The sequence below is a fragment of the Streptosporangium sp. H13245 genome (assembly GCF_055690525.1).
The window spans coordinates 1-56261 of sequence record NZ_JBSZKT010000033.1 but is presented as its reverse complement, the minus strand read 5'-3'; the positions used below and the strand labels follow the sequence as shown (position 1 = coordinate 56261).

Here is a 56261-nt window from a genome sequence, read left to right as displayed (position 1 = left end):
GTGTCGGCGGAGGCGAAGCCCCTGACCTTGCCGGACCGGAAGGCCCACCACAGCATGACGTCGTCGCAGTCGATCGGGACGCCGTCCGACCAGACCGCCTTGTCGTTGATGGTGTACCTGACGCTCAGCGGGTCGTCGGAGACCTTCTCGTACGTCCCGAAGTCCTTGTCGGGGGTGATCGCGCCCTTGTCGCCGTAGAACCAGAAGCCCGTCAGCACCCGCTGCAGCGGGGCGGCGTTGCGGATGGCGTTCTCCGCGGTGGTGTTGTTGTTGTAGGAGTGGAACTCCTGCTCGTACGCGTAGGTGATGGTCTCGCTCGGCGGGGCCGACCCCGAGGCGGCGGGGTCGTCCACCGGCTCGATGTCCGCGCAGGCGCCCAGCAGGAGCGCGCCACCCGCGAGCAGCGCCGTGAACCTTCCCGGCCTTCGTGCGTGGAACACGGCACCACCCCTTCGATCGCCAGGTCCCCGGTCGTCCCCGTACCGGTCAGGCGTCGCGGCCCTCCGTGACCATGCCGGACGCGAGGCCCTCAGATCAGGAGAATAGGAAAAACATAACCTTTGAGCGAATTCACCCAATATGTGAGATGGTGATCTTGCTCTCCGAGAGCTGGCCTGATTCTTGCGGTTATTGGCGCTCGGGCCACTCGTGGAGTGGTGTGCCGCCCCTCGATTATGAAGCGCATGACAACGACTCCTCGGGCGCCCGAACGTAGGATCCACCGCGCCTGGATCGTGGCGGGAGTCGCGTTCGTGGCCATCCTCGGCGCGGCCGGGTTCCGGGCGACGCCCGGCGTGCTGATCACACCGCTCCAGGAGGAGTTCGGCTGGTCCCGGGGCACGATCTCGCTGGCCGTCTCGGTCAACCTCATGCTCTACGGGCTGACCGCGCCCTTCGCCGCCGCCCTCATGGACCGCTTCGGCATGCGCAGGGTGGTGACGTACGCCCTGCTGCTGGTCGCCGCGGGGAGCGGGCTCACCATCCTGATGAACGCCCCCTGGCAGCTCGTCCTCTGCTGGGGCGTCCTGGTCGGCCTCGGTACTGGCTCGATGGCCCTGGTCTTCGCCGCGACCCTCACCGAACGCTGGTTCGTCCGCCACCGCGGCCTCGTCACCGGCGTGCTCACCGCGGGCGGCGCCACCGGGCAGCTCGTCTTCCTGCCCGTCCTCGCCCACCTGGCGGCGGACAGGGGCTGGCGGTCGGCCGCCGTCACGGTCGCCGTCGCCGCCCTCGCCGTGGTTCCCCTGGTCTGGTTCCTGCTGCGCGACCGGCCCGAGGACGTGGGCACCACCGCCCTGGGCGCCGACCCCGCCGCGCCCCCGGTCATCCGGCCGGTACGGAAGGGGGGCGCCGCCTCCCGCGCCCTCGGCGTGCTGTGGAGCGCGGCGCGCACGCGGCCCTTCTGGCTGCTCGCCGGGGGGTTCGCGATCTGCGGGATGAGCACCAACGGCCTGGTGGGCACCCATTTCATCCCCGCGGCCCACGACCACGGCATGGCCGAGCCGACCGCCGCGGGACTGCTCGCCCTCGTCGGGATCTTCGACGTGGTCGGCACCGTCGCGTCCGGCTGGCTGAGCGACAGGGTCGACTCGCGCATCCTCCTCGGCGCCTACTACGGGCTGCGCGGCCTGTCGCTGATGGCCCTGCCCGGCCTGTTCGGGGCCACCGCCGAGCCCAGCATGCTCGTCTTCATCATCTTCTACGGCCTCGACTGGGTGGCCACGGTCCCGCCGACCGTCGCCCTGTGCCGCCAGATCTACGGTCCCGACGGGGCCGTGGTGTTCGGCTGGGTCTTCGCCTCCCACCAGGTCGGCGCCGCGATCGCCGCGGTCGCCGCGGGAGTGACCCGCGACCACTTCGGCGCCTACGACCTCGCCTGGTACGTCGCGGGCTTCCTCTGCCTCGCCGCCGCCGTCATGTCGGTCGCCATCACCAGGAAGTCCATCGCCGGGAAGTCCAGTGTGGGGGAGTCCAGTGTGGGGGAGTCCACCACGGAGGAGCAGGCATCCTTGAAGGCGTGAGAGAACGAGGCGGGACCGGACGCGCGGTGGCCGGGGGAGAGCGTATGACCGGTACCGGGGACGACGCGACGCGGACAGGGCGCGAGGCAGAGGCGGCGGGCGGGGACGTGGACCGGGACAGGAGGGTCCTCCCGCTCGTGGTGCGCATCGAGCGCTCCGCGCCGCCCGAGCGGACCGACGCCCTGGAGGCCGCGTCCCTGGCCGTACTGGCGCTGCTCGACGACCCGCGCGCCCTCGACGGCGGCGAGTGGGCCGGGGCGGTACGGGTCTGGGACGGCAGCCGGTTCAGGAAGGTCGTCCGGCGGGCGCGCGGGGCGGAGTGGCGCAGGGTGCTCGACCTGCCCGGTGTCACCGTCACCTCGGGCACCGCCGAGGTCCGCGTCCACCCGCCGGTCCCGCTGGACGGCTGGCCCAGGGACCTCTCCAGGCTCCAGGTCTCCGGTACCGAACTCGCCGACTCCTCCGCGCCGGGACCGCCGGGAGACGTGGTGCTCTGGCTCAACCCCGGCCTGACGATGTCGGCGGGCAAGGCCATGGCCCAGGCCGGGCACGCCGCCCAGCTCGCCTGGCAGGCGAGTGGGAACGACGCCAGGAGGGCCTGGCGGGACAAGGGCCTGGCGGTCTCCGTGCGCACCGCCGAGTCCGCCGCGTGGGCCGGGCTGGTCGCCTCGGGACTGCCGGTGGTCAGGGACGCCGGGTTCACCGAGATCGAGCCCGGCTCCCGTACGGTCGTCGCGGACGCCCCGTGGCTGCGCGGGGACGGCCACTGAGTTTTGTATGGAACCCCGTGGCCGTGCGGGGGAGCTGAGGGCGTCCGGGTCAGGGCAGCCTGACGATGTCGGCGAGCACGCCGCCCTCGGGGGTGAGCCGCGCCTCAGACGGGCTGTCGTGGACCACCAGGAGGCGCTCGCCGTCGAGCACGGTGATCCCCTCGGGGTGGTCGTTCCCGTCCCCGTGCGGCAGGTCGCCGACGAGATCCAGCTCGTGCCGCACCGACGGCCCGTCCTCCGGGTCCCAGCGCAGCACCCGGACCGGGCCGTCCAGGCTCATGGTCGGCCCGGCGAGGATCAGCAGCCCGTCCCCGTACGGGCACATGTCGCGGACACCGAGCCCGCCGAGGTTCAGGAAGTGCGTCCGGTACGGCCTGCCGTCGATGGGGGCGAGCCTCAGGCTGCCGGGACGCCGGGGGTCGCTCTCCGGCCGGATCTCCAGCAGGGCGGCCCAGCCGCGCAGCACCGGGCCGCGCAGGCCGACGAACAGGCGGCCGTCGAGCATGGCGATGCCCTCGATGTCCAGCCCGTTGTCCTTGCTGGGAATCGCGACGAAGGGGGCGAGGTGCGGGTCGTCCGCCAGCAGGTCGGCCAGGTTCCGGCCGGGGCCCGACAGGATCTCCGCCCTGCGGGCGCCGTCCTCACGGACCGGGGTGGCGCCCACGAGCGGCAGCCGTACGAGGATGTAGCGGTTCTCCTCGCGCACCACGCTGCCGAGGCGGCGGCGGGCCTTGTGCGGCGGGTGCCCCTTCTTGACCCGCCTGCGCTTGAGGCTGTGCGACCCGATCACCCAGAGCCAGCCGTCCGCCCGGCCCAGGCCCTCGATGTCGGCCTCCTCGTCACGCCCGGCGGGCAGGTCCACGAAATCGGCGAGGAAGAAGGTGCGCTGGTCGTCGTAGCGTCCGGCGCGGAACGCCAGATGTTCGACGGTGGCGGTCTCGTCACCGGCCAGCCAGAGTCCCAGGGCATCGGTGCGTACGGCTGACAGGTTGGTGTGCGTTCTCGCCTCGCGTGAGGAGACGTCGAACCTGAGCTCCACCTGGCGTTCCACGAACATCCTGGCATCATCGCAGGATGTTTCGCACAAGGGTGAGGAAGGTACTCGTTCCCGAAGTGTGATGGGGATCCCGCACGGGAAAACCGGATTTGTCGTACGCTCCCGATCGTGCTCGATGGGTTGGGTGGGACTCAGGGGACCCGGGAGACGGGTCCCGCGCCGACATACGTGACCGCCGAGGCGGCCACGTCGGAGATGCCGAAGATCGTGGCGGAGAGCCCCCCGAAGCTGCCGGATTCCCCCGTGAAGCGATCACGCATCGGCGACCTGCCGATGCGCGTGATCTACCGCATCCTGGCCGTGGGTGTCGCGGTGATCCTGGCCGCGGTCGCGGCGGTGGTCGGCTTCGTCTCCTCGGGCTCCCCAGATCAACCGGGCGAGGGAAAGACGGGGCAGATCGCCGCGCCATCTGCCGCGCCACCCTCGCCCGGTTCAGGCCCGGCGGAGCCGTCCACCCCGTCCGCCTCCGCGTCGGAGCAGGCGTCCCCCTCGGAGACTCCCTCAGGGACCCCCTCGGCGACCCCCTCCGCGTCGGCGTCCCCCTCGGGGAGCCCCACGGAGACGGCCGCCCCCTCCTCGGCGCCCGACGGCTCCGAGCCCGCGCCCGACCGCAGCGCCGTCATCGCGGCCCTCAAGGACCCCCGGGTGCCCGACCTGCCGCGCGACAAGCGGCTCGGAAGCCTCCCCGGCAAGGCCGACAAGAGCAAGCGCCGCGTCCAGGACGGCAAGTCGGGCGTGTCGCTGATCCGCATGGGCAAGCCCTGGAAGGTCTTCGGCGCGTCGCCGTTCTCCACCAAGCAGGTGCTGCCGAAGGCGAAGGGAGCCGCCCACCGGGGGATGCTCGTGAGCTGCCCGGTGCCGATCCTGGTGCAGAAGGAGCCCAAGGACACCGCGCTGCTGGCCGCCCGGTGGACGCTCAACCACCACCCCAAGGGCGGCAAGATCACCTGGACCGCCTCACAGCCGATCAAGGACGGCTGGCTGCTCGCCTACCGGGTGAAGTACAAGCTGAAGGGCAAGGCGCGCTCCTCCATGGCCGCCGTCGCCGTGACCGAGGTCTCCGGCGCCAAGCCCGCGATGCTCTTCGCGACGATTCCCGACGCCCAGAGCAAGTACTGGCGCGCCATCAACACCGCGGTCTCCTCCCTCCGATTGAAGTAAGCCGCACCTGGGCAGGAATCGCCTTGTTCGTGTGACCTGGTGAAACTCGGGGGAATTTCACGGCCGGCGCTCCGCCGCCGCACGCGCGACGACCTCCCGCCCGCTCGCCGGGCGCGAGGTCCCGCTCTTTGGCGGAGGCGGCCCCGGTTCGAGGTCCCGGACTGAGCCGGGCGTCCCGGACGCGCCTCCGGGACGCCCGTCCAGCCAGAGGTTCCCCCCGAGCCGTCGAGGGGGAAGTCGTGAGCCGACCGGCGTCTCAGGAACGCAAGGGGTCCGGCCCCGACACGCCCGACAAGGAGAGCGGGCCCAAGCCCTGGCGGTCCGAGGGCCTGCCCGACGGCGGGACCTCCACCCCGCAGCGCCCGAGATTCAACTGGGTGCGCTTCCTGATGACCATGGTCATCGTCTACGCGGGCTTCTTCATCGCCTCCTCGTTCTTCGGCGAGACCACCGAGCCGATCTCCTACACCCAGTTCACCCAGCAGGTCCGGGCGGGGAACGTCAAGGAGCTCTACGCCACCGGCACGTCGATCGAGGGCACCCTCAGGAAGCAGGCCCGCGACCCCGACAGCGGGAACGTCACGTACGAGAAGTTCTCCACGGAGATGCCGGTCTTCGCCGACCGGGAGGGGCTCTACCGGCAGCTCCTCGCGACGGGCGTGAACATCAGGGCCGAGCCCGTCAGCGGGGGCCTCCTGTCGAACGTCCTGCTCTCCCTGCTCCCGGTCCTGCTGCTGGCGGGCCTGTGGATCTGGTTCGTACGGCGCGCGGCGTCCACGATGAGCGGCGGGATGGGGGGCCTCGGGGGTCTCGGCGGCCTCGGCAGGTCCAAGGCGGCCAAACCGGTGGAACCGGCCAAGGTCCGGGTCGACTTCGACGACGTCGCGGGCATCGACGAGGTCGAGAACGAGGTCGCCGAGGTGGTCGACTACCTCAAGGATCCCGAGAAGTACCGGAGGCTGGGGGCGAAGCTGCCCAAGGGCGTGCTGCTCGCCGGGCCGCCCGGCACCGGCAAGACCCTCCTCGCCCGCGCCGTGGCGGGGGAGGCCGACGTGCCCTTTTTCTCGGCGAGCGCCTCGGAGTTCATCGAGATGATCGTGGGGGTCGGGGCCTCGCGGGTGCGCGAGCTGTTCGAGGAGGCCCGCAAGGTCGCGCCGTCGATCATCTTCATCGACGAGATCGACGCGATCGGCAGGGTCAGGGGCGGCAGCACCATCGGCGGCCACGACGAGCGCGAGCAGACCCTGAACCAGATCCTCACCGAGATGGACGGCTTCACCGGCTCCGAGGGGGTCATCGTGATCGCCGCCTCCAACCGGGCGGAGGTCCTCGACCCGGCGTTGCTGCGTCCCGGCCGCTTCGACCGTACCGTCGTGGTGTCCGTGCCGGACGTCGACGGGCGGCTGGCGATCCTGCGGGTCCACAGCCGGGGCGTGCCGCTCTCCGACGACGTGGACCTGGCGCGGCTCGCCAGGACCACCCCCGGCATGACGGGGGCCGATCTGGCCAACCTGGTCAACGAGGCCGCGCTGCTCGCCGCCAAGCGGGGCCAGGACAAGGTCCACGCCCCCGACTTCGCCGACGCGCTGGAGAAGATCCTGCTCGGCGCGGCCCGCGCCGTCGTGATCCCGCAGGACGAGCGGAGGCGCACCGCGTACCACGAGGCGGGCCACGCGCTGCTCGGCATGCTCCAGCCGGGCGCCGACCCGGTCAGGAAGGTCTCGATCATCCCGCGCGGGCGGGCGCTCGGCGTCACGCTCTCCACCCCCGACACCGACCGGTACGCCTACGACGAGAAGTACCTGCGTGACCGGATCATCGGAGCCCTTGGCGGCATGGCGGCGGAGCAGGTCGTCTACGGCGTGGTCACCACCGGCTCGGAGAACGACCTGGAACAGGTCACCGTGATCGCCAGGGGCATGGTCGGCCGCTGGGGCATGTCCGCCAGGATCGGCCCGCTGACCGTCCTGCCCGCCACCGACGGCCAGCCCGCCGCCGCCCCGGACACCCTCTCCGCGGTGGACCAGGAGGTACGGCGCATCGTGGAGGAGTGCTACGAGGTCGCCCAGACCGTCCTGGCGGAGAACCGGAGCCGCCTGGACGGTATCGCCACGGCCCTGCTGGAGAACGAGACCCTGGGCGAGGCGGAGGCCTACGCCGCCGCGGGGCTTCCGCGGAACGCCGCTCCCGGGCTGCCCTCCTCGGACCCGCCCCCGGAACTCCCGCCACCGCCCCACCCCTGACCTCTTCCGGGTGTGGTGGCCTTGTGTCGCCTTGTGGTGGCCTTCGTGCGGTGCCTTTCGCCTGTGGTGACCTTCGCGCGGTGGCTTTCACGCGTGGTGATCTTCGTGTGGTGCCTGGGTGCCTTCGCCCGTGGTGAAGGGACGGGGGGAGCCGCGCTAGGCTCGGTCGCCGTGACCCAGATCGTCCTCGCCTCCGCCTCGCCCGCCCGCCTCGCCCTGCTCCGCAGCGCCGGACTCGATCCCAAGGTGATCGTCAGCGGTGTGGACGAGGATGCCGTCACCGCCGACAGCCCGAGCGAACTCTGCCTCGCGCTGGCCCGCGCGAAGGCGGCCGTGGTCGCCGGTGGTCTGACCGGCGGGCTGGTCATCGGCTGCGACTCGATGCTCGAACTCGACGGCCGCGCCCACGGCAAGCCGTCCTCGCCTGAGGAGGCCGTCGCCCGCTGGCGCGACATGCGCGGACGCGAGGGACGCCTGCTCACCGGCCACTGCGTCGTCGACGCCGCGGACGGGCGCGAGGTCGCGGAGGTGGGCGCGACGGTCGTGCGCTTCGGTACCCCCGGAGACGACGAGATCGCCGCCTACGTCGCCACCGGCGAGCCCCTCCACGTCGCCGGTGCCTTCACCCTGGACGGCCGCGGCGGCTGGTTCGTCGACGGCATCGACGGCGACCACGGCAACGTCCTGGGCATCTCCCTGCCCCTGCTCCGCCGTCTCCTCGGCGCTCTCGGGGTCTCCGTTCCCAGCCTCTGGCAGCGTCCCTGACGCCTGTCGTCCCGCACACGCACCGTTCCTGGCAGCGTCCCTGACGTCTGTTGTCTCGTACATCCCGTACGTCCGGTGCCGTCGGGGATGTGCCCTCCCGGATGAGGTCCGATCCCGATAATCTTCCGCCATGGGTCATTTCCGTTCCTTCCTGGACGGCATCGGATTTTTCTTCCAGGGGCTGCGCTGGGTCGCGCGATACCCGCGCTGGTGGCTGTTCGGGTTGATCCCGGCGCTGATCGCGTTCGCCCTCTACGCGTTCGGCCTCTACCTCCTCGGCACGAACGCGCTGGACATCGCCGCGTGGGGCACGCCGTTCGCCGACGGATGGGGCGAGGCGGCGCGGACCGCGCTGCGGGCGCTGGTCGGGATGGCGCTCTTCGTCGCCGGGCTGATCCTGTCGGTGGTGACCTTCACGGCGATCACCCTCATCCTGGGCGACCCGTTCTACGAGAAGCTCTCCGAGAAGGTGGAGGGGACCTACGGGGAGGTGCCGACCGGCTACGACCTCCCGCTGTGGAAGTCGATCCCCCGGTCCATCAGGGACAGCCTGATCACCCTCGGATGGCTGTTGCTGTTCACGGTTCCGCTGTTCTTCCTCGGTTTCGTACCGGTGATCGGCCAGACGGTCGTTCCGGTCCTGGGCGCCCTGGTCTCGGGCTTCTTCCTCACGATCGAGCTGACCACGCTGGCCCTTGAGCGCAGAGGGCTGGCGCGCAAGAGCCGTTTCGGCCTGCTCAGGGGGAACAAGGCCCCCGCGCTCGGCTTCGGGGTCCTGCTCTTCCTGCTCTTCCTCATCCCGTTCGTCGCGGTGGTCGCGATGCCCGCCGCCGTGGCCGGTGCGGCCATCATGGTCCGCACCCGTCTGGCGCCGCCCGTCCTCCCGGCGGGAAGCATGGGCGGGAGCCCGCGCGTCGACAGGGGTGTCTGAGGGCGCGACCCTACCGGCTGTTCGGCCCTTCGGGTGGTCCGGCTGGTCGGCTGTGGACAGCTGAGGAGGGTTGTGCACAGAAGGGGGTTCGGTGCGGAGGCGGTGGCCCGGTTCCGGCGAGGCTTCGGGGCATGGCACCCGACACCCCGCCCTCGTCCTCTCACCCCCGGACCTCGTCCGAGTCTTCGTCCTCTCCCCCTCCGGCCTTGCCTGAGTCTTCGTCTCCTCAACCCCCGGACTCGTTCGAGTCTCCGTTTTCTCAGCTCCCGGCCTCGCCTGCGTCTCCGTCTTCTCAGCTCCCGGCCTCGCCTGAGGTTCCGTTTTCTCAGCCCCGGGTCTCGTCCGAGCCTCCGCTCCCGGCTTCGCCCGAGGCGCCGTCACGGTCCCGGCCCTCGCCTGAGGCGCCGCCTCCACCGTCCTCATCCCCGCCCTCGTCCCCGTCCTCGCTTGAGCCGCCGGGCTCGCCCTCCCCGTCCGCTTCGCCGCCCCGGCTCCTGCTCGGTTCCACCGAAGACGTCCTGGGGGCCGTCCCCTACCTGCTGGGGTTCCACCCCGCCGACAGCCTGGTCGTCATCGGCCTCACCGGCAGCCCGCTCAGGAGCAGGCTGCACCTCACCGTCCGGTGGGACCTGCCCCTGGGCCCCGGCGGTCTCGGCCGGATCGCCCCGCTCTTCGGGAAGGAGGGCGTCACCCAGGTCGTCGTGGTCGGCTACGGCTCCGGCCCGACGGTGACCCCGGCCGTCGACGAGGCCGTGGCACTGTTCCGCCGGAGCGACCTCACCGTCGTCGACGCGCTCCGGGTGGAGGACGGCCGCTACTGGTCGTACGGGTGCTCGCGGACCGACTGCTGCCCGGCCGACGGCGTGCCGTACGAGCGGCGGGCCGGTGCGGTCGCCGCCGAGGCGGTCATGCACGGGCTGGTCGCCCTGCCGGACAGGCAGACCCTGGAGCGCTCGCTCGACCCGGTCACCGGGCCCGCGCGGGAGGCCATGCGCGAGGCGACGGGCCGTCTCACGCGGGAGCTGCGCGGCAGGCTCGCCGGATGCCGTGACGCCGACGGGTTCGCGGCGGAGTTCGTCGCGGACGGCATGGCCAGGGTTCGCGAGGCGATCGCCGTCCACGCCTCGGGAGGGCGGCTCGACGAGGAGCGGGCGGCCAGACTGGGGCTCGACCTGGCGGTGATCAGGATCCGTGACGAGGCGTGGGCGCTGGTCACCGACGAGAGCCACGACGCGCATCTCAAGCTCTGGCACGACCTCACCCGGAGGCTGGAGCCGAGGTTCGTGCCTCCGGTGGCCTCGTTACTCGGCCTGGTCGCCTGGCGGCGGGGAGACTCCGCGCTGGCGGGCGTCGCCCTCAGCCGGGCGCACGAGGCCGACCCCGGATACTCGATGGCCAACCTGCTCGCGCACGCGATCCACCACCTGGTCCCGCCCCACGTGCTCAACGACAGGATGCCCAGCCCCGAGGAGCTCGACCAGGAGATGGGCACTCCCCGGATGACCTGGCTGCTCCCGATGGCCGCGCTGCTGGAGGATCCCGGCGGCCCGGGCCGCGAGGCGGCCGCCGGTCCTTCGCGCTCCAGGGTCACCGGATGACGGGGGTCCTTCCGGTTCCGGCGACCCGGGGCGGCGGGATCTCCAGGCTCAGTCCTCCACGCGCCCCCGACGCCCGCCACGGGCCCTCCGAGGCCGGTGCGACGGGGTGCCGGGCCGGTGGCGCGTCACTGGTTCTTCGCGCCACCGGTCTGGGGGACCCAGGAAGGGGCCGGCGCTCCCTGCAGGACACGCTGGAGCACGCCGACTCCCGCCCCCGTCGCTCCCACGAGGGTGACCAGAAGGTGGACGGCGCTGAAGTAGAGGCCGAAGGAGAGGCCCCGGCGGGCGAACACCCGGCGATACGTGCTGTTGTCGAGGGCCACGGCGGCGGCGACGAGCAGCGGCGACACGACGGCGCCGGCCGGGCCGGTCAGCAGCGGCAGCAGGGCCGCCGGTACGGCGGCGACCAGCAGGACACCGCCGAACGCGCGCGGTACGGAGTCGCCCGGCGTCTCGCCCCGGGTCCACTCCCGCGCGCTCACCCGCGCGCGCCGGAACACCTTGCTCAGGATCATCCGCATCGTGGAGTCGTGGTCGGCCCGGCCACGGACGGCGTCGGTGATGCGCACCCCGTAGCCCTTCCGCATCAGCCGGGAGCGGTAGTCCGCGGACACCGTGTCGCTCAGGTGCGGGTTGAAGGGGCCGATCTCCTTGAAGATCTCGGCCGACACGGCGAGCACGGCCGCGTGCAGCTCAAGGGTCGGCCGGTCGGTCGGCATCCACCAGTGATACATCTGCAGCGCGCGATACTGCGCGGGGAGGGTCCGGGCCGCCAGCGGCTCGGGGTGCAGGATGCCTCCCAGGGCACCCAGCTTGGGCTCGGCCCTGAGGATGTTCACCGCGTTCTCCACGGCGTCCGGGTCGAGGGCGATGTCGCCGTCCTGGAAGAGCAGGATCTCGCCGTGGGAGTGCTCCGCGCCGAGGTTGCGCGCGGTCGACGCCCCGCTGTTGACCTCGGTGCGCAGCCCGGTGACGCCCATCGACCTCGCCACCTCCGCCGTGTCCTCGGTGCCGCAGTCGTCCACCACGATGACCTCGATGGGCGAGTAGGTCTGCTTCTCCAGCGCACGCAGGCACAGGCGTAGCACGTGGGACCGGTTGAAGCTGGGGATGATGACCGAGACTAGCGGGCGTTCTCGACTCATGGGTCGCTCCATTGGCTGAAGGCCGCTCTTTCCGAACCGCTGGGTGTTGGCCGATGATTAGGGCGGGCTGCCCCGGTGGGTCTTCGGTCGACCGGCCGTGGCTCGTCGCCCGACCTCCGACCCCTTTTGCTTCCGGCCCACGCTAGTCGCGGTGGCTTGTCTCATTCTTGTCGAGCCGTCCGCCATGTCATACGGTTCCGTTCCTGCGGCCTATGTGATCTCCACGATCCAGGGCGCGGACGACAAGGAAGCGACAAGAACCGGTCAGTACGTTGAGGTACCGCTGGAAGTGATCGCGGATCGTCAACGGCTGTCGCCGGCCTGACCTACGTGCCGAGGTGGTGTGCAGATGGGCGACCGGGACATCATGACCGAGGACCAGCCAACGGATGTCCCCCCCGAGAAGCCGGACGGCTGGCGGGTTCGCCTTGGCCGGTTCGTCCGGCCGAGGCGGCGGTGGTGCCTGGGCACCCGGCTGGTGGTGACCGCCACCACGGGGTGGCTGCTCTTCGTGGTCGCGCATCTGCTGCTGAGCGGCCGCACCTCGCTGTGGGCCCCGCTCGACCTGATGCCGCCGTTCATGTTCGTGGCGGTTCCGGTGCTGGTGCTGGTGGTGGCGCCGCTGGCGCGCCCGGTGCGCTGGCGGGTCATCCCGACGCTGCTGTTCACCCTGGTGCTCGGCGCGGGACAGAGCGGGATCAACGTGGCGACCCTCTGGTACACCCCGCCGCCCGCGCCGCCCGGGGCCATCAAGATGGCCGCGTGGAACACCGAGTTCTGGGACCAGGACTGGCGCACCTCCGACGGGAACAGCTACTCACCCAACTTCTACGACTATCTGCGCAAGATGGACGCGGACGTCTACCTGCTCGCGGAGTACCTGTACGTCGACACCTCGGTGGGGGACATGATGACGTCGAAGTGGACGGCCGACATGGCGCTCCGCATCGACAAGCTGCCGGAGCTGCGACGCGAGTTCCCGGGATACGAGGTCGCGACGTCCGGGGAGCTGATCACGCTCTCCCGCCTTCCCATCGTCGGTCAGCGCGGGCTCGACATGACCCCGTGGCTGCCCGACGACCAGAAGGCGATACCGGAGGTGATGCGGTCCTGGCCGACCTCCTACACGGTCGAGACGCTGCGCACCGACATCCAGGTGAACGGCGAGGTCGTCTCCTTCTACAACACCCAGGTCAACCAGCCCCCGACCGGGTGGCGGCTGTACGACGGCGAGACCCGCGACTCCAACCAGTACGCCCACAGCAGGCGGGAGGCGAGCTACCGGGCGCTTCGCACCGACATCGAGGCCAACGACAACCCGGTGGTGCTCGCCGGTGACCTGAACACCACCCCGGCGATGGGGATGCTCCGGCTGCTGCCGGAGAAGCTGGTCGGCCACACCCAGGCGCTGCCATCCCTCTACCCGGCCACCTACCTCGCCGGAACCGCCGAGCTCTGGCGGATCGACTGGGTGTTCACCACGCCGGACGTCGCCGTGCACAGCTACGAGATGCCCGGGGCCGCCGGACTGTCCGACCACCGCCCCCAACAAACGGTTCTATCGGTCGGCCACTGAGCCGCGGAAGGAAGTCACATGACGGAACCGGCGACGGCGCGGCCCGAGGACGTCGCGGTCATCGTGCCCAACTACAACAAGAAGAAGACCCTCCGAGCCTGCCTGGAGGCGGTGTACGCGCAGACGTACCCCCCGGCCGAGGTGATCGTGGTCGACGACCGCAGCACGGACGGCTCGCTGGCGATCGCGCGGGAGTTCCCGTGCACGATCGTCGAGCTGCCGACCAACCAGGGGCCGTCGGGGGCCCGCAACACCGGGGTGGCCTCCAGCAGCTCGCCCCTGCTGTTCTTCGTCGACTCCGACACGGCGCTGGCCCCGGACGCCATCCAGAACGCGGTGCGGGCCTACCGGGACACACCCGACTGCGGCATGGTCCAGGGGATCTACGACAAGGAACCGCTGTACGACGACGGCCTGGTGGAGAGGTACCGCGTCTTCTCTGAGCACTTCGACCGCCAGCGGGCGGTGTCCACGTTCCTGTCCAACTCGCTGATCCCGCGTACGGTCTTCCAGGAGGCGGGCGGGCTGGACGAGCGGCTGCGCGACGGTGAGGACTTCGAGTTCGGCAACCGGGTGCCCTCCAAGTACCGGCTGGTGGTGACCGCGACCGTGGTCACCAAGGCGGACGACGTCGACCGGTTCTGGGAGTGCATGTGGGAGCGGTTCGTCAGGGCCAGCACCCTGCCGGTGATCATGCTGAGGGCGCGGCGGCTGTACGACGACGACACGATCGGGTTCCGGCTGGACATGATCGGGCCGGATCCCCGCACCCGCCGCCTGCCGCCGAGGATCTCCTCCGTCTCGGCGGCGCTGAGCCTGTTCACGCTGCCGTTCGTCTTCTTCGTGCCGTGGCTGCTCGTGGTGCTCGCGCTGCTGCTGGCGGCGTTTGTGACGGTGAACCGTGACTTCCTCCGATACTCCCACCGGTACCGGGGCGTGGGCTTCGCGTTCCAGATGGCCGTGATGCAGTTCTGCTACCACACGGCGTTCTTCCTCGGGGCCGGTGCGGGGCTGCCGAGGCTCGTCTACGAGCTGCTTCGCCGCCAGGGGCACCCGGCCAAGACCGGCCTGACCCCGGTCTCCCCGGCCGGTGCGCCCGAGTGACCGAGAGCCGGCCGTGGCGCCCGCCGTGGCGGCTGCCCCGCGCGCTCGTGCGAGCCCTGATCGCGGTGTTCGCACTGGTCCTGGTGGGCGCGGTGGCGATGGCACTGGCCGGGCAGGACTGGAGCGTGGTCTCCGTCGTGCTCGCCAGGAGCGACGGCGGGCAGATCGGCCTCCTGCTGGCCGGTGCGCTGCTGACCAGCATGGCCGGGCTGGGGTTCGGCTATCTGGCGTGGCGGGCGGTGCTGTTCGAGCTCGGCCCGCCGGTCGGCGAGCCACGGGTGGCGCGCGTCTTCTTCGTGACGTTCCTGAGCAAGTACGTGCCGGGGAAGGTGCCCGGCCTGATCGCCGCGACCAAGGTGGCCACGGCCAACGGCGTCAGCCTCGGGCGGCTGATGGGCACGGCGGCGCTGAGCATGAGCCTGGTCCTGCTGACCGGGCTCACGATCGGGCTGCTCGCGGGGGTGCACATGATCGGCACCCAGGTGGCCTGGCTGGTGGCGGCGGCGACCGTGCTGATCGTGGTCGTGCTGGTACGGCCGCAGCTGGTCAACCACGCCGCGCACCTGGTGCTGCGGTTGCTGCGCCGGCCCGACCCGACCAGGACGGCCTCGTCCCGGGGGATACGGCTGGCGGTCGTCGCGCAGGCGGTGTCGTGGCTGGTGACCGGCCTGCACCTGTGGCTGCTGGCGGTCGCGATGGGAGCCGACCCGATGCCCTCCCTGGGATTGTGTGTGGGCGCGTTCACCCTGGCCACGACGGTCGGGATGCTGACGGTCGTGATGCCCGACGGGATCGGCGTCCGCGAGGCGGTGCTGACCGCGGCCCTCACGGTGGTGCTGCCCGCGCCGGCGGCCGCGGTGGTGGCGGTGGCCAGCAGGCTGATCTCCACGGTCAGCGAGGTGGCGCTGGGCGCGACGGCGCTGGCGGTGGCCGAGATCGTCCTCCGGCGCAACCCGGTCCCGGTCCCGGAGCCCGAGCCGGCCCCGGAGCCCGTGACGGTGACGGAACCGGCCCCGGCGGGAGACAAGTAGCCACCAGCCACCAGCCCATGTCAAGCATCGGAACAGACCAACGCGTGCGAGCGTCCGCCGGGCGGGTCCCCTCCCGGCCGGCGGGCGCCCGCCAACCCGAAGGGGTCATCGACCATGGATGAGCAGCGGCCACTGGTCTCGGTCATCATTCCCAACTACAACTACGCCCGTACGCTGGACCTGTGCCTGAGCGCGCTGGAGCGGCAGGACTACCCCAACATCGAAGTGATCGTCGTCGACGACCGGAGCACCGACGACTCGGTGGAGATAGCCCACCGGCACGGGGTGCGGGTGCTGGTCACCGACACCAACATCGGGGCGCCCGCGGCGCGCAACCTCGGCGTCGAGCTCGCGCGCGGGGAGGTGCTGTTCTTCCTCGACTCGGATGTGGCGCTCACCCCCGACACGATCGGGAACGCGGTGGCGCTGCTCACGTCCGATCCCACGCTGGGCGTGGTCTGCGGCACGTACGAGCCGGAGCCGCTGATCCCCGACAGCCGCGTGGAGCGCTACCGCAGCCTTCAGCTGCACTACTGGATCTCCGGTGACGCGGGCGACATCACCACGATCTACTCGGCGATCTTCGCGATGTGGACCAGGGTCTTCCACGAGATCGGCCCGCTCAACCCGGCGTTGCGCCACAGCGAGAACGCCGACTACGGCCACCGGATCACCCAGCGGTACCGGATCGTGCTGGACACCGCGATCAGGGGCGCGCACGACCACGACGACAAGCTGAGCGTGGTGCTGTCGAAGTTCTTCCACCGCGCGCGCCTGCACATCCCGCTGTACCTGCGCCGGCCGGACTTCAACGGCGGCCCGACCAACAGCAGCCGGGGCTGGGGGTCGCTCGCCGCCCTGTTCGCGGTGGTCACCCTGGCGCTGCCGGTGCTGTTCGGCCCGCTCTGGCTGCTCGTGCCGCTCCTGCTGCTGATCGGCTCCATCGCCTCCGACCTGGGGATGTACCGCTTCGTCTGGGGTTACGCCGGTGCGGCGTTCACCGTCTACTTCACCGCGGTCCACTTCCTGGTGAACGTCACCGTCGCGCTGGCGGTGTTCGTCGGCGCCGCGCAGTGCGTGCTGTCCAGCAAGTTCCGGCACACCTACGACATGCCGGAGGCGTCCGCGCCGGCGATGGGGGCGTGAGCGATGTCCGGCCCCCTGGTCTCGGTGATCGTGCCCAACTACAACTACGCCGGCTCGCTGGAGCTCTGCCTGCGCGCCCTGCAGGAGCAGACCTACCAGCCGATCGAGCTGATCATGGTGGACGACGGCAGCACCGACGACTCCGTCGCGGTCGCGGAGCGGCTCGGCGTCCGGGTCGTCCACACCGAGCGCAACATGGGCGTGGCCGGTGCGCGCAACCTCGGCACCACCCACGCCCGTGGCGAGATCCTGGTGTTCGTCGACTCCGACGTGGCCGCCTACCCCGACTCCGTCGAGGTGGCGGTGGGCATGCTCGCGGCCGACCCTCGGCTCGGCGCGGTGTGCAGCATCCACGACCCGGAGCCGCTGATCCGCGACAGCCTCGTCGAGGAGTACCGCGCGCTGCAGTACTACTACTGGACGGCGAGCTCCGAGGGGCCCATCTCGTTCCTCTTCCCGGCGATGGTCGCGATGCCCCGCCACGTGTTCGACGAGGTCGGGCAGTTCAACACCCGGCTGCGCGAGACCGAGGAGGTCGACTACGGCCACCGCCTCACCCAGCGCTACGACATGGTGCTCACCACGGCCGTGCGCTCCCGGCACGACCACGACGACGAGCTGTTCAAGCTGCTGCGCAAGCTGTTCAAGCGGGGGCGCGCCCGGGTGCCGCTGTACGCGCGGCGCAAGCGCTTCGCCCGCGGGTTCGAGACCTCGAACCGGGCCGGAGGCAGTCTCGCCGCGCTGGCGGCGGTGGCCACGCTCCCGGCGCTGGCGTTCGGCCCAGTCGGCGCCGCGCTGCCCGCCCTCGCCCTGGCCGTGTCGATCCTGGCGGATCTCGGTATGTACCGGTTCGTGTTACGGCGGCGCGGCCCGATCTTCCTGCTCTATTACGGTACGGTGCATTTCGTGGTGAACGTGACCATCGCGGCGGGGGTGGCGGCCGGGGTCGTGCAGTGGTTCTGCTCCGCCAGGTTCCGCCGGCTCTACGACTCGGACCTGCTCGTGCGGCCCTCGGCCGCCGGAGAGGCGGCGACGTGACGGCTCGTCCGCGCCCGCCCGTGCCACGTCCGCGTCCAGGACCCGGCCGTCGTCGATGACTGATACGCAGGTGGTGACCGCGACCGCCGGGCCCAAACCCGCCCGGCGGTCGCGCTGGTGGACCTGGCCGCTGCTGGCCGCGCCGGTCGCCTGGCTGGTGTTCGTGGTGCTCCATCGCGTGCTGTCCGGCCGGGTGTGGTGGTGGCAGGCCCCGGAGCTCGCCCCGCCGTTCGCCTTCGCGGTCCTGCCGGTCCTGCTGTTCGCGGTGGCCCTGCTCGCGCGTACGGCCCGGGGGTGGGTCGCGGTGGTGACGCTCGCCTCCCTGGTGCTTGGCGGGGGCGCGAGCGGGGTCAATCTCGCGTCCCTGTGGCACCGTTCCCCTCCTGCCCCGCCGGGCGCGATCACGGTGTTCTCCTGGAACACGTTGTACTGGGACATGCGGACGGGTGAGGAGACGATGCCGCCGCCCACCGGCACGCCGTCGCGCGACATCGACGCCTTCTACCGGTATCTGCACGACCAGAAGGCGGACGTGTATCTCCTGCAGGAGTACGTCTACTTCGGCCGGGACTCGAAGGCGATCCGGGTGGACGACACGGCCAGGCTGCGCCGGGAGTTTCCCGGCTACCACATCGCCGTGGCGAGCGAGATGGTGACGGTCTCCCGGTTCCCGATCGTCCTGGAGCGGGGGATCGACCTCCGCCCGTGGCTGTCGGAGGAGCGCGACAGGGCCATCCCCCCCGACCCGGGACTGCCCGGCTTCTCCGCGGTGAAGACCCTGCGCACGGACATACGCGTCAGCGAGGACGGGGGAGCCGGGGGGAAGATCGTCTCCCTCTACAACACGCACATCAACTCCCCCGTCCACGCGTTCCCGAAGGGCCTGGACCCCCGGCGCCTCAACCGGACCCAGCACGAGCGGCGGCAGGCCAACCTCCGCGCGCTCGCGGCCGACGTCGAGAGCAACCCGCACCCGACCCTGCTGGCCGGAGACTTCAACGCCTCACCGGCGATGGGCATCCTGCGCCTGCTGCCGGACCGGCTGGTCGACGCCACCCCGGTGCTCGAATCGCTCTACCCCACCTCCTGGGACGACCGGTGGCCGCTGTGGCGGATCGACTGGGCGTTCACCACGCCCGACGTCACCGTGCACCGGTACGGGCTGGTGCGGTCGAACGGCCTCTCCGACCACAGCGGGCAACACCTGGTCATCTCGACGAACGGGTGAGGGAGGTCAGTGCCCGCGGGACAGCACCCGGTCGGGCAGGTGGGCCGCGGGCCGGGTCCAGCTCGGCGGCTGCCCGAGTGGCGCCCAGCCCGAACCGGCGTGGTCGGCACCGGCCAGGACCACCCCCCCGGCCGCCCAGATCGGCGTGTCGTGGTCGCCGCGCAGGATCTCCTGGTGCAGCGCGCGCAGCTCGGGTCCCGGCTCGATGCCCAGGTGGTCGGCGAGATACCCGCGCAGGCGCGCGTACTGGGCCACCGCCTCCGCGGTGCGTCCCAGGGCGCAGAGCGCGCGCATCAGCATGCTCGCGAGCGGCTCCACGAGCGGGTACCGGGGCACGAGGGGGGTGAGTTCGGTGACCACCGCGTCGGGCCGTCCCAGCCGCAGGTGCGCCTGCGCCCAGGTGACGACGGCACTGACGAACTGCTGCTCGATGCTGTAGCGAATCCGGGAGGCCCAGTCTCCCGAGATGTCGGTCAGCGGCGAGCCGCGCCACAGGTCCATCGCCTCGGCCAGCAGCTCGGCCCGGGTGAAGTCGTCGTCGGCATGGGTCTGCGCCCGCTTCGCCAGCCGCTGGAACCGGTGGGCGTCCACCCGGTCGGGGTCGGCCTCCAGCACGTAACCGCCGCCTCGGCGCTCGATGGAGACCGAGGTTCCCGTCAGTGCCTGCCGCAGGCGTGCGATGTGGGCGTACAGCGAGTCCGTCGCCCGGTCCGGTGGAAGATTCCAGACCCGGTCGATCAGCGTCGGAAGTGACACGGGGTGGTTGACGTCGACCGCGAGGGCGGCCAGCACCGCACGTCGTTGCGGTGGCCCCAGAGGAACCCGCCGGTCGTCGACGATCACCTCAACCGGACCCAATATGCGGACTTCCATTCTTTCCTTCCGTGGCGCTCTCACAACGGGACGGGATGGTGGGCGAGCACGAGCGTCACACCCAGGGTGGCCGCCCACAGCATCGAGTTGGCGACCATGACCCGGTCCCGCAGCAGGATTCGGACCGGGTCACCACCGCCTTCATCCATCAGTTGGATCTGCAGGTAGCGGAAGAGGGCGAAGAGCGCGAAGGGCGTGGACAGCAGCATCGCCGTCTGGCCGTACTGGGGGCCGAACGGGCCCTCGTCGCGCAGGTAGATGAGGCCGGAGACGAGGGCGAGCACGGAGGCGATCTGCAGCAGCCAGTTGGTCAGCTCCATCGAGTAGCCGTGCAGCGCGGGCCGGTGCGCGGCACCGGTCTTCAGCTCCTGGCGCCGCTTGCCGATGAGGAGCAGCAGGGACATCGAGAACACCGTGACCAGCAGCCAGGCGGCGGCCCGCCCCCCGGCCACCTCGTACCCCTGGATGACCCGGAGGACGAAACAGAGCGCCACCGTGCCCACGTCGACCAGCGGGATGTGCTTGAGGTAGCGGCTGTACGCGATGTTGATCAGGAGGTAGAGCACGATGGGCCAGTACGGCCCAGGGGTGAGGACGATGACGGCGGTGAGCAGCGCGAGCAGGCTGGCACAGTAGGCGTACGCGACCCTGATCCCCACGCGGCCGGCGGCGACGGGCCGGTGGCGCTTGACGGGGTGGTGCACGTCTCGGTGCCGGTCGGCGATGTCGTTGCCGACGTAGACGGCGGAGGAGGCCAGGATGAACGCGACCGTGGCCAGGAGGACCTCGACCAGCGTGGAGAGGTTCCACAGGGAGGTGTCGATGAGCGCGAGCGGCACGAGGAGGATCGCCTTGGCCGCGTGCGAGGGCCGTACCAGCCTGACGAGGTCCGTGATCAGGCGTGGCCGGGCTTCCGTTTTCTGGTCCGAGGCCGGTCCCCTGGGCTGCGGAAGTTCTGGAATGTCTGCCGATTCGACGACGTACATACTTTCCCCGTCACTTCAGAAGAAGACTTTCGCCAGTGACAGCGCGCCCTGCCGCCACGCGTCGCGGCTGGTCTGGCCGGCGCCCCGCGCCGAGCCCGCGTCGCGATGCTCCCGCCACCACGCGTACGTGCGGAGGATCGCGTCCTGATTGGACAGCTTGGGCCGGAAGCCGAGCCGGTCCCTGGCCTTGTCGATGCTGACGTAGGAGTCGGCGAGCAGTTTGTGCACCAGCCGCCCGTACACCGGGGACAGCTTGGTCCGCTCCAGCAGCCGGAGCCCGGCCAGGGCCGGGCGGACGGGCAGCGACACGACACGCTTGCCGTGACCGGCCGTGTCGAGCACCGCCTGGAAGTCCTCCCGCAGGGTGCCGAACTCGGAGGCCGCCAGGTTGTAGGTGTCGTTCGCGACGTCCGCGGGCGCGGTCAGGACACCGGCCACGGCGTCCACGAGGTCCTCGATGGCGAGCATCTGGATGCGCACGTCCCCGCGGCCGAGGACCGGGAAGTTCCGGCCCTCCTCGGCCCACTCGAAGAGCATCGCGAACAGGCCCATCCGGCCGGGACCGAGGAAGGTCTTGGGGCGCAGGATCGGCACGCACATCCCACCGGCCCGGTACTTGTCGGCCAGCTCCTCGGCCTCGGTCTTGGCCCTGGTGTAGGGGTCGACCGGCTCGCGCGGATGCTCCTCCGGGGTGGGCACCAGCTTCGGGAGCCCGTACACGGCGGTGGAGGAGATGTGGACCGTCCGCTCCACCCCGGCCCGGCGCGCGGCCTCCAGGACGCTGTGCGTGCCGCCGACGATCAGGCTCTGGATCTGCTCGGCCGGATAGCTCGGCAGCGCGCCGGCGCAGTGCACGACCGCGTCCGCCCCGGCCATCGCCTCGGCCATCAGCGCGACGTCGCGCACGTCGCCGACCCGGTGGCTCCAGCCCGGGTCCGGGTCCGACGGCGGGCGCAGGTCCACGCCGATCACCTCGTGGCCCTCGGTCACGAGCTGCCGGACCAGGTTGCCGCCGAGCATCCCGGCGCTGCCGGTCACTACGACCCGAGAGGCCACCGCGATCCCACCTTCTCCCGCACGAACCGGGCGAGCAGCCGGGGCAGGCCCTTGGACAGGGTCTTGTCGAGGCTCTGCACGAAGTACTCGACGTCGTCGGGCTCGATGGCGAGGGTCGGCGCGACGACGAGGGGGTTCTCGACGTTCGGGCTGTAGTACGACACGATGTCGTGCTCGCTGTAGAGGTCGGCGATCACCGAGAGGGTGATCAGCTTGGTCCGGAAGTGCGGGTCGTTGGAGAAGCCGGGCACCAGCTTTCCGGCGAGGTCGAGCACCTTGGGACCGCCGCTCAGGAACACCCCCCAGATCGCCCCGGTACCGGTCACCTGGCCGACCACGTCCGGATAGCGCTTCTGGATGTTCTCCAGCCCCGGCTTCAGGATGCGCTCGATCTGCCGCGCCCGCGCGGGGTAGTCGTCCTCGACGATCACGTTGATCGCCTCGATCGCGGTGACGGTCTCCTCGCCGAACCCGTAGTAGGTCGTGCTGTGCAGGATGACGTCGGAGAGCCGGTCGTAGGCCTTGCGGAAGATGGGCTCGCGCGCGGTGTACCCGGCGATCGACGCCTTCCCGCCGCCCAGCGACTTCGAGTAGACGAGGATGTCGGGCAGCAGGTCCGGATACCGCATGAAGTAGAAGAGGCTGCCGGTCTTGCCCCAGCCGGTGTACACCTCGTCGAAGATCATGATGATGTCGTGCTTGTCGCAGAGCCGCCGCAGCTCGCGCAGGTCCGCCTCCGACCAACTGCGCATGCTCGACGCGCTGAACGGCTCGACCATGATCGCGTAGACGTCGCACTTGCCCTCGGGGGTGCGCGCGGCGTCGATCGCCGCCCGCACGGCCGCGATGTCGCCGTACGGGTGGACGACGATGTTCGGCAGCCCGGGGAAGCGGAACGAGTTCTCGGACGATCCGGTCAGGCTTCCCGCGCCGAGGGTCTTGCCGTGGAAGCTGATGTCGGACCGCAGGATGGTGTTGCGCCGCCCGCCGTGGTACTTGTACGCCATCTTGATGGCGCCCTCGTTGGCCTCGGCGCCCGAGTTCGGGAAGTAGGAGATGTTCAGGTCGCCCGGCAGCAGCGTGGCCACGTTGTGGCTCAGCGCGGCCACGTAGGGCGAGAAGAACGCCTTGTGGACCTCCATGCGCCGCTGCTCGGCGAAGCGGCGCCGGGCCGCCAGGATGCGCGGGTGGTTGTGGCCGTGGTTGAGGACGCCGACCCCTCCGGTGACGTCGAGGATCCGGCGGCCGTCACGGGTCCAGATCCAGGCGCCCTCGGCGCGCTCGACGAGCTCGCGCCCGAAACCGAAGGAGGTCATGAGGTTGACCTGGCTGCGGCTGACGTACTTCCCGTACAGGTTTTGGACCTGCTTTACGGTAAGGTTTTCACACTCATCGATGCCGATTAACTCAGACACGTCCGCCCTTTCCTAGCGTTTTCCGCGAATTTTCAGCTGGTGGCGTCACAGGTGAGTTCGGTCCGAGGATGGCAATCGTCGCGAGGCGGGTTCTCGTCGGGCTCCTGCGGCAGCGCCGCCGCTGTCACCGGTCAACCCCCGGGTCTTCCTGCGCAAGGTGCCGGCCTTCTCTCTAGAGGTGTGAGAAGACAAGGGACATGTCACTAATAGTGTTAAATGTGGCTATACCTCGCACCATACAAGTCTGTATAGGTTGACGCCGTCACCCGATGAACCACGGGCGGAAAAGGACGGTGCGCCGCGCACGCCTGGGATTTCGTTCTTTCCGGGATACCGAGGTCGTCGCGGTCGTGTGTGGCGATTATTTCGGACGTGCCAGATCCCGCGTTTGTGGCGGATGCTCACGAGGATTATTTCCGGCATGTTAAAGCCGTTATTGCCGACGATGTGCGCGGGAATGGTTTCCGGCGCGCCAAATCCTGTGGTTACGGCAGGCGTACGTGAGGATTATTTCCGGCGTGTCAGGTCTCCCGCCGGTTCCGGCTCACTTCCCGTCGCTGTCGATCAGGCGCAGGGCGTGCAGGATGGCCGCGCTGGTGTGCCAGCACTCGCGGGCCTGCGCGTTGTCCCCCAGATCCTGGTACGCCCGGCCCAGCCCCCACCAGTGCTCCGCCACGTGGTGGGGTTCGGCGACATCCGGAGCAGCCGGAGCGGTCACCTCACCCCCGCGATCCCCCAGACGCTCCGCCGCCAGGACCGGCGCCTCCCCGAAGGGGCCCCGGTGTCCCCGGCCGCCCCGCCCGTAGGACGGCTGGTGCGGGACGGCGCCCTGGGCGACCGGGAGACCCGCCGTGCAGGGCACCTGGCGCGCGGTGGAGATCAGGTCGGCCATCTTGGCGTTGAGCCATCGGGGATCGGTCGTGAAGCCGCCGGACGACACGCCGAAGCGGCCGAGTGCCATGTGACCGAACTTGGCGTCCCGCCTGGCGCGCCGGTTGCACACGTCGCCGAGGGTGCAGGCGATGACGAGGGAGGTGTGCAACGCCCGCCGTACGGCCTGCACCTGCTCCTCCTCGGTCTCCTCCTGCCGGGTGCGTTCGCGGGCGAACAGGCAGAGCAGGTCGTGCATGCGGTACCGGTCGGTGTCGCGGACCTCCAGGAGCTGGGCGTCCGCGAGATGATCCAGGAGGTCCGCGGTCCGTTCCTCCGAGCGGTCGGCCAGCGCCGCGGCGACCGCGACGCTGATGTCGGACCCGCCGAGCAGGCCCAGCAGCCGGAACATGCGGGAGTGCTCGGGGTCCAGGTTTCGGTAGCTCACCATGAAGCAGGCCCGGACCGCCCGGTCGTCGGCCTGCAGCTCGGACAGGCGGTGGTCCTCGACCGCGAGACGGTTGGCGAGGATCCGCAGCGACAGGCCGGGCCGGGCGATCAGCCGGGCGGCGGCGATCCTGATCGCGAGCGGCAGGCCGCCGCAGAGCCGTACGATCGCGCGCGCCGCCAGGGGGTCGGCGGCGACGCGCTCGGCTCCGACCAGGCGGCCCAGCAGGGTGGTCATCTCGTCCTCGGCCATGACGTCGAGACGGAGGTGGGCGACGATGTCCAGGGAGGTCAGCATCCTCCGGGAGGTGATCAGTACGCGGCAGGTGGGGCTGGCGGGCAGCAGCGGCCGTACCTGCGCGGCGTCCCGGGCGTTGTCGAACAGGAACAGCAGGTGCTTGCCGTCGGTCAGCGAGCGGAACCGCGCGGCCGCCTCGTCCACCTCGGTCGGCACGGCCGCGTCGTCGCCGCCGAGGGAACGTAACAGGCGGGCGAGGACCTCGGCCGGGTTCAGCGGCTTGACGTTGGGGGTGGAGCCGTGCAGGTTCACGTAGAGCTGCCCGTCGGGGAACCGGTCCGCGACCTGGTGGGCGACGTGTACGGCGAACGCCGACTTGCCGATCCCGGCCGCCCCGGCGACCGCGGAGACGACGATCTGGCCAGGACCCGCGGCGATCAGCGCCGTCCGCAGCCGTGAGACCTCGGCGGCGCGCCCGGTGAAGGCGGCCGAGTCGATCGGGAGCTCGGCCGGGACGGAGAGCCTGCGGACGACGGCCGACGACGACGGCGCCGCCAGCGCGGAGTCGTCGGCGAGGATCTGCTGGTGCATGCGGATCAGGTCGGGGCCGGGGTCGACGCCCAGCTCCGCGGCGAGCGTCTCCCGCGCGCGCTGGTACACCGCGAGCGCGTCGGCCCGGCGCCCGGAACGGTACAGGGCGAGCATGAGCTGAGCCCGGAGCCGTTCGTTCAGCGGGTCCCTGCGGGTCAACGCCTCCAGGTCGGGAAGCACCTCGCCGTGCTGGCCCAGCGCCAGCCGGGCCTCCAGCGAGGCGTCCACGACGGTCGTCCTCAGCCGCTCCAGCCGCGCCGCCTCGCCGCGCAACGGCTCGGGCAGGGGCAGTCCCTCCAGAACCGCCTCGGCGCGCCAGAGACCCAGGGCCCGGGTGCACCGTTCGAGCGCGACGTCATTTCGTCCTTCGGATAACATCCGGCGCCCTTGAGCGGACAGTTCTTCGAACAATTTGACGTCTATTTCACCGGGGGAAACCCGGAGTACGTACCCGTTTGAGCCCGCCTCGATACGGGAAGGCGAACCAAGCACCCGGCGCAGCGCGGAGATATAGGTGTAGAGGTTCGACTCGGCGTTGGCGGGAGCATGTTCGCCCCACAGCCAGTCGAGCATCCGATGGGTCGGGATCGCCTTACCGGCATTGAGCAGCAGGGCGGCGAGCAACACCCGCTGTTTGCGTCGTCCAAGGGCGATCGGTTGCCCATTGGCCGCCCGTACTTCGATCGGTCCGAGAATCTTGAAATCCATCGGGCATCACTCTTCAGCGCATACCATGCACCAACATGAACCGTACAAATGCGTATAAATCTGGTTTTACATAGCGCCCCATGATCGCGGGATCCAACCTTCGGAGGGTACTCACCTGAAGGGAAGAAAAAGATTACGCGGCGGACACCCTAAAACCCTCTGGCACCGGCGCGATGTTGCCTGTCACGCGTCGCGATCGCCCCTGGTCGAGCCTTCTGACCAGGGGCGATCGCGCGTGGTGGGAGGGGCGTGTCATGGCGTGAGCGCCGCAGGCGCCGAATGGCGCCGACTGATGCCACCGATGCCGCCCGTGCGCACGGTGCCGGCGGGGCGGCCGCCCATCCGGGACCGGCGCCTGACCGGTCCTGGCCGAGGGAACAGACCTCCGGCTCAGCCCTCCGCGCGCTTCTGGCGCTCGTTGTAGGCCCTCATCCGGGGGGGATAGCCGGTCAGCTGCACGTCGTAGACGGGCAGGGCCAGGTCGCGGGCCACCTTGCGGATCACCGCGGGGGAGCCGACCCGGCGCCGGGTCCACTCACCGTCGTCGGCGACGGCCACCGCTGTGGTGTTCGTCGCGAAGGTCTCGGGCTCGACGTAGAACTCGACGCCCCGGCGCGACTTCGCGAAGGCGATGAGCGCCTCGATGTCGGCGTCGGTCGTGGCGCGGTCGTACTTGGCGATCTTCGGCCCGCGCAGGCGCCTCAACCCATAGCGATCTCGCCATCTCATATTTCCTTGTATACCTCTCCTGCTCGTTCCATGGCGGAAGGCCAGGGATGGGTCTCAGGGGCTTATGAGGGTTCATCCTGATGTACGGGGCCGACAATCTGGACGAGCATTGAGGTCGAAGCGGCGACGAAAGGGTATCGGTCTCATGGCAGGCACAGCTACACCAGCGGGCCCGGGGTACGGGGGAGTGCCGGCGGCAGGCCCTCGGCCCGGTCACGCGGAGCTTCGGGTCAGCGACCAGGATCGCGAACAGGTGGTCGAGCACGTCCAGACCGCCTACGCGGAGGGAAGACTCGACAAGATCGAGTTCGACGACAGGCTGGAACGGGCGATGACGGCCCGCGTCCACGCCGACCTCGTCCCGATCATGAACGAGCTGTACGGCACGCGTCCGGCCCGGCCCGCGTCCTACCCGCCCGTCACGGGCCGGGTCGCGTACGGTCATCACGCACGCGGCGGGCGGGGGGAGACCGGAGCCGAGCGTCTGGGCGCGGTGGCGTCGCACCTGCTCCCGCTGATCGGCCTTCCCATCATCGGCCCGCTCGTCATGATGCTCACCGCGGGCAAGACGTCGCCCTACGTCCGGGCGCACTCGGTGGAGGCCCTCAACTTCCAGCTGACGATGGTCGCGGCCACCATCGTGCTGGCGATCACGTTCATCGGCTTCGTCCTGACGCCCCTGCTCTGGATCGGCGGCGTGGTCCTGTCCGTGGTCGGCGCGGTGGCCGCGGCGGGCGACGGCGACTTCCGGTACCCCTTCACCCTGCGTCTCGTGAAATAACACCCGCGGCGTCTCGGGGGAGGACGGCCGCGGTGTCCTGGGGGGCGACGACCGCGGTGTCCTTCAAGGCGGCGGCCGGGCGAGACGACATCCGCGCGCCGGGTGTCAGAGCATGAGGGAGCGGACCATGTCGACGGTGTCGGCCTGGTCCGCCGTCTTGTCGGTGCGGTAGCGGATCACCCTGGCGAAGCGCAGCGCCATGCCGCCGGGATAGCGGCTCGACTGCTGCACGCCGTCGAAGGCGATCTCGACGACCGTCTCGGGGCGGACGGTGACCGTCCAGCCGTCGGTGGGGCCCTCGGCGATGCCGAGGAAACGGTCGGTCTGCCAGGCGAGCAGCTCGTCGGTGAGGCCCTTGAAGGTCTTGCCGAGCATGACGAACCCGCCGGTCAGCGGGTCGCGGGCGCCCAGGTGCAGGTTGGAGAGCCTGCCCTCGCGGCGGCCGCTCCCCCATTCGGCGGCCAGCACGACGAGGTCGAGCGTGTGCCGGGGCTTCACCTTGATCCAGCCGGCGCCGCGCCGCCCGGCGGCGTAGGGCGTGAGGAGCGACTTGACCACCACGCCCTCGTGACCGCTCCTGATCACGTCCTTGAAGAACGCCTCGCCGTCCGCGACGTCGCCGGTGACCAGGCGGGGGGTCACCAGCTCCGGGGGCACGGCGGCGGCCAGGGCCGCGTGACGCGCCTCGCCCGGCAGGTCGAGCAGGTCGGCGCCGTCGACCCGCAGCGCGTCGAAGAAGAAGACGCTCAGCGGGGTCCTCTCGCGCACGCGCGGCACGTCGGTACGGCTGGACACGCGGCCCGAGGTGACCTGGAAGGGCTCGGGGCGGCCGTCGGGGCGCAGCGCGATGACCTCGCCGTCGAGGACCAGGTCGCGGGAGGGCAGGGCGCTCATCGCCTCGACCAGCTCGGGCACCTGCGCGGTGATGTCGTCGAGGGCGCGGGTGAAGACGGTGACCCGGTCGCCCGAGCGGTGCGCCTGGACCCTGACGCCGTCGAGCTTCCACTCGACGGCGACCGGCCCGCCGAGCTTGCCGAACGCGGTCGCGATGGAGGTGGCGCTCTGGGCGAGCATCGGCGACACGGGGTGGCCGACCTCCAGGTGGAAGGCCCGCAGCGCCTCGACCCCGCCGTCCAGGGCGGCGGCGCCGACGGCGGGAAGCCAGCCGCGCAGCGTCAGCGCCCGCCTGACCTCGGTGGCAGGCACCCCGGCCGCCTTCGCCACGGCCTCGACCATCACTCCCTCGAGTGCGCCCTGGCGCAGCTCGCCCCGCAGCAGCCGGGACAGGAAGACCTGCTCCTGGCGGGTGAGGGCGCCGAACAGCTCGGCGACCAGGGTCTTGCGCGCGCTCTGCGAGCCGGGACCCGACAGGGCCTTGATCCGGTCGAGGAGGTCGTGGACCCCGCGCAGGGTGGCGGTGGCGGCCAGCCGGGGCTCGGGCGGGTCCTGCAGGCTCGTCCAGCCCACTCCGACGTTGCGCTGCGGCAGCTCCCCGGAGAGGTAGGAGATGGCGATCTCCGCCTCGTCCGGCTCGATCCTGCCGAGCAGCTCCGCGAGGTGGGCGGTCTTCGCCAGCCGGGCGGAGCTGGCGGTCACGGCCGCCGAGGTGCGCGCGAGGTCGATCAACAACACAATGGCCAGCTTAAGAGCTACAAGCGGCATTTCGGTGAGGTGAGGCGCTGCTTTTCGGAGTCATCGCGTTTCCGGGAGGGCGGACCTTCCCCTGAACCCCCCTGAACGTGAGATGGCCGCCCGGTTAAGGCACGCGGGGGACGCCATCGGACACAGCGGACACAGTGGACGTGACGGCCGTGGACGGTGGGAGAGTGGGCGTTCTGAGGACGGCGCCGGATGTGAGGGACATAGGGGACAACGTACGAAGGGCGGGCCACCCGTCGCCGGTGAGGCCCGCCCGTGCCGTGTCGCCCCGGGGCGTCAGCTCACGCCGAGCAGGTCCACGACGAAGATGAGCGTCTCGCCCGGCTTGATGCGGCTGCCCGCACCGGCGCTGCCGTAGCCGAGGTGCGGCGGGATGGTGAGACGGCGGCGGCCGCCGACCTTCATGCCCGCGACGCCCTGGTCCCAGCCCGCGATGACCCGGCCCCCGCCCAGCGGGAACTGGAAGGTGTCGCCGCGGTTCCACGACGCGTCGAACTCCTCGCCCGTCGAGAAGGCCACGCCGACGTAGTGCACGGTGACCTGGTGTCCCGGCTTGGCCTCCGGGCCGTCCCCTACGGCGATGTCGACGATCTCCAGATCCTTGGGCGGGTCGCCCTCCGGAAAGTCGATCTCCGGCTTCTCCAGTGCCACGTGGTTCTCCTTGGTTGGATACGCGCCGGACGATTTCCGACCGGCCGGACGACTCTACGGGGTCCGGGGGTGCCGCGAGAGGCGTGGGGGCCGGGGCGGCCGCCGCGTCGTTCTTCCGCGTTCTCGCGAGGGCCGGGGCGGCGAGGCGCGCCACCCGGGGACCGGCTCGCGCGCGGACGGCGGTCATCGGCGCCGCGGGTGCCCGGCGGCGCGTGGGGCCGTGTTGGAGAGTCACTGGGGAGCGCTCTCTGAGAAAAAGAGTGACCCGGTCCTCGGGGAGTGTCAAGAGCTCGGCGCGGCGCCATGGAACATGGCGGAAACGCGACCTTAATGTGACCTTTCGCGATGGGAACGCTCCATTCACCGAAAAAATCGGCCACGAAATCCCTTTGACCTGCGGGAACATCCAAAAACCTTGGAGAGCGCTCTCCGTAAAAAGCTGATCGCCAGGCTCCGATCGGCGCCGAGGGGGCCGTTGACACGTAACTCGCTTGGCATCAATCTGCTCAGGGAGCGCTCTCTCCATGATCACTTATGAGGACCCTAGGAGGGTTCCATGCGTAAGTCACGCCACCGGTTCCTCGCCCCGATGGTCGCCGTTTCCGCCCTGGCCCTGGGCCTCACCGCCTGCGGTGGCGGTGACGCCGAGACCACCGGGAGTGGCGGGACGGCCTCCCAGCCGGCCGAGAAGATCAAGCTGACCGTCGGTCTGTTCAGCGACTTCCACTACGCGCCGCTGTACGAGGAGTTCAAGAAGACCCACCCCAACGTGGAGATCGTGGAGCGCCGCGCGCAGTTCAACGACCACCACACCAACCTCATCACCCAGCTGACCACCGGCGCGGGCGCCGCGGACGTGGTCGCCGTCGAGGGTGGTTACATCGGCGCCTTCACCCCCGTGCCGGACAAGTTCTACAACCTCAAGGAATACGGCCTGGACAAGCGCCAGAGCGAGTACCTCGACTGGAAATGGAAGCTGGGCGTCTCCAACGACGGCTCCTCGCTCCTGGGCCTGGGCACCGACGTCGGCGGCCTGGCCATGTGCTACCGCCCCGACCTGTTCAAGAAGGCCGGGCTGCCCACCGACCGCGAAGAGGTCGGCGCGCTCTGGCCCACGTGGGACGCCTACATCGAGACCGGCAAGAAGTTCGTCGCGGGCAAGGTCGAGGGCGCCAAGTTCACCGACGGCCCCGGCGAGCACTTCCGCGCGATGGTCGAGCAGGCCCCCATCGGCTTCTACGACGCCCAGTACAACATCGTCGCCGCCACCAACCCCGACGTGCGCAAGGCGTACGACATGGGCGTGAAGATGATCAACGACGGTCTGTCGGCCAACCTCGCGGCCTTCTCGCCGCCGTGGAACACCGGCATCGCCAAGGGCACCTTCGCCACCATGGTCTGCCCGGCGTGGAAGACCGGCACGATCAAGGACCAGAAGCCCGGTGAGGGCACCTGGGACATCGCCTCGGTGCCCGGTGGCGGCGGCAACCAGGGCGGTACCCACCTGATGCTGCCCAAGCAGGGCAAGCACCCCAAGGAGGCCGCGGCGCTGATCGACCTGCTGACCAACAAGGACAGCCAGATCAAGCTCTTCAAGGAGGCCAGCGCGCTGCCCTCGCTGCCCGCCCTGTACGACGACCCCGCGGTGAAGGACTACGTCAACCCGTACTTCGGCAACGCGCCGATCGGCAAGATCTTCACCGACGCCGCCAAGGCGCTCAAGCCGCAGCCCGTGGGTCCCAAGGCCGGTGACGTCCTGCAGGCGATCGGCAACGGCCTCCAGCGGGTCGACCAGGGCAAGCAGAACGCCGAGGAGTCCTGGGCGCAGGCGCTCAAGGACGTCGGCAGGATCAAGTAGCCGCCCCCGGCCGGCTGGTCTCGCACCGGTCGGCCACCTGCTTGTGCCCCTGTCCCCGCGAGCGGCGTGCGTCCGGCGCCGGTGACCCGCGTGGCCCCCGCCGCCCCGCGAACACCGTCCGGTGAGCACCGCCCGACGAACGCCGCTCGGCGAACGCCGTCCGACGAACGCCGTCCGACGAACGCCTCCAACGAATCGCCGAAAGGAGCTGCCATGGCCACCCGCGCGCCCGACCGCCTGGCGGCGGTCCCGCCGAACAGGCCGGTGGGACCCCGACGCCGCCTCCGCCGCCACCTGGTTCACCAACTCGACGTCAAGGGCTCGCCGTACGCCTACGTGGCCCCGTTCTTCCTGCTGTTCTCCGCCTTCGGGCTGTTCCCCCTGGCCTACACCGCCTGGGTGAGCCTGCACGAGTGGACGCTGCTCCAGGACGAGCACCCCTTCGTCGGTCTGGACAACTTCAGGACGCTGCTCGCCGACGACTACTTCTGGAACGCCACCTTCAACACCCTGTCCATCGGGGTGCTGTCCACGGCGCCGCAGCTGCTGCTGGCCATCTGGCTGGCCCACCTGCTCAACCGGCCGCTGCGGGCACAGACCTTCTTCCGCATCACGCTGCTGCTGCCCAACGTGACCAGCGTGGTCGCGGTGGTGGTCATCTTCAGCCAGCTGTTCGGCCGGGACTTCGGCATGATCAACTGGGTGTTCTCGCTGGTCGGCGTGGACGGCGTCGCCTGGAACGAGGGGGTGCTGAGCTCCCACTTCGCCATCTCCACCATGATCATGTGGAGGTGGACGGGCTACAACGCCCTGATCTTCCTCGCCGCGATGCAGGCCGTACCGCGCGAGCTGTACGAGGCGGCCACCATCGACGGCGCGAGCGGGATGACCCAGCTCCGCAAGATCACCATCCCGATGATCAAGCCCACGATCATCTTCGTCGTCATCACCTCGACGATCGGCGCCATGCAGATCCTCGCCGAGCCGCTGCTGTTCAGCTCGTACATCATCACCGGCGGCGTGGACCGGCAGTACCAGACGCTCTCGCTGTTCATCTACGAGAACTTCACCAAGCTCGACTTCGGCTACGCCTCGGCCATCTCCTGGATGATGTTCATCTTCATCGTCGTGGTCGCCGGTATCAACTACCTGCTCACCCGTCGCGGGAAGGGAGGGCTGGCGTGAGCGCCCACACCGCCGTCTCCGCGGTCCGCCGTCGCTCCGGCGGCGCGGCCCGCAGGCTCACCTACCTCACGCTGATCGCGGTGGCGTTCTTCTCGATGCTGCCGCTCTACTACAGCGTCGTGGTGGCCTCCCGCGACAACGCGGCACTGGCCGACGTCCCGCCGCCGCTGATCCCCGGCGGCAACTTCTTCGCCAACGTCGCCCGCGTCTTCGACACGGTCCCCTTCGCCCTGGCGATGCTCAACTCCGTCATCGTCTCCGGCTCCGTCGCGATCGCGGTGATGTTCTTCTCCACGCTGGCCGGGTTCGCCTTCGCCAAGCTGCGCTTCCGCGGCCGCAACGCCCTGCTCCTGCTCACCGTGGCGACGATGATGGTGCCGACCCAGCTCGGCATCATCCCGCTGTACATGCTGATGGTGAAGCTGGAGTGGACCGGCACCATGTACGCGCTGATCGTGCCCGCGCTCGTCAACGCGTTCGGCGTGTTCTTCATGACCCAGTACCTCTCCCGGGCGCTGCCGACCGAACTGCTCGAGGCGGGGCGGGTCGACGGCTGCAGCACCTGGGGCCTGTTCTGGCATGTCGTGCTCCCGGCCGCCCGCCCGGCGGCGGCGGTGCTCGGCATGCTCACCTTCATGTCGGTCTGGAACGACTACTTCTGGCCGCTGGTCGTCCTGACCCCGGAGGATCCGACGGTCCAGGTCGCCCTGTCCACACTGGCCAGCGGATACGTCAACGACTACGTGCTCGGCCTTGCGGGTACCACGCTCGGCACGCTGCCACTGGTCATCGTGTTCGCTCTACTCGGCAAACAGATCATCGGAGGAATCATGCAGGGAGCGGTGAAGGGATGACCGTCGTCGGCACTCGGGGGGCCACCCTTACGGAAGGGCGTGCGGACTTCCCCACCGGTTTCGTCTGGGGCGCGGCCACCGCGTCCTACCAGATCGAGGGAGCCGTGAAGGAGGACGGCCGCGAGCCCTCGATCTGGGACACCTTCTCTCGTACACCGGGCAAGGTCGTCGGGGGTGACACCGGAGACGTGGCGTGCGACCACTACTTCCGTCACGCCGACGACATCCGGCTGATGACCGAGCTGAACCTGGCCGCGTACCGGTTCTCGGTGGCCTGGCCCCGGGTCCAGCCGTACGGCAAGGGGGCCGTCAACACGCGCGGCCTCGACTTCTACAGCCGCCTGGTGGACAGGCTGCTCGAAGCGGGCATCACGCCGTACGCCACCCTCTACCACTGGGACCTCCCGCAGGCGCTGGAGGACGCGGGCGGCTGGCCCGAGCGCGACACCGCCCACCGCTTCGAGGAGTACGCGGCGGCCGTGCACGCGCGGCTGGGCGACCGGGTCCGCAACTGGACGACCCTCAACGAGCCGTGGGTGGCGGCCTTCCTCGGCTACGGCAACGGGGTCCACGCGCCCGGCAGGACCGACGCCGCGGCGGCCTTCCGCGCGGCCCACCACCTGTCGCTGGGGCACGGGATGGCGGCGCGCGCGCTCCGCGAGGGCGGCGCGGAGGAGATCTCGCTGGTCCTGAACCTGTCACCGGTGATCACCCCCGCCCAGGTGGACGATCCGGGGGCCGAGCTCTCCGAGGCCGACGCGGAGGCGGTCGGCCGGATCGACACCCTGCTGGTCAGGCAGTTCCTCGACCCGGCGCTGCGCGGGGAGTATCCCGCCGAGTTCCTCGACATCGTCGGGCGCAACGGCGGCGCCGACCACATCCGGGACGGCGACCTGGCGACCATCAACCAGCCGATCGACCTGGTGGGCATCAACTACTACAACCCGTGCGTCGTGGAGGCCGCTCCCGGCGAGGCGGCCGACGCGGCGTGGCCGGGCAGCGAGGACATCAGGTTCTGCCCCGCGGACGGCGTGCCCGCCACCGCGATGGGCTGGCCGATCGTGCCGAACGGGCTCTCCCGCCTGCTGGTGCGGCTCTCCGACGACTACCCGGAGGTCGGCCTGATCATCACCGAGAACGGCGCGGCCTTCGACGACGTCGTGGAGGACGGCCACGTCCACGACACCCGCAGGACCGAGTATCTGGACGGCCACCTGCGCGCCGTGCACGCCGCGATCGCCGACGGGGCGGACGTGCGTGGTTACCTGGTCTGGTCACTGCTGGATAATTTCGAGTGGGCCGAGGGGTACCGGCGTAGGTTCGGAATCGTGCACGTCGACTTCGCCACCCAGCGGCGCCTGCTCAAGGACAGCGCGCTGTGGTACCGCGATGTCATCACGCGTAACGGACTGTAACCGACTGTAGGGGAATGACACGATGAGACGACCCACCCTGGAGGCGGTCGCCGCCCGTGCCGGGGTATCCCGGTCGACCGTCTCCCGGGTGGTGAACGGCCAGACCACGGTCACCGCCGACATCCGGGACCTGGTCATGCGCGCGGTGAACGAGCTCGGCTACGTCCCCAACGGGGCGGCGAGGAACCTGGTGACCCAGCGGACCAACTCGGTCGCGCTGGTCGTCTCGGAGTCGCCGAACCGGGTGTTCTCCGACGACCCGATGTTCTCCACCGTCATCCGCTCGGCCAGCCTGGAGCTGGAGGCGGTCAACAAGCAGGTCGTGCTGCTGCTGGCCGGGTCGCCGGAGAGCCACGCCCGCGTGGAGCACTACATCGCCGGCGGCCACGTCGACGGCGTCATGCTCGTGTCCAGCCACGGCGCCGACCCGCTGCCGGTCGCGCTCACCCGGCTGCGCGTCCCGGTCGTCTCCTACGGCAGGCCCGCCGTGCCGGTCGCGATGCCGTACGTCGACAACGACAACGTCGACGGCGCCGCCACGGCCGTGCGGCACCTGCTGGAGCGGGGCAGGCGGCGCATCGCCACCATCGCCGGGCCGCTGGACATGATAGGCGGTCAGGACCGGCTGGCCGGATACCGCGAGGTGCTGCGCGACTCCGACCGCCGCTCGATCATCGCGGTCGGCGACTTCACCCGCGAGTCGGGGGCGATCGCGATGCGGCAGCTGCTGGCCGACGACCCGGAGATCGACGCGGTCTTCGCCGCGAACGACCTGATGGCGATCGGCGCGATGCACGCGCTCCGCCAGGCGGGCCGGCGGATCCCCGAGGAGGTCGCCATCGTGGGCTACGACGACATAGAGGCGGCCCGCTACACCGACCCGCCGCTGACGACCATCCACACGCCGCACGCCGAGCAGGCCGCGGCCATGGTCCGCCTGCTGCTCTCCCTCTTCGACGGCGGCCCCGCCGAACCGATGATCGTGTCCACCGACCTGGTCGTCAGGGCCTCCTCGTAGTCCCCTGGACCGTGCCCGCGGAGCCGTCGAGGCGCCGCGGGCACGGGGGAACGGCCGGTCAGAACGCCGTGGACTCCCGGAGGACCAGCTCGGTGGGGAGCATCACCTGCGCCTTCTCCTCCAGGTCGAGGACCATGCGGGCGAGCCTCCTGCCCATCTCGACGGTCGGCTGCCTGACCGTGCTCAGCGGGGGCTCGGTGTAGGAGGCGGCCGGGATGTCGTCGAAGCCGACCACCGCGACGTCGTCGGGAACCCGCCGGCCCGCCTGGCGCAGGGCCGGCAGCGCGCCCAGCGCCATCATGTCGTTCGCCACGAACACCGCGTCGATCTCCGGGTCGTCGGCCAGCAGCTGCCGCATCGCCGACGTCCCCGACTCGCGGGTGAAGTCGCCGACCGCCACGATGGAGCGGCGGTCGGAGTCGCGCAGCACGGCGCGGTAGCCGTTGAGCCGGTCGATCCCGGCGATCATGTCCTGCGGCCCGGCGATGGTGGCGATGCGCCGCCTGCCCCGCTCCATCAGGTGCCGCACCGCGCGCTCGGCGCCGCCCGCGTTGTCCATGTCCACGTACGGCAGGCCGCTGGGCACGGTCGGGCGGCCGCTGCACACCACCGGCACCCCGCGCCTGGCGAGGATGCCCGGCAGCGGGTCGGTGCCGTGCATCGACGCGATGACCACGCCGTCCACGTGGCCGTTGGTGGCGTAGCGCTCGACCCGCTGGTAGCCGCCCGTCATGCCGGTGAGCATCAGCACGAGCTGCTTGTCGGCCCGCTCGATCTCCATGCTGACCCCGCGGATGATCCCGGCGAAGGTGGGGTCGTCGGAGAAGACGCGGGTCGCCGGCTCGGGGAAGACGAGCGCTATGGAGTCGGCCCGCTGGGTGACCAGGCTCCGCGCCGCCTGGTTCGGCACGTAGCCCAGCTCCTCCACGGCGCGGTTGACCGCCTCGCGGATCTGCGGTGCCACGCGCGTGGAGCCGTTGACCACGCGCGAGGCGGTCGCCCGGGACACCCCGGCACGGGCGGCCACCTTCTCCAGGGTGGGACGGGCCCTCACAGCCCGTTCCGGCGTACGACCTCGCTGTACCACAGCGCGCTGTCCTTGGGGGTGCGGCGTTGCGTCGCGTAGTCGACGTGTACGACGCCGAACCGCTTGCGGTACCCTTCGGCCCACTCGAAGTTGTCCAGGAGTGACCAGACGAGGTAACCGCGCAGGTCGGCGCCGCCCTCGATGGCCGCGTGCGCCGCGCGCAGGTGCCCGTCGAGGTAGGACAGACGGCCGACGTCGTGCACCTCGCCGTCCTCGACGACGTCGTCGAAGGCGGCGCCGTTCTCGGTGATGATCAGCGGGGTGCCCGGATAGTCGCGCGACAGCCGCAGGAGCAGGTCGGTCAGGCCGAACGGCTGGACCGGCCATCCCATCGCGGTCTGCGGCGCGTCGGCCCCGCCGAAGGCGATGCTCTCGCTGCCCGGATAGACCGGGTTGGCGGGCTCGCCGCTGCGGGCGGTCACGGTCTGCGGGTGGTAGTAGTTGACGCCCAGCAGGTCGATCGGCTCGCTGATGGTCTCCAGGTCGCCGTCCTGGACGAAGGACCAGTCGGTGAAGCGGCGGGCCCGCTCGACGACGTCGGCGGGATACTCCCCGCGCAGCACCGGGTCCAGGAAGATGCGGTTCTGCAGGCCGTCGACGAGCTCGGCCGCCGGGGTGTCGTCGCCGATCACGGGGGCGAGGTTGAGCGTGATGCCGATCTGGGCGGCGCCCGAGGCGCGCAGCGCCCGGACGGCCAGGCCGTGGCCGAGCAGCAGGTGGTGGGCGGCGGCGAAGCCCAGCGCGGGCTCGGCGAGGCCGGGGGCGTGGATGCCCGACGCGTAGCCGAGGAAGGCCGAGCACCAGGGCTCGTTCAGGGTGGTCCACGTCTCGACCCGGTCGCCCAGCCTGCCGTGCGCGATCGCGGCGTAGTCGGCGAAGTGCGCGGCGGTCTCCCGGTTGGTCCAGCCGCCGAGGTCCTCCAGGGTCTGCGGCAGGTCCCAGTGGTAGAGCGTCACGATGGGGGTGATGCCGTTGCCGAGGAGCTCGTCGACGAGGCGGTCGTAGAAGTCGAGGCCGCGCGGGTTGACCGGGCCGGATCCGTCGGGCCGCACACGGGGCCAGGAGATGGAGAACCGGTAGGAGCGCAGGCCGAGGTCGCGCATGACCGCGACGTCCTCGGGATAGCGGTGGTAGTGGTCGCACGCGACGTCGCCGGTGTGGCCCGCGTGAACCTTGCCGGGGGTCCGGGAGAAGGTGTCCCAGATCGAGGGGCCCCTGCCGTCATCCCGGGCTGCGCCCTCGATCTGGTAGGCCGCGGTGGCGGCGCCCCAGACGAAGCCCTCGGGAAACCTCAGCACGCCGGAGTCCTGAAGGTCGTAGGACTTTTCGGCGGACATGGTCATGTCCTCACCGCCCCATTCTGTTCGGCTGTTACGTGAGAGCGCTCTCTGGAGCATCACGGTATCGCACAGATTGTGTCAAGAAAATTGAGACCGTAACCGTAATATCACAGTTCTTGACATCGCGTTGTGGGCAGACAATTCTTCCAGAGAGCGCTCTCACACTCCCCGGCAATTGTGTATATGGAGGAAGGTCCATGTCGCTCCTCTCTCGGCCTCGGCGTACCGCCCTTGCGGCGGGCACCATGGGGCTGGCGCTGGTCGTCACCGCCTGTGGATCCACGGAGCCCGCGCCATCGGCGGGTGGCGGCGCCAGCGCGGCCCCCGAGTGCGCCGCCTTCAGCCAGTACGGCAAACACGAGGGCAAGACCGTCAGCATCTACTCGCCGATCCGCGACACCGAGGCCGACCTCTTCGAGCAGGCGTGGAAGCCGTTCGCCGACTGCGTGGGAATGAAGATCACCTACGAGGGCACCGGCGAGTTCGAGGCCCAGATCCAGGTCCGCGCGGACGGCGGCAACCCTCCCGACATCGCCTTCTTCCCCCAGCCGGGCCTCCTGGAGCGCTTCGCCAAGGCCGGGAAGCTCAAGCCCGCCACCGAGGAGGTCAAGAAGCTCACCGCCGAGGGCTGGTCGGAGGACTGGGCCAAGTACTCCACCGTCGACGGCGTCTTCTACGGCGCCCCGCTGGGCGCCAGCGTGAAGTCCTTCGTCTGGTACTCGCCGAAGATGTTCACCGAGAAGGGCTGGGCCGTCCCCAAGACCTGGGACGAGCTGATGACGCTCACCAACACGATCGCCGGCACCGGCGTCAAGCCGTGGTGCGCGGGCATCGAGTCCGGTGACGCGACCGGCTGGCCGGCCACCGACTGGATCGAGGACCTCATGCTCAGGGAGGCCGGTCCCGAGGGCTACGACGACTGGGTGAGCCACAAGACCCCGTTCAACGACCCCAAGGTCACCGCGGCGGTCGACAAGGTCGGCGCGATCCTCAAGAACGAGAAGTTCGTCAACGGCGGCTACGGCCCGGTCAAGTCGATCGCCAGCACCGCCTTCCAGGAGGGCGGCGTCCCGATCACCGAGGGCAAGTGCGCCCTGCACCGCCAGGCGTCCTTCTACGCCAACTTCTGGCCCGAGGGCACCAAGGTCGCCGAGGACGGCGACGTGTTCGCCTTCTACCTGCCGGGCAACGACCCGGCCAAGAAGCCGGTGCTCGGCGCGGGCGAGTTCGTGGCGGCCTTCACCGACCGTCCCGAGGTCCAGGCCGTCCAGGCCTACCTCGCCGGCGCGGAGTTCCCCGCCGTCCGGATGAAGCTGGCGACCTACGTCACCGCGCGCAAGGGCGTCGACCCGGCCAACGCCCAGAACCCGATCGACAAGCTCTCCATGGAGATGCTCCAGGACCCGAGCACGGTCTTCCGCTTCGACGGCTCGGACCTGATGCCGGCCGCGGTCGGCGCGGGCACGTTCTGGAAGGGCATGACCGACTGGATCAACGGCAAGGACACCAAGACGGTCCTCGACTACATCGAAGCGTCTTGGCCTAAGTCCTGATATATACCGACAAGTCCGGTCCCGTGTGACGCGGGACCGGACCGTCGCCCGCCCGGCCCGATCCCTCCGGGAGATCCTCCGATGGATTTCGACTTCGCCGCCGAACTGCCCAAACTCGTCCAGCTGCTGATCGGCGTCGCCGCGTTCCTCGTGGTGGTCGCGGTGATCCTGGTGCTGGTCGACCGCGCTCCGATGCGGCGGCGCGCGTGGACCCACGCCACGATCCTGCTCCTGCCCGCCCTCCTGCTCCTCGCCATCGGGCTGGTCGTACCGGCCGTGCGGACCACCCTGCTGTCGTTCATGAGCGGCGACGGCCAGCAGTGGGTCGGCCTGGAGAACTACGCCTGGATGTTCACCCAGCCCGAAGCGGTGACCGTACTCCGCAACACCCTCGTCTGGGTGCTGCTCGTCCCGATCCTGGTGACCTCGGTCGGGCTGGTCTACGCCGTCCTGGTCGACCGTACCCGCTTCGAGTCGCTCGCCAAGTCGCTGGTCTTCCTGCCGATGGCGATCTCCTTCGTCGGCGCGGGCATCATCTGGCGCTTCGTCTACGCCTACCGCTCCGAGGAGCAGGACCAGATCGGCCTGCTCAACCAGATCACGGTCGCCTTCGGCGGCGAACCGCAGCAGTGGCTCCAGGAGGCGCCGCTCAACACGCTGTTCCTGATCGTGGTCATGGTCTGGATCCAGGCGGGGTTCGCCACCGTGGTGCTCTCCGCCGCCATCAAGGGGATCCCCGCCGAGATCGTCGAGGCCGCCCGGCTGGACGGGGCGTCCCCGTTGCAGATGTTCTTCCAGGTGACGCTGCCGTCCATCCGCTCGGCCGTGATCGTGGTGCTGGTCACGCAGTCGATCGGCACGCTCAAGCTGTTCGACATCGTCCGCACCATGACCGGCGGCCAGTTCGACACCAGCGTCATCGCCAACGAGATGTACAACCAGGCGTTCCGGTACGGCGAGACGGGCAAGGGCGCGGCCCTCGCGGTCTTCCTGTTCGCCCTGGTGACCCCGATCGTGATCTACCAGATCCGCCAGCGCAGAGAGGCCGTCAGGTGAGCGGGCGAGCAGACCGGCCCGGCATCGCGGGCACGCGGCGGGCGAAGGAGTCCACATGGCCACGTTGACCCAGACCGTGGTGCGGCCCGAGACGACGACCGCCCCGCAGCGCGTACGGCGGAGGCTGAGCGGCCGGGTCGCCAGTGCCGTCGCGATCGTCATCGCCGTCCTGTGGACCACCCCGACCTTCGGCCTGCTGCTGTCCTCGCTGCGCCCGGAGGACCAGATCAAGAACAGCGGCTGGTGGACGTTCTTCTCCAGCCCGCAGCTCACCCTGGAGAACTACCAGGAGGTCCTGTTCGGCACCTCCTCGTCCTCCGGCCAGATGATGAGCTTCCTGATCAACTCGATCGTCATCACGATCCCGTCGGTGCTCTTCCCGCTCGCCCTGGCCACCTTCGCCGCGTACGCGCTGGCCTGGCTGCCGTTCCGCGGGCGCGAGTGGATCTACATCGGCATCTTCGCGCTGCAGATCGTGCCGCTGCAGATGGCGCTCGTCCCGCTGCTGTCGTTCTTCTCCGAGGGCGTGTCCGTCTTCGGCCTCCAGCTGATGCCCGCCTGGGACCTGGAGGGCCCGGCCCGGTTCGTCCAGGTCTGGTTCGCGCACACCTGCTTCGCGCTGCCGCTGGGCGTCTTCCTGCTGCACAACTTCATGTCCGAGCTTCCCGGCGAGCTGATGGAGGCGGCCAGGGTCGACGGGGCCAGCCACGGGAAGGTCCTGCGCACGATCGTCCTCCCGCTGGTCGGGCCCGCGCTCGCCACCTTCGCGATCTTCCAGTTCCTCTGGGTCTGGAACGACCTGCTGGTGGCCCTGATCTTCGCCGGAGGCACCCCGGAGAGCGCCCCGATGACGGTACGGCTGGCACAGATGGCCGGTACCAAGGGCAACGAGTGGCAGCGCCTGACCTCGGGAGCCTTCGTCTCGCTGGTCATCCCGCTGCTCGTCTTCCTGTCGATGCAGCGCTACTTCGTCCGCGGCCTGCTCGCCGGAAGCGTCAAGGGCTGACACCCGCGCCCCGTCAGGTCCCCTCCGGCTGCCAGGTCAGCCGGGTGACGCCAGGTGTGGCGGGGAGGCGGGTGCCCTTGTTCACCGGGCCGCCGAACTCGTGGACGACCCGGTGCATCCGCCATCTCCCGGCGTCCCCGTCGGTCTCCAGCGTCTCCGAGTAGACGGGCAGCCGGGTCTCGGGGTCGATGTAGCGGACGATGTCCACGGCGGACCTTTCGCCGGGCAGCAGGCCGTAGGGGTGGGTGAGCGCGTCGAGGTACATGCCCGCGCCGACCGGTCTCCCCCTGTCGAGCCAGAGACTTTACACGCGGGCTACGATCTCCCGGCGGGCGCCCGGGTCAGGTCCGGGGCGCCCGCCTTCGCGTGAGGAGCCTCAGGAGGCGGGCCGCTCGGGACCGGCCGACCGGGCGGCGGTGGCGGGACGGTCGGGAGAGACCGGCTGCGCGGGGACGGCGGGGACGCTCTGCTCGGCGGTGCCGGTCTCGGCGTTCGGCGGCGCGGGGCTCTCGGGGGACGCGGGGGCCGGGGTGTCCACGGTGGCCGGTCGCGCGTCGTGGTCGGGGATGACCGGCTGCGGCGGCAGGCCGGAGGTGACCGGACGGCCGGAGATGTCGGGGGCGGTCGGCTGCGGGGGGACGGTGTGGCTCGGGGAGGTGGTCCCGGCGGCGGCCGGGTCGTACAGGCCCGCGGACGGGGGAACCTCGACCACCATGGTGTCGGCCGGGCCGGGGGTCGACTCCAGGATGGCACGCGCGTGGTCCAGGTGCGAGGCCGCGACCAGCACGTCGTAGCGACCGGCGACGATCGCGCTGCGCGAGGCGAAGTCCCGCTTGCCGCCGGTGAACACGTGGTTGATGAACCCGAACGCGGCCCCCATCACGGCACCCCACAGGGCCGCCCAGAGCACGAGCACGAAGAACGACATCGTGGTGGAGGTGAACAGGCCGAGGAACATGCCCACCACCGCGCCGAAGGCCGCGCCGCTCCCGGCTCCGGTGAGCGCGGCCCGCCCGTTGGTCATCCTGCCGGTGACGGTCTCCTCGAGTTTCAGGTCGCTGCCGACGATCGCCACGTTCTCGACGGGAAATCCCGCGTCGGAGAGCCCGTCCACGGTTCGCTGTGCCGCGAGGTAGTTGTCGTAGCCTGCCAGGACCCTCCGGTCCACGACGACCTGCGTGTCCAGGCCGGTGGGCGTTCCATTCATGTCCGCTCGCCTTTCGGGGGTTGGGGATGGCTCGACGAGCCGACTACCCCGTGGCCGTAGGAGGATGCGCGTCCTTCCCCGGGATCTCGCCGGGGGCGGCGAACCCGGCGGGTTGTTAAAAGAATCCGGACAATTTGGACATCGGTAAGGGCTTACCGTTAGGCTTCCTATGAGATGGCGCCGAGTGGGAGCGGAGACGGGACACCGGCGTCAGGATCACGAAGGAAGCGAAAATGATCGTATTCATCGTGACAGTGGAGGTGGTGCTGGTACTCGCGGCTTTCGCGGCGGTGTACGGGCTCACCCGGTACCGGAGCGAACCGCTGTGGCTGGACGATCGCCGAGGTCCCGGCACGCCCCCCGGCCCCGACGACCGCGCCTCGCGGGCCCGCGAGGGATGACCGGCGAGAGCGGGCACCACGCGGGCGGCACCGCGCTCCCTCGGGCGGATCACCAGCTCTGGTGGAGCGGCATTCCTTCGGTGTAGCCGGACGAGCTCTGGACGCCGACCACCGCGCGCTCGTGGAACTCCTCCAGGGTCGAGGCCCCCGCGTAGGTGCACGAGGAGCGCAGACCGGCCACGATGGCGTCGATCTGGTCCTCGACGCTGGGCATGGCCGGGTCGAGATACATCCTGGAGGTGGAGATGCCCTCCTCGAACAGCGCCTTGCGCGCCCGGTCGAAGGGGGAGTCCTCCGCCGTGCGCAGCCTCACCGCGCGGGCCGAGGCCATGCCGAAGTTCTCCTTGTACTTGCGCCCGTCGGCGGAGGTACGGGTGTCGCCCGGCGACTCGTAGGTGCCCGCGAACCACGAGCCGATCATCACGTTGGACGCGCCCGCGGCCAGGGCCAGGGCCACGTCGCGAGGGTGGCGGACACCGCCGTCGGCCCACACGTGGCGGCCCAGCCTGCGGGCCTCGGCCGAGCACTCCAGGACGGCGGAGAACTGCGGGCGGCCCACGCCGGTCATCATCCGGGTGGTGCACATGGCCCCCGGGCCGACGCCGACCTTCACGATGTCCGCCCCGGCCTCGACGAGATCCCGTACGCCCTCGGCGGTGACGACGTTGCCCGCCGCGACGGGCACATTGGGGCCGAGCGCGCGGACCGCCCTCAGGGCGCTGATCATCTTCTCCTGGTGGCCGTGGGCGGTGTCCACGACCAGGCAGTCCACCCCGGCGTCGAGCACCTCCTTGGCCTTGGCGGCCACGTCGCCGTTGACCCCGACGGCCGCCGCGACGCGGAGCCTGCCCGAGCCGTCGACGGCGGGCCGGTACAGGGTGGCGCGCAGCGCGCCCGTCCTGGTCAGGATGCCGACCAGCCGGCCGTCCGCGTCCACGACCGGGGCGAGCCGGTGGCGGCCCCCGTGGAGGCGGTCGAAGGCCTCGCGCGGGTCGAGCCCGGCGGGCAGCGTCAGCAGGTGGTCGGACATCACCTGGGAGAGCTGGGTGTACATGTCCACGCCTGAGCAGTCGCTCTCGGTGACCACACCGGCAGGGCGGTTGTCCCAGTCGACGATGATGATCGCGCCGTGGGCCCGCTTGGGCAGCAGGTTGAGCGCCTCTCCGACGGTGTCGTGCGGGGTGAGCGTGAGCGGCGTGTCGTGGACCAGGTCGCGCTTCTTGACCCAGTCGACGACGTCGGCGACCACGTCGATCGGGATGTCCTGCGGGATCACGGTGATCCCGCCCCGCCGCGCGACGGTCTCGGCCATCCGCCGTCCCGCCACCGCCGTCATGTTGGCGACCACGACGGGAATGGTGGTTCCGGTGCCGTCCCGGCTGGAGAGGTCGACGGCGAGCCGCGAGCCGACGGAGGAGAGCGACGGGACCATGAAAACGTCGCTGTAGGTCAGGTCGTAGGCCGGTGTCGTCTCATTGAGAAATCTCACGTTGATCCACCTTATCCCGTGAATTGCCAGAGATGAGCGTTCCCCTTTTCCACGTCTCCGAAGAGGACCGGCTGCTCGGGCCGGAGGCTAAGATCCGGTTTGCGCGAATAAGTGGATGGCCATGAGGAGGCATTGTGATCGTGGTTGATCGGCCCGAGATGCTCGTCGTAGGCCATGCCGTACGGACGTCGAACGCCGACGAGATGGAGCCGGGCCGGGGGAGGCTCGGCGCGCTCTGGGCGCGGGCGGGATCCCCGGGCGCCTTCGCCCATGTGCCGGGACGGATCGACGAGAAGATCTACGCGGTGCTCACCGACTATGAGAGTGACCACCATGGTGCTTACACCCAGGTCGTCGGGGTCGCCGTGCGCAGCGCCGCGGCGCTGCCCGAGGGGATGGTGGCGGTACGGGTGCCCGGGGTGCCGTCGTTGAAGATCGAGGCCAGAGGGCCGATGCCGGGCGTCCTGCTGGAGGCGTGGCAGCGGCTGTGGAAGCACACCGAGTCGGGAGGCACCCCGGCGCGGGCCTTCACCACCGACGTGGAGGTGCACCACCCGGGGGGCGCCGACATCTACGCCGCCGTGTTCCCCTCGATGGGCTGACCGTCCGCGGCGAGGCCGGGAGCCTCGCCGCCCCGGCCGTGCCCGTCCTCGCCGTCCGGGGCGTCGTCCTCGTCCTCGTCGTCCGGCGGCGGATCGGACATCTGCCAGCCCGCCATGAGCGCCGGCAGGATGAGGTGCGTCGTGATCACGGCGCTCATGAGCATGACGATCGCCGCCGCCGGGACCTGGACGACCTTCGCGTCCTCGCGCGAGGCGAACAGGAGCACCTGGGCGAGGACGAAGAGGACCACCGTGGTTCCCCGGCGGGCGTCGACGTGGATCTTCTGGCGCTCGCGGAGCTGGCGTTCGTCGAGGTAGCGGTCGGCGAGGCCGACCACGCCGCGGGTGGCCGTGACGAGCGCCGACCAGACCACGACGTAGATCACCAGCGCGGCCCCCATCAGGGCGAAGGTGGTCCACATGGCGACGTCGCTCGGCGCGAGGTGCCAGCACACGATCGCGCTGACCCAGATCATCCCGGCGGATCCGGCACCCGCGCCGACGAGGATCCGGCGGCGCCGGCGGGTGGCGTACCAGGAACGCGGCGGCCAGTCGCGGTGCCGGGCCTCCAGCCGCTCGGGAGTCAGCTCCCCCATCACTTCACCTCACTGCCCAGTCGCGGGAACGGCTTCAGGGAGAAGACGACCTCCAACGGCACCTCAAAATACTCGGCGATGCGCAGGGCGAGAAACAGGCTCGGGCTGTATTCGCCGCGTTCCAGATAGCCGATCGTCTGGTAGTGGACCCCCAGCGCGGCCGCCAGGTCCTTGCGTGAGACGCCGCGCTCGGCTCTCAGCACCGGGATCCGGTTGTACACGGCTTCCGCAGACATCCCAGCAGTCTCCCAGCAATCACGACCCCTGCGCGGCGAGCTGCCGCTCGGCGAGCCGGGATCCGGACTCGCGCCGGGTGACCCGGCGGATCAGTTTCGGTGCCAGCGACATCCCCACGACCGCCCACACCGCGAGCGCGACGGCCACCCAGGGCAGGCGCCAGCTCCCGCCGATCTCGACGGCCAGCACGGCGTCGGGCATGAACGCCGCGCGCAGGCCGAGTCCGTGCCAGTAGAGCGGGAACGCCTGTGAGATCCACTGGACGAACTCGGGCATGTACGTGACGGGGACCATGACCCCCGAGGTGATCATCAGGATCATCATCGGCAGCCCCAGTATCCCGGCCGCCGCCTTCGGCCCGGGAGCCAGGCAGCCGATCGCCGCCCCCAGCGGCACGACGGCGACCGTTCCCAGCACCGTCACCCAGAGCAGGGTCGTCCAGTCGCGGGGGAGGGTGGCCCCGCCCAGGGCGACGCCGGTGCCCACGATCAGCACGCTCTGTACGACGATCTGGCACATGACGGTCACCCCTCGCCCGACGAGATAGGCGAGGATCCCGCCGGGGACGGTGCGCAGCCGCAGGAGCGTTCCCTCCTCGCGGTCGGCGGCGATCGCCATCGGAAGGGTCATCAGGCCGTTGGAGAAGACGGTGAAGGCCAGGAAACCGATCATCATGAACGTGCCCTGGGAGGCGTTCGTCCCCTTCACCGGGCCGTCGCCGATGAAGAGCATCAGCAGGGCGAAGGTCCCCACCGTGCCGACCAGCGTGGTGAACAGCTCCTTGCGGTCCTTGATCAGGTGCAGGTGCTCGGCCCAGCCCCGGTGCAGGCCGATCCGGAATGCTCTGACGTTCATGCCGCCCTCCCGATGAGGCTCAGGTAGTTCTCCTCCAGCGACGGTCGCCGGATCTCCAGGCCGGGCACCGGGCCGTCGAACCTCCGGTGCAGCTCCCACGCGGCCCGGGACGGGTCCTCGGTGGTCAGGACCCGCTCCCGGCCGTCCTCCATCCAGCGCACGTGCGACTGCGCCCGTACGGCCCGCGCCAGCTCGGACGGGGTCCCGCACACGGCGATCTCCCCGCCGACCAGGATCGCGGTCCGGTGCGCCAGTTTCTCCGCCTCGGCGAGGTCGTGCGTGGTCAGCAGCACCGTGATGCCCTCGTCGGCGGCCAGTTTCGTGATCAGCAGGTGGAACTCCCTGCGCGCCTCCGGGTCGAACCCGGTCGTCGGCTCGTCGAGGAACAGCAGCCGGGGGCGGCCCACGATGCCCAGGGCGACGTCCAGCCGGCGGCGCTGGCCGCCCGACAGGCGGCTCGCCCGCTGCCCGGCCTGCGCGGTCAGGCCGAGCGCGCCCAGCAGCTCGTCCGGGTCGCGGGGGTCGTCGTAGAACTCGCCCAGGTGGGCCAGGAGGTCCCTGGCGCTCCACCGGGGGTGGTCGCGCCAGCTCTGCAGCACGATCCCCAGCTTGGCCCGCCAGGCGTCGGTGCCGCGCGCGGGATCCGTCCCCAGCACGCTCACCTCGCCGGACGACCTGTTCCTGAAGCCCTCCAGGATCTCGACGGTGGTGGTCTTGCCCGCTCCGTTGGGGCCGAGCAGCGTGAAGATCTCCCCGTGCCCGACCTCGAGGTCGATTCCGCGCAGCACCTCGGCCGCGCCGTATGTCATCCGCAGTCCGCGAACGCTTATCGCAGTACTCATGTGTATTAATGTAGTACATCTACTACATTTCAAACAACCTCTACGACAAAGGGCGGTACACCTGTGCCAGGTGTACCGCCCTTGACGTGGGACGATCGGATCAGGCGAGCACTCCCGCCGCGCGCAGTTCGGCGGCGGTCTCCTCCGGCAGGCCCCAGGAGGACAGGTCCGCCAGCCGGGTGGCGGGGGAGAGGTCCTGCTCGGGCACGCCGAGCAGGCGCGGCGCGGGCGCGGGCTGCCTCACCCCGCCGACCTCGACGAACGTGCCCCTGGCCTTGTTGTGCGGGTGGTCCGCGGCCTCGCCGCCCTCCAGCACGGGGGAGACGCAGGCGTCGGAGCCGTCGAACACCGCCTCCCACTCGGCGCGGGTCCTGGACCGGAACGCCTCGGCCAGCCGCTCGCGGAGCGCGGGCCACTGCCCCCTGTCGTCGCGGTCGGGCAGGTCCTCCAGGCCCATCAGGGAGGTCATCTCCGCCCAGAACTGCGGCTCCAGCGCGCCGACGGCCACGTACCGGCCGTCGGCGGTCTCGTAGGTGTCGTACATCGGCGCGCCGGTGTCGAGCAGGTTCGTGCCGCGCGGGCCCCAGCCGCCGGTCTGCACGCCGTGGTGGAACATCGCGAACAGCGTCGCCGCTCCGTCCACCATGGCGGCGTCGATCACCCGGCCCTCGCCGGTCCGCTCCCGCTCGACCAGCGCCAGCAGCACGCCGTACGCGAGCATGAGGCCGCCCCCGGCGAAGTCGCCGAGGATGTTGATCGGCGGGGTGGGGCGCTCGCCCGCGCGGCCCAGCATCGACAGCACGCCGGAGACGGCGATGTAGTCGATGTCGTGCCCGGCGGTCGGCGCGAGCGGGCCGTCCTGGCCCCAGCCGGTCATCCGCCCGTAGATCAGGCGCGGGTTGACCGCGTGCAGGTCGGCCGGGCCGATGCCGAGGCGTTCGGCGACCCCGGGCCGGAAGACCTCGACGACCACGTCGGCGTGCCGGGCCAGCTCCTTGAACGCGGCCACCCCCTCGGGGGACTTCAGGTCCAGGCCGACCGTCCGCTTGCCCCGGTCCATCACGTCGGGACGCGGCCGGTCCCCGGCCCTGGCGACGACGCTCGCGCGCTCGACGCGCAGCACCTCGGCCCCGTGGTCGGCCAGCATCATCCCGGCGAACGGCCCGGGGGCCAGCCCCGCCAGTTCGAGCACGCGGACTCCGGCCAGCGGGCCCTTCCTGGTCACGCGCTCCATCGACATTCTCCTCGGGTGTGTCACCGGTCTCGTCGGGTGCGGCGGGCACCGCCGTCCCTCCCGCCCAAGTAGAACAACATTCGGCTTTCCAGGGCAAGACACATCGCGAGGAGCCGCGTGGCGCCCGCGCGCGTATGGGAAACTTGCGCCCTCTCCGAATGGGACCTAGGGGTTTTGCGATGACATATCCGCACAGTGAACGGGTGGTCGCTGGGCGCTATCGATTGCTGCGGGAGCTCGGCAGGGGCGGGATGGGCGTCGTGTGGGAGGGCTACGACACCCTCCTCAACCGCTCGGTCGCCGTCAAGGAGGTGCTCCTGCCGCCCAACCTCTCCCCGGCCGAGCACCAGGTCCAGCTGACCCGCACCTCCCGCGAGGCCAGGACCGCGGCCAGGCTCAACCACCGGGGCATCGTGGCGATCTACGACGTGGCGGAGCAGGACGGCCGCCCCTGGATCGTCATGGAGCTGGTCAGGGCGCGCGGGCTGGACGAGGTCGGCCGGATGCCGGTGCGCCAGGTCGCCGGCATCGGCCGCCAGGTCCTGTCGGCCCTGCGCGCGGCCCACGAGGCCGGGATCCTGCACCGCGACGTCAAGCCGAGCAACATCCTGCTGGACGCCGAGGGCCGCGCGGTGCTCTCCGACTTCGGCATCGCCACCATCGAGGGCGACACCTCGCTCACCCAGACCGGCATGGTGACGGGCTCGCCCAGCTTCCTGCCGCCCGAGCGCGCCACCGGCGTCGACGCCGGGCCCTGGTCCGACCTGTGGGCACTCGGCGCCACCCTCTACGCGGCCATGGTCGGCCACGGCCCCTTCGAGCGCCGCGACGCCATCTCCACCCTCGGCGCGCTCCTCACCGAGGAGCCCGACTTCGGCAGGGTGCCCCTGGAGATGCGCGCGGTGCTCACCGGCATGCTCCAGCGGGAGCCCGCCCACCGGCTGACCGCGCAGCAGGCCGACGCCATGCTCGCGGAGGTCATCGACAACCCGTCCGCCGCGGCCCGCCGCACCGGGGAGACCGCCGTCCGCCGTACGGGAGAGGTCGCCGCCCACCGTACGGGAGGGCCCCAGGGCCGTACCGACGAGAGCTTCAGCCGCATCGGCAAGACCCCTCACGGTGCCGGGGAGTGGGGCGGGCACGAGACCGGGACCTCGTCCGCGCCGGGCCGCCGCCGAGGGGGAGGGCGGCTCCCGCTGATCGTGGGCGCCGTCGTGCTCCTGGCCGCGGGGGGCGCCGCGGCGGCCGTGGCGATGTCGCAGCCCGACCAGCGGACGGTGGCGCGCTCCGTGCCCACGGTCGCCGCGACCCCGTCCGAGCCGGTGGAGGAGACCGAGTCGCCGACCCCCACCCCCACCCCGACCCCGACTCCCACCAGGACCAGGACGGCGGCGCCCGCCGGAGGGCTGAAGGTGTGGCGGGCCCGTCCCCCGGAGAACTGGTCCATCGGCTACCCGGCCGGATGGAACGGCGACTGGGCGGCCGAGACGGGCTACACCCAGTGGCTGCGCCGCGACGGGGCCGCCCACCTGTCGGTGGAGCCGCTGGAGGGGAACGCCGACGGCCTGGAGCCGCTCCAGGAGACCGTCAGGGAGAACGTGGTCCAGTGGAGCGAGATCCACTCCGAGGACACGGCCAACATCCCCCTCGCCTACGGCGCCGGGCTCCAGTGGGAGTTCACCTGGAGCATGAGGGACGGCGGGGGAGCGCCCTGGGCCAAGGCCGGGGTGACCTACCACGAGGTGCGGCGGTTCATCGAGGTGGGCGACTCGGTCATGGTGCTCAGCTGGACCACCCACGACGCCGACTGGGTCGCCCAGCGGGCCCTCATGGCCCGCGTGTTCGACAGCTTCCACCCTCGTGGCGGCGAGTGACGGCGAGTGACGCGGACCGGAGGGCGTCCGGGCCACGCGCCCGGCGGCCTCCCGCCCGAAGCGCCTGGAGGCGAGTGACATGACAGCGGGACATCCGGGCCACGCGCCCGGAAGCCCCTTGGACGAAAGCCCCCTGGAGACGAGTGACATGACAGACCCGGAGGCGAGTGACATGCCCTGGAAGGTGCTCGCGCTGCCGCCGCTCCCCGAGGAGGCGGTGCGCAACCTGCTCGGCTCGCTCGGCGACCGGGTCGCCGTGTCGGTTCCCGCGGCCCGCGACCGGGAGTCGCTGCTCGCCGCCCTCGGCGACGCGGAGATCGTGGTCGGCGACTGGAGCGGCGGGCTCGTCCTGGACGCCGAGGCCGTACGGGCCGCGCCGGACCTGGCGTTCGTGCAGCAGCCCTCCGTGGGCGTGGACGGCCATGATCTCGCCGCGCTCACCGAGGCGGGCGTGCCGCTGGCCAACACCGCCGGGGTGAGCGCGATCGGGGTGGCCGAGTGGTGTCTCGCCGCCGCGCTCGCGCTGTCGCGGCGGCTGCTCGACGCCGACGCCGAGGTCCGCGCGGGACGCTGGCCGCAGCTGGACCTCGGACCCGCCGAGCTGTACGGCTCGCGCGTCGGCATCGTCGGGTTCGGCCCGATCGGCGAGGCCGCCGCCCGGATGTTCGCCGCCCACGGCTGCGAGGTCTCGTACTGGACCCGCACGCCGCGCGAGGTGCCCTACGCCTACCGGGAGCTCGGCGAGCTGGTCGCGAGCTCCCACGTGCTCGTCCTGGTCATCCCGCTGACGGAGGAGACCAGGAGGCTGATCGACCCCTCCCTGATGCCCTCGGGCTCGCTGCTCGTCAACGCGGCTCGGGGGCAGGTGGTCGACTCGGCGGCGCTGCTGTCCGCCCTGGAGTCGGGGCACCTGGGCGGCGCCGCGCTCGACGTGTTCGACACCGAGCCGCTGGCGCCGGACGACCCGCTGCGCGCCGCCCCCCGGGTCCTGCTCTCGCCGCATGTGGCCGGGGTGACCCCGCAGTCGACCGGCCGTCTCATCCGGTGTGTGCTGGACAATCTGGAGGCTGCGATCGAGGGCCGTCCGGTGGCGAACGTGATCAACGGGGTAGATACGGTGGTCGGTCGAAGATCGCGAGAAGGACGGTCGTAGAGTTTTCCCGTGTTTAACGCGCCCCACCTGGCTCCGGAGACATCCGAGATATAACGTGCCTAGGGGCGATCTTTCCAACGAGGTCATGGGGGTGATCACCGTGCGACAGATGACAGAGATGTCGGCGCACCGGCAGGCGGTGGAGCAGATCAGGGAGTCCTACGCCGCCATCCCGGGAGACGCGGTGCCCCGGCTCTCCAAGGCCACCACCAACCTGTTCCGGTTCAGGGAGGGCACCCGCTCGGCGAAGCTGTCGGCCAGGGACCTGGACCAGGTCATCGAGGTCGACCCGGTGACGATGACCGCCGAGGTCCAGGGGATGACGACCTACGAGAACCTGGTGGACGCCACGCTCGCCCACGGGTTCATGCCGTACGTCGTGCCGCAGCTGAAGACGATCACGCTGGGCGGGGCGGTGACGGGGCTCGGCATCGAGTCCACCAGCTTCAGGGACGGGCTGCCGCACGAGTCGGTGGAGGAGCTGGAGATCCTCACCGGCGACGGCCGGATCGTCGTGGCCCGTGACGACAACGAGCACCGCGACCTGTTCCGCGCGTTCCCCAACTCCTACGGCACGCTCGGCTACGCCCTCCGGATCCGGATCAAGCTCAAGCCCGTCCAGCCGTACGTCAAGCTGACGCACATCCCGTTCGGCGACGCCGACAAGTGCATGCTCGCGATGCGCGAGATCTGCGAGCACGGCGAGTACGAGGGCGAGCGCGTCGACTTCGTGGACGGCACGTTCTTCGGCCCCGCCGAGCTCTACATCACGGTGGGCCGCTTCGCCGAGCGTGCCCCGTACCTCTCCGACTACACCGGGATGCGCATCTACTACAGGTCGATCCAGACCAGGACCCGCGACTGGCTCACCGTCCGCGACTACCTGTGGCGCTGGGACACCGACTGGTTCTGGTGCTCGCGCGCCTTCGGCGTGCAGACCGCGCTGGTGCGGTCCCTGATGCCGCGCAAGTGGATGCGCTCGGACGTCTACCGCAGGCTCGTCGGTCTCGACCGCAAGTACGGGGTGATCGCCAGGGTCGACCGCTGGCGCGACCTGCCCGTGCAGGAGTCGGTCATCCAGGACATCGAGGTGCCCGTCGAGCGCGGAGCCGAGTTCCTGGAGTTCTTCCACGACAAGGTCGGGATGGCACCGGTCTGGATGTGCCCGCTGAGGTCCACGGGCGAGTGGCCGCTCTACCCGCTGGAGCCGGGACGTCTCTACGTCAACTTCGGCTTCTGGGGGACCGTTCCGCTCCCCAGGGGGCAGTTCGACGGCTACCACAACCGTCTGATCGAGAACCGGGTCCACGAGCTGGAGGGGCATAAATCGCTGTACTCCACTTCGTTCTACCCGGAGGATGAATTCTGGCGGTTTTATAACGGAACCGCCTACTGGCCGGTCAAGCGGGCATACGACGGGGGTGGCCGGTTGCTCGACCTCTACGACAAGTGTGTTCGGGGGCGTTAAGAGAGGCTGATTCTGTGTTGCTCGCAGAGATCTTCGAGAATGTCATGGGGCCGGAGGCGGACGTGCGGTTCGTCGCCTACGACGGAAGCAAGGCCGGGCCGGCCGAGGCCGACATCAGCGTCGAGGTGAAGACCCCGGCGGCCGTCGCGTACCTGGCGCAGGCCCCCGGAGAGCTGGGTCTGGCCAGGGCGTACGTGTCCGGCCACCTCGACGTCGACGGTGACATGTACACCCTGCTGTCCCGCATGTGGTCACTCACCGTCAACGACATCCCGGTCGGGCAGAAGCTCGCGGCCATCCGGTCCCTCGGGGTCCGCCCGCTGCTGACGCGGATGCCGCCACCTCCGCAGGAGGTGCGGCGCAGCGTGCTCGCCCGGATGGGCAGCAGGCACGCCAAGCAGCGTGACGCCGAGGCCATCCACCACCACTACGACGTCTCCAACAAGTTCTACTCGTGGGTGCTCGGCCCCTCCATGGCCTACACCTGCGCGGTCTTCCCCGAGCAGGACTCCACGCTGGAGGAGGCGCAGCTCACCAAGTTCGAGCTCGTCGCCCGCAAGCTGGACCTCAAGCCCGGCATGAGACTGCTGGACGTCGGCTGCGGCTGGGGCGGCATGGTCATCCACGCCGCCCGCGAGTACGGCGTGAAGGCGCTGGGGGTCACGCTCTCGCGCCAGCAGGCCGAGTGGGCGCAGAAGGCGATCGCGGAGGCCGGTCTCGGCGAGCTCGCCGAGGTCCGCCACATGGACTACCGCGACGTGCCGGAGACCGGGTTCGACGCCGTCAGCTCGATCGGCCTGACCGAGCACATCGGCAAGGACCAGCTGCCCTTCTACTTCCGCTTCCTGTACGACAAGCTCGTCCCCGGCGGACGGCTGCTCAACCACTGCATCACCCGTCCGACGGGCACGGAGAAGACCCTCAACGCCGGTGGTTTCATCAACCGCTACGTCTTCCCCGACGGGGAGCTGGAGTCGGTCGGCTACCTGGCCCGCCAGATCGAGGACATCGGCTTCGAGATCCGCCACGAGGAGAACCTGCGCGAGCACTACGCGCAGACCCTCCGCTTCTGGTGCGCCAACCTCGACGAGCACTGGGACGAGGCGGTCCAGGAGGTCGGCGAGGGCACGGCACGGGTGTGGCGCCTCTACATGGCGGCCTGCGTGGTCGGTTTCGAACGCAACAAGATCCAGCTCCATCAGGTTCTCGGGGTGAAGCTCAACGACGACGGCACGGCCGGTGTCCCGCTCCGCCCCTCGCTCGACTGGCCCTGACCCTCCGGGCACACGCTCACGCGAGACCCCCGTGCGGGAGACGCTCATCCGGGATGTTCCTCGATGAGAATCCGTGCGGGCCCTCACGCGGACGCGTCCACACCGGACCGGACGGCCCCCGCCGCGACACCTCGCGGCGGGGGCCGTCCGGTTTTCGCGGCATGGCCCTCACCCGGCGGCGCGCCACGAAGGCCCCCGGGGCCCACCCTGACAACCCCGGCCCTACGCGGCCGAAAGCCCCGGCCATCGGCGCGCGGCGACCGATGCGCGGCGGAAAGCCCCGGCGACCGGTGCGCGGCCGGACCCCTCCGGCCGCCGGTCCGCCGCCGCTCCCGTCCTGGAACGGTCCGACCGCGGACCGTCAACGCAAATTCTTGCGGTGAAATGCCGTTAGATTTCACGAACGTTTCTGACTATTGCGTTTATGTATCTCGTCCTGTCAGGATGACGCAAGCAGCCCGCTGTCGCGCCGGGGACGACACGTGCCGCCCCGTGCCCCTGGTGTGCGGTTTCCCGCCGGTCGGACCACGTTCCGGCCGGGAGGGAGAGGGCCGTGGCGCTCCTTGCCCCGGCCGGCCCGGCGACCGATCTCCGTGTCGTGAGCCGGGGTCCGCCGCCGTCGCCCGGTCAGGTCCCGTTCCCTCCGTGACACGCGGGGGAGCGGCGGCCGAACACGCGAAGGCCCACCGGCACGGCACCCCCCGCCCCCCGGATGGAGCGGTGCGGCACGGATGGCCGCTCCGGACGAAAGGAGTTCACGTGGCCGTCTCGCGTCGGAGGTTCATCACCTCCGTGGCATCCGGGTCCGCTCTCGCCGCGGTGTCGTCGTCGCAGCTACT

51 protein-coding genes (1 of these 51 running past the window's edge) are annotated in these 56261 nt (G+C 70.5%); 29 read left to right on the top strand and 22 right to left on the bottom strand.

Annotated elements, in window-relative coordinates; translation table 11 throughout:
- Nucleotides 1-440 carry the beginning of an ABC transporter family substrate-binding protein gene (locus ACW9TB_RS31315; protein WP_472751697.1) on the bottom strand. It extends 1291 nt beyond the left edge of the window, so 440 of the gene's 1731 nt are visible here — the first part of the coding sequence; its start codon is at nt 438-440; its stop codon lies off the left edge, out of view.
- Between the two features lie 243 nt (nt 441-683).
- On the opposite strand from ACW9TB_RS31315, the gene ACW9TB_RS31310 reads away from it, so the two are divergent.
- Both ACW9TB_RS31310 and ACW9TB_RS31305 read left to right on the top strand, forming a co-directional pair.
- Complete coding sequence (locus ACW9TB_RS31310) at nt 684-2021, top strand: MFS transporter (RefSeq protein WP_472751696.1); 1338 nt, start codon at nt 684-686, stop codon at nt 2019-2021.
- A gap of 44 nt (nt 2022-2065) precedes the next feature.
- Nucleotides 2066-2791 carry a peptidyl-tRNA hydrolase gene (locus ACW9TB_RS31305; protein ID WP_472751695.1) on the top strand — a complete coding sequence of 242 codons (726 nt, stop codon included), beginning with the start codon at nt 2066-2068 and terminating at the stop codon, nt 2789-2791.
- A 49-nt stretch (nt 2792-2840) separates the two neighbouring features.
- On the opposite strand, the gene ACW9TB_RS31300 is transcribed toward ACW9TB_RS31305, so the two are convergent.
- Together ACW9TB_RS31300 and ACW9TB_RS31295 are read right to left on the bottom strand one after the other, a co-directional pair.
- A complete protein-coding gene (locus ACW9TB_RS31300) occupies nt 2841-3848 on the bottom strand; it encodes a DUF3616 domain-containing protein (RefSeq protein ID WP_472751694.1) in 1008 nt (335 codons plus the stop codon).
- A 131-nt stretch (nt 3849-3979) separates the two neighbouring features.
- Nucleotides 3980-4108 carry a hypothetical protein gene (locus ACW9TB_RS31295; protein WP_472751693.1) on the bottom strand — a complete coding sequence of 43 codons (129 nt, stop codon included), beginning with the start codon at nt 4106-4108 and terminating at the stop codon, nt 3980-3982.
- On the opposite strand from ACW9TB_RS31295, the gene ACW9TB_RS31290 reads away from it, so the two are divergent.
- The 5 genes from ACW9TB_RS31290 (at nt 4092) to ACW9TB_RS31270 (ending at nt 10546) form a co-directional block, all read left to right on the top strand.
- Nucleotides 4092-5009: a hypothetical protein gene (locus tag ACW9TB_RS31290; protein WP_472751692.1), complete on the top strand. Its 918-nt coding sequence runs from the start codon at nt 4092-4094 to the stop codon at nt 5007-5009. The two genes, ACW9TB_RS31295 and ACW9TB_RS31290, sit on opposite strands and share 17 nt — an antisense overlap.
- Before the next feature lie 239 nt (nt 5010-5248).
- Nucleotides 5249-7252: an ATP-dependent zinc metalloprotease FtsH gene (gene ftsH, locus ACW9TB_RS31285; RefSeq protein ID WP_472751691.1), complete on the top strand. Its 2004-nt coding sequence runs from the start codon at nt 5249-5251 to the stop codon at nt 7250-7252.
- Nucleotides 7253-7423: 171 nt separating this feature from the next.
- A complete protein-coding gene (locus tag ACW9TB_RS31280) occupies nt 7424-8017 on the top strand; it encodes a Maf family protein (RefSeq protein ID WP_472751690.1) in 594 nt (197 codons plus the stop codon).
- A gap of 130 nt (nt 8018-8147) precedes the next feature.
- Nucleotides 8148-8948: an EI24 domain-containing protein gene (locus ACW9TB_RS31275; RefSeq protein ID WP_472751689.1), complete on the top strand. Its 801-nt coding sequence runs from the start codon at nt 8148-8150 to the stop codon at nt 8946-8948.
- A 131-nt stretch (nt 8949-9079) separates the two neighbouring features.
- Nucleotides 9080-10546, top strand: coding sequence for a DUF4192 domain-containing protein (locus ACW9TB_RS31270; protein ID WP_472751688.1), 1467 nt, complete (start codon nt 9080-9082; stop codon nt 10544-10546).
- 125 nt (nt 10547-10671) lie between these two features.
- Here ACW9TB_RS31270 and ACW9TB_RS31265 read toward each other — a convergent pair whose 3' ends face one another.
- The gene (locus tag ACW9TB_RS31265) at nt 10672-11691 is read right to left on the bottom strand and encodes a glycosyltransferase family 2 protein (protein ID WP_472751687.1); all 1020 of its coding nucleotides are present in this window, start codon (nt 11689-11691) and stop codon (nt 10672-10674) included.
- A gap of 151 nt (nt 11692-11842) precedes the next feature.
- Here ACW9TB_RS31265 and ACW9TB_RS31260 point away from each other — a divergent pair, with 151 nt between their 5' ends.
- From ACW9TB_RS31260 to ACW9TB_RS31230, 7 genes are all read left to right on the top strand, one after another.
- Nucleotides 11843-12016, top strand: a complete 174-nt coding sequence (locus ACW9TB_RS31260; protein ID WP_472751686.1) for a hypothetical protein — start codon at nt 11843-11845, stop codon at nt 12014-12016.
- Between the two features lie 24 nt (nt 12017-12040).
- Entirely contained in the window at nt 12041-13267 is a 1227-nt protein-coding gene (locus tag ACW9TB_RS31255) for an endonuclease/exonuclease/phosphatase family protein (protein ID WP_472751685.1), read from the top strand.
- An 18-nt stretch (nt 13268-13285) separates the two neighbouring features.
- A complete protein-coding gene (locus ACW9TB_RS31250; RefSeq protein ID WP_472751684.1) occupies nt 13286-14371 on the top strand; it encodes a glycosyltransferase family 2 protein in 1086 nt (361 codons plus the stop codon).
- Nucleotides 14368-15402, top strand: a complete 1035-nt coding sequence (locus ACW9TB_RS31245; protein ID WP_472751683.1) for a lysylphosphatidylglycerol synthase domain-containing protein — start codon at nt 14368-14370, stop codon at nt 15400-15402. The genes ACW9TB_RS31250 and ACW9TB_RS31245 overlap by 4 nt, the downstream gene beginning before the upstream one ends.
- Before the next feature lie 114 nt (nt 15403-15516).
- Nucleotides 15517-16548 (top strand): glycosyltransferase, encoded by a 1032-nt coding sequence (locus ACW9TB_RS31240; RefSeq protein ID WP_472751682.1) that lies wholly within the window; start codon nt 15517-15519, stop codon nt 16546-16548.
- Nucleotides 16549-16551: 3 nt separating this feature from the next.
- Nucleotides 16552-17586, top strand: coding sequence for a glycosyltransferase (locus ACW9TB_RS31235; RefSeq protein WP_472751681.1), 1035 nt, complete (start codon nt 16552-16554; stop codon nt 17584-17586).
- Nucleotides 17587-17641: 55 nt separating this feature from the next.
- A complete protein-coding gene (locus ACW9TB_RS31230; protein WP_472751680.1) occupies nt 17642-18814 on the top strand; it encodes an endonuclease/exonuclease/phosphatase family protein in 1173 nt (390 codons plus the stop codon).
- Between the two features lie 6 nt (nt 18815-18820).
- Here ACW9TB_RS31230 and ACW9TB_RS31225 read toward each other — a convergent pair whose 3' ends face one another.
- The 6 genes from ACW9TB_RS31225 to ACW9TB_RS31200 form a co-directional block, all read right to left on the bottom strand.
- Entirely contained in the window at nt 18821-19672 is an 852-nt protein-coding gene (locus ACW9TB_RS31225; RefSeq protein WP_472751679.1) for an AfsR/SARP family transcriptional regulator, read from the bottom strand.
- A 35-nt stretch (nt 19673-19707) separates the two neighbouring features.
- Nucleotides 19708-20673 carry a UbiA prenyltransferase family protein gene (locus ACW9TB_RS31220; protein ID WP_472751678.1) on the bottom strand — a complete coding sequence of 322 codons (966 nt, stop codon included), beginning with the start codon at nt 20671-20673 and terminating at the stop codon, nt 19708-19710.
- Between the two features lie 15 nt (nt 20674-20688).
- A complete protein-coding gene (locus ACW9TB_RS31215; protein WP_472751677.1) occupies nt 20689-21729 on the bottom strand; it encodes an NAD-dependent epimerase/dehydratase family protein in 1041 nt (346 codons plus the stop codon).
- Entirely contained in the window at nt 21711-23045 is a 1335-nt protein-coding gene (locus tag ACW9TB_RS31210) for an aspartate aminotransferase family protein (protein ID WP_472751676.1), read from the bottom strand. The genes ACW9TB_RS31215 and ACW9TB_RS31210 overlap by 19 nt, the downstream gene beginning before the upstream one ends.
- Before the next feature lie 643 nt (nt 23046-23688).
- Nucleotides 23689-25998, bottom strand: a complete 2310-nt coding sequence (locus ACW9TB_RS31205) for an AfsR/SARP family transcriptional regulator (RefSeq protein ID WP_472751675.1) — start codon at nt 25996-25998, stop codon at nt 23689-23691.
- A gap of 390 nt (nt 25999-26388) precedes the next feature.
- A complete protein-coding gene (locus ACW9TB_RS31200) occupies nt 26389-26727 on the bottom strand; it encodes a hypothetical protein (protein WP_344747987.1) in 339 nt (112 codons plus the stop codon).
- 145 nt (nt 26728-26872) lie between these two features.
- On the opposite strand from ACW9TB_RS31200, the gene ACW9TB_RS31195 reads away from it, so the two are divergent.
- A complete protein-coding gene (locus ACW9TB_RS31195; protein ID WP_472751674.1) occupies nt 26873-27508 on the top strand; it encodes a magnetosome magnetite crystal formation protein family in 636 nt (211 codons plus the stop codon).
- A 105-nt stretch (nt 27509-27613) separates the two neighbouring features.
- Here ACW9TB_RS31195 and ACW9TB_RS31190 read toward each other — a convergent pair whose 3' ends face one another.
- A complete protein-coding gene (locus ACW9TB_RS31190; protein ID WP_472751673.1) occupies nt 27614-29140 on the bottom strand; it encodes an ATP-dependent DNA ligase in 1527 nt (508 codons plus the stop codon).
- 303 nt (nt 29141-29443) lie between these two features.
- Nucleotides 29444-29818 (bottom strand): FKBP-type peptidyl-prolyl cis-trans isomerase, encoded by a 375-nt coding sequence (locus ACW9TB_RS31185; protein WP_472751672.1) that lies wholly within the window; start codon nt 29816-29818, stop codon nt 29444-29446.
- Between the two features lie 556 nt (nt 29819-30374).
- On the opposite strand from ACW9TB_RS31185, the gene ACW9TB_RS31180 reads away from it, so the two are divergent.
- The 5 genes from ACW9TB_RS31180 (at nt 30375) to ACW9TB_RS31160 (ending at nt 36148) form a co-directional block, all read left to right on the top strand.
- A complete protein-coding gene (locus ACW9TB_RS31180; RefSeq protein WP_472751671.1) occupies nt 30375-31676 on the top strand; it encodes an ABC transporter substrate-binding protein in 1302 nt (433 codons plus the stop codon).
- 213 nt (nt 31677-31889) lie between these two features.
- On the top strand, nt 31890-32861 hold the full coding sequence (locus tag ACW9TB_RS31175; protein WP_472751670.1) for a carbohydrate ABC transporter permease: 972 nt from the start codon (nt 31890-31892) through the stop codon (nt 32859-32861).
- Nucleotides 32858-33715: a carbohydrate ABC transporter permease gene (locus ACW9TB_RS31170; RefSeq protein WP_472751669.1), complete on the top strand. Its 858-nt coding sequence runs from the start codon at nt 32858-32860 to the stop codon at nt 33713-33715. Before ACW9TB_RS31175 ends, ACW9TB_RS31170 begins: the two co-directional genes overlap by 4 nt.
- Nucleotides 33712-35130: a GH1 family beta-glucosidase gene (locus ACW9TB_RS31165; protein ID WP_472751668.1), complete on the top strand. Its 1419-nt coding sequence runs from the start codon at nt 33712-33714 to the stop codon at nt 35128-35130. The genes ACW9TB_RS31170 and ACW9TB_RS31165 overlap by 4 nt, the downstream gene beginning before the upstream one ends.
- A 22-nt stretch (nt 35131-35152) precedes the next feature.
- A complete protein-coding gene (locus ACW9TB_RS31160; RefSeq protein ID WP_472751667.1) occupies nt 35153-36148 on the top strand; it encodes a LacI family DNA-binding transcriptional regulator in 996 nt (331 codons plus the stop codon).
- Nucleotides 36149-36206: 58 nt separating this feature from the next.
- On the opposite strand, the gene ACW9TB_RS31155 is transcribed toward ACW9TB_RS31160, so the two are convergent.
- Together ACW9TB_RS31155 and ACW9TB_RS31150 are read right to left on the bottom strand one after the other, a co-directional pair.
- Nucleotides 36207-37202, bottom strand: coding sequence for a LacI family DNA-binding transcriptional regulator (locus ACW9TB_RS31155; protein WP_472751666.1), 996 nt, complete (start codon nt 37200-37202; stop codon nt 36207-36209).
- Complete coding sequence (locus tag ACW9TB_RS31150) at nt 37199-38578, bottom strand: GH1 family beta-glucosidase (RefSeq protein WP_472751665.1); 1380 nt, start codon at nt 38576-38578, stop codon at nt 37199-37201. The genes ACW9TB_RS31155 and ACW9TB_RS31150 overlap by 4 nt, the downstream gene beginning before the upstream one ends.
- A 194-nt stretch (nt 38579-38772) precedes the next feature.
- Between ACW9TB_RS31150 and ACW9TB_RS31145 the strand changes: the two genes are divergently transcribed.
- The 3 genes from ACW9TB_RS31145 (at nt 38773) to ACW9TB_RS31135 (ending at nt 42190) form a co-directional block, all read left to right on the top strand.
- A complete protein-coding gene (locus ACW9TB_RS31145; RefSeq protein WP_472751664.1) occupies nt 38773-40128 on the top strand; it encodes an ABC transporter substrate-binding protein in 1356 nt (451 codons plus the stop codon).
- Between the two features lie 81 nt (nt 40129-40209).
- Entirely contained in the window at nt 40210-41184 is a 975-nt protein-coding gene (locus ACW9TB_RS31140; protein ID WP_472751663.1) for a carbohydrate ABC transporter permease, read from the top strand.
- Between the two features lie 55 nt (nt 41185-41239).
- Nucleotides 41240-42190: a carbohydrate ABC transporter permease gene (locus ACW9TB_RS31135; RefSeq protein WP_472751662.1), complete on the top strand. Its 951-nt coding sequence runs from the start codon at nt 41240-41242 to the stop codon at nt 42188-42190.
- Between the two features lie 13 nt (nt 42191-42203).
- On the opposite strand, the gene ACW9TB_RS31130 is transcribed toward ACW9TB_RS31135, so the two are convergent.
- Together ACW9TB_RS31130 and ACW9TB_RS31125 are read right to left on the bottom strand one after the other, a co-directional pair.
- Nucleotides 42204-42455 (bottom strand): hypothetical protein, encoded by a 252-nt coding sequence (locus ACW9TB_RS31130; RefSeq protein WP_472751661.1) that lies wholly within the window; start codon nt 42453-42455, stop codon nt 42204-42206.
- A 111-nt stretch (nt 42456-42566) separates the two neighbouring features.
- The gene (locus tag ACW9TB_RS31125; protein WP_472751660.1) at nt 42567-43397 is read right to left on the bottom strand and encodes a YflT domain-containing protein; all 831 of its coding nucleotides are present in this window, start codon (nt 43395-43397) and stop codon (nt 42567-42569) included.
- Between the two features lie 233 nt (nt 43398-43630).
- On the opposite strand from ACW9TB_RS31125, the gene ACW9TB_RS31120 reads away from it, so the two are divergent.
- On the top strand, nt 43631-43798 hold the full coding sequence (locus ACW9TB_RS31120) for a hypothetical protein (RefSeq protein WP_472751659.1): 168 nt from the start codon (nt 43631-43633) through the stop codon (nt 43796-43798).
- 49 nt (nt 43799-43847) lie between these two features.
- On the opposite strand, the gene ACW9TB_RS31115 is transcribed toward ACW9TB_RS31120, so the two are convergent.
- A complete protein-coding gene (locus ACW9TB_RS31115; RefSeq protein WP_472751658.1) occupies nt 43848-45287 on the bottom strand; it encodes a GuaB1 family IMP dehydrogenase-related protein in 1440 nt (479 codons plus the stop codon).
- Between the two features lie 134 nt (nt 45288-45421).
- Between ACW9TB_RS31115 and ACW9TB_RS31110 the strand changes: the two genes are divergently transcribed.
- Nucleotides 45422-45889: a GyrI-like domain-containing protein gene (locus ACW9TB_RS31110; protein ID WP_472751657.1), complete on the top strand. Its 468-nt coding sequence runs from the start codon at nt 45422-45424 to the stop codon at nt 45887-45889.
- On the opposite strand, the gene ACW9TB_RS31105 is transcribed toward ACW9TB_RS31110, so the two are convergent.
- The 5 genes from ACW9TB_RS31105 to ACW9TB_RS31085 form a co-directional block, all read right to left on the bottom strand.
- Nucleotides 45859-46485, bottom strand: coding sequence for a hypothetical protein (locus ACW9TB_RS31105; RefSeq protein ID WP_472751656.1), 627 nt, complete (start codon nt 46483-46485; stop codon nt 45859-45861). The genes ACW9TB_RS31110 and ACW9TB_RS31105 overlap by 31 nt on opposite strands.
- A complete protein-coding gene (locus tag ACW9TB_RS31100) occupies nt 46485-46721 on the bottom strand; it encodes a helix-turn-helix transcriptional regulator (RefSeq protein WP_329084317.1) in 237 nt (78 codons plus the stop codon). The genes ACW9TB_RS31105 and ACW9TB_RS31100 overlap by 1 nt, the downstream gene beginning before the upstream one ends.
- Before the next feature lie 19 nt (nt 46722-46740).
- Nucleotides 46741-47577 carry an ABC transporter permease gene (locus ACW9TB_RS31095; RefSeq protein ID WP_472751655.1) on the bottom strand — a complete coding sequence of 279 codons (837 nt, stop codon included), beginning with the start codon at nt 47575-47577 and terminating at the stop codon, nt 46741-46743.
- The gene (locus tag ACW9TB_RS31090; protein ID WP_472751654.1) at nt 47574-48419 is read right to left on the bottom strand and encodes an ABC transporter ATP-binding protein; all 846 of its coding nucleotides are present in this window, start codon (nt 48417-48419) and stop codon (nt 47574-47576) included. The genes ACW9TB_RS31095 and ACW9TB_RS31090 overlap by 4 nt, the downstream gene beginning before the upstream one ends.
- Nucleotides 48420-48519: 100 nt before the next feature.
- A complete protein-coding gene (locus tag ACW9TB_RS31085; protein WP_472751653.1) occupies nt 48520-49653 on the bottom strand; it encodes a CaiB/BaiF CoA transferase family protein in 1134 nt (377 codons plus the stop codon).
- Between the two features lie 179 nt (nt 49654-49832).
- Here ACW9TB_RS31085 and ACW9TB_RS31080 point away from each other — a divergent pair, with 179 nt between their 5' ends.
- The 4 genes from ACW9TB_RS31080 (at nt 49833) to ACW9TB_RS31065 (ending at nt 55422) form a co-directional block, all read left to right on the top strand.
- Complete coding sequence (locus ACW9TB_RS31080; RefSeq protein ID WP_472751652.1) at nt 49833-51527, top strand: serine/threonine-protein kinase; 1695 nt, start codon at nt 49833-49835, stop codon at nt 51525-51527.
- A 148-nt stretch (nt 51528-51675) separates the two neighbouring features.
- Nucleotides 51676-52680 carry an NAD(P)-dependent oxidoreductase gene (locus ACW9TB_RS31075; protein WP_472751651.1) on the top strand — a complete coding sequence of 335 codons (1005 nt, stop codon included), beginning with the start codon at nt 51676-51678 and terminating at the stop codon, nt 52678-52680.
- Between the two features lie 118 nt (nt 52681-52798).
- On the top strand, nt 52799-54148 hold the full coding sequence (locus ACW9TB_RS31070) for an FAD-binding oxidoreductase (RefSeq protein WP_472751733.1): 1350 nt from the start codon (nt 52799-52801) through the stop codon (nt 54146-54148).
- 14 nt (nt 54149-54162) lie between these two features.
- Entirely contained in the window at nt 54163-55422 is a 1260-nt protein-coding gene (locus ACW9TB_RS31065) for a class I SAM-dependent methyltransferase (protein WP_472751650.1), read from the top strand.
- Nucleotides 55423-56261: the final 839 nt, after the last annotated feature.

Excerpts from the sequence above, each read along its gene's own strand:
- ACW9TB_RS31300 (WP_472751694.1), bottom strand. The coding sequence starts at position 3,848 with ATGTTCGTGGAACGCCAGGTGGAGCTCAGGTTCGACGTCTCCTCACGC.
- ACW9TB_RS31265 (WP_472751687.1), bottom strand. The coding sequence starts at position 11,691 with ATGAGTCGAGAACGCCCGCTAGTCTCGGTCATCATCCCCAGCTTCAAC.
- ACW9TB_RS31200 (WP_344747987.1), bottom strand. The coding sequence starts at position 26,727 with ATGAGATGGCGAGATCGCTATGGGTTGAGGCGCCTGCGCGGGCCGAAG.
- ACW9TB_RS31090 (WP_472751654.1), bottom strand. The coding sequence starts at position 48,419 with ATGAGTACTGCGATAAGCGTTCGCGGACTGCGGATGACATACGGCGCG.
- ACW9TB_RS31150 (WP_472751665.1), bottom strand. The coding sequence starts at position 38,578 with ATGACCATGTCCGCCGAAAAGTCCTACGACCTTCAGGACTCCGGCGTG.
- ACW9TB_RS31075 (WP_472751651.1), top strand. The coding sequence starts at position 51,676 with ATGACAGACCCGGAGGCGAGTGACATGCCCTGGAAGGTGCTCGCGCTG.
- ACW9TB_RS31100 (WP_329084317.1), bottom strand. The coding sequence starts at position 46,721 with ATGTCTGCGGAAGCCGTGTACAACCGGATCCCGGTGCTGAGAGCCGAG.
- ACW9TB_RS31085 (WP_472751653.1), bottom strand. The coding sequence starts at position 49,653 with ATGGAGCGCGTGACCAGGAAGGGCCCGCTGGCCGGAGTCCGCGTGCTC.
- ACW9TB_RS31125 (WP_472751660.1), bottom strand. The coding sequence starts at position 43,397 with ATGAATGGAACGCCCACCGGCCTGGACACGCAGGTCGTCGTGGACCGG.
- ACW9TB_RS31120 (WP_472751659.1), top strand. The coding sequence starts at position 43,631 with ATGATCGTATTCATCGTGACAGTGGAGGTGGTGCTGGTACTCGCGGCT.
- ACW9TB_RS31175 (WP_472751670.1), top strand. The coding sequence starts at position 31,890 with ATGGCCACCCGCGCGCCCGACCGCCTGGCGGCGGTCCCGCCGAACAGG.
- ACW9TB_RS31250 (WP_472751684.1), top strand. The coding sequence starts at position 13,286 with ATGACGGAACCGGCGACGGCGCGGCCCGAGGACGTCGCGGTCATCGTG.
- ACW9TB_RS31070 (WP_472751733.1), top strand. The coding sequence starts at position 52,799 with ATGTCGGCGCACCGGCAGGCGGTGGAGCAGATCAGGGAGTCCTACGCC.
- ACW9TB_RS31165 (WP_472751668.1), top strand. The coding sequence starts at position 33,712 with ATGACCGTCGTCGGCACTCGGGGGGCCACCCTTACGGAAGGGCGTGCG.
- ACW9TB_RS31180 (WP_472751671.1), top strand. The coding sequence starts at position 30,375 with ATGCGTAAGTCACGCCACCGGTTCCTCGCCCCGATGGTCGCCGTTTCC.
- ACW9TB_RS31240 (WP_472751682.1), top strand. The coding sequence starts at position 15,517 with ATGGATGAGCAGCGGCCACTGGTCTCGGTCATCATTCCCAACTACAAC.
- ACW9TB_RS31270 (WP_472751688.1), top strand. The coding sequence starts at position 9,080 with ATGGCACCCGACACCCCGCCCTCGTCCTCTCACCCCCGGACCTCGTCC.
- ACW9TB_RS31195 (WP_472751674.1), top strand. The coding sequence starts at position 26,873 with ATGGCAGGCACAGCTACACCAGCGGGCCCGGGGTACGGGGGAGTGCCG.
- ACW9TB_RS31305 (WP_472751695.1), top strand. The coding sequence starts at position 2,066 with ATGACCGGTACCGGGGACGACGCGACGCGGACAGGGCGCGAGGCAGAG.
- ACW9TB_RS31310 (WP_472751696.1), top strand. The coding sequence starts at position 684 with ATGACAACGACTCCTCGGGCGCCCGAACGTAGGATCCACCGCGCCTGG.
- ACW9TB_RS31235 (WP_472751681.1), top strand. The coding sequence starts at position 16,552 with ATGTCCGGCCCCCTGGTCTCGGTGATCGTGCCCAACTACAACTACGCC.
- ACW9TB_RS31130 (WP_472751661.1), bottom strand. The coding sequence starts at position 42,455 with ATGTACCTCGACGCGCTCACCCACCCCTACGGCCTGCTGCCCGGCGAA.
- ACW9TB_RS31255 (WP_472751685.1), top strand. The coding sequence starts at position 12,041 with ATGGGCGACCGGGACATCATGACCGAGGACCAGCCAACGGATGTCCCC.
- ACW9TB_RS31210 (WP_472751676.1), bottom strand. The coding sequence starts at position 23,045 with ATGACCTCCTTCGGTTTCGGGCGCGAGCTCGTCGAGCGCGCCGAGGGC.
- ACW9TB_RS31220 (WP_472751678.1), bottom strand. The coding sequence starts at position 20,673 with ATGTACGTCGTCGAATCGGCAGACATTCCAGAACTTCCGCAGCCCAGG.
- ACW9TB_RS31145 (WP_472751664.1), top strand. The coding sequence starts at position 38,773 with ATGTCGCTCCTCTCTCGGCCTCGGCGTACCGCCCTTGCGGCGGGCACC.
- ACW9TB_RS31275 (WP_472751689.1), top strand. The coding sequence starts at position 8,148 with ATGGGTCATTTCCGTTCCTTCCTGGACGGCATCGGATTTTTCTTCCAG.
- ACW9TB_RS31140 (WP_472751663.1), top strand. The coding sequence starts at position 40,210 with ATGGATTTCGACTTCGCCGCCGAACTGCCCAAACTCGTCCAGCTGCTG.
- ACW9TB_RS31080 (WP_472751652.1), top strand. The coding sequence starts at position 49,833 with ATGACATATCCGCACAGTGAACGGGTGGTCGCTGGGCGCTATCGATTG.
- ACW9TB_RS31105 (WP_472751656.1), bottom strand. The coding sequence starts at position 46,485 with ATGGGGGAGCTGACTCCCGAGCGGCTGGAGGCCCGGCACCGCGACTGG.
- ACW9TB_RS31205 (WP_472751675.1), bottom strand. The coding sequence starts at position 25,998 with ATGGATTTCAAGATTCTCGGACCGATCGAAGTACGGGCGGCCAATGGG.
- ACW9TB_RS31295 (WP_472751693.1), bottom strand. The coding sequence starts at position 4,108 with ATGCGTGATCGCTTCACGGGGGAATCCGGCAGCTTCGGGGGGCTCTCC.
- ACW9TB_RS31095 (WP_472751655.1), bottom strand. The coding sequence starts at position 47,577 with ATGAACGTCAGAGCATTCCGGATCGGCCTGCACCGGGGCTGGGCCGAG.
- ACW9TB_RS31230 (WP_472751680.1), top strand. The coding sequence starts at position 17,642 with ATGACTGATACGCAGGTGGTGACCGCGACCGCCGGGCCCAAACCCGCC.
- ACW9TB_RS31160 (WP_472751667.1), top strand. The coding sequence starts at position 35,153 with ATGAGACGACCCACCCTGGAGGCGGTCGCCGCCCGTGCCGGGGTATCC.
- ACW9TB_RS31135 (WP_472751662.1), top strand. The coding sequence starts at position 41,240 with ATGGCCACGTTGACCCAGACCGTGGTGCGGCCCGAGACGACGACCGCC.